Raw genomic sequence first — 54,531 nt, 5'->3', positions numbered from 1 at the left:
GCCATGGTGACCGTAACGCGCCGATCTTCCGTGGTGGTGGCATCTACAAAGGCCCCGTCGTGCGTTCGCACGGCCACGACCTGCCTAAGAAGTTCCGCAAGCTTGGCCTGCGCCACGCTCTGTCGGCAAAAGCCAAGGCAGGTGAGCTGGTTGTGATCGAGAGTGCCGAAGCCGAAGGCAAGACCGCCGCTCTGGCCAAACAGGTTGCAAACCTGGGCTGGAAACGTGCTCTGGTCATCGACGGCGCGACCGTGAACGAAGGGTTCCTGAAAGCGTCCAAGAACATCGAAGGTCTGGATATCCTGCCGTCGATGGGCGCAAACGTCTATGACATCCTCAAGCGTGACACTCTGGTGCTCACCAAAGCGGCTGTCGAAGCACTGGAGGCTCGTCTGAAATGAGCGCGAAGGCAGAACACTACGACGTGATCCGCAAGCCGGTCATCACCGAAAAGTCGACCATGGCGTCCGAAAACGGCGCGGTTGTCTTTGAAGTGGCGATCGATAGCAACAAGCCGCAAATCAAAGAGGCCGTTGAGGCTCTGTTTGGTGTGAAGGTCAAAGCGGTGAACACCACCGTGACCAAAGGCAAGGTCAAGCGGTTCCGCGGCCAGCTGGGCCGTCGCAAAGACGTCAAAAAAGCATATGTGACCCTGGAAGAGGGGAACACCATCGACGTGAGCACCGGTCTTTGATCCGACGCTTACTGCGACTATTCACGGCCCCGGCGGTTCAACCCGCCGGGGCCGATTTCGTTTCAGACCTTGAAACTGCGCGTCAGCAGGTGTTGGAGAAGATGCGGGCTTTCAGCGCCGAGCCCTATTTTCAGATCGCCGATGAAAAGCTGGGGCTTTTGTCGGTTTTCGACGATCTGAAATACGACCGCGCGGATGTGGACATGATCTCTCCGGCGATGCGCAATCATGTGGTCGGTAAGCTTGGTCCGCTGGGGTTTCGCCAGACCTCGGGTACGGTGTTGGAACACGTCGAGGCCGAGATGCGTGTGCACATCCCCAAGTTCCACGCCCTCGGTGCGTCGCCCTTCGACATCACGCGCTATACTGAGAAACGCCCGCAGGATTACTGTCTCCTTACGCCCACACAGGTGGCCTGCCAGTACGTGGATCACTACGTGCTGGACGAAGCGGTGCAGCGGATCGAGACGTTAATTACGAAGCACCCGATCAACCTGCTCAAACTGGCGGATTATCTGGAAGGCAAACCCAAGCACCGCGCATTTCGCGAGGTTTTGGGTCATATCAAACTCAAGCAACGTATCGCGGTAGAGTCTGAGCCGCTCTGCAGAAGGCGGTCGTTGGGGTAAGAGTTGCGTTGACTCATCAGAAACGCTTCAGAAGCACGTGCAACCCTGGAAGAGAGACCACACATCGATATATCCGGCGGTCCGTGATTGGACGCGTCTTTGGGGAGAGGTAAGTGGCGTGCTCATGGGGGTTGTTCTTACGCGGCGACACAAAAATTTGAGCGCTAAACTCTCATAATTTGCACAATTCGCTTGCTATGTCGCGCGGGTAGTCTATCCGGCTTCCAACAAACAAAAGACATGGCAGGCGCATGACCGAAACCTCTCTCTCGACCCGGGAAAACCCGGATAGAACTGCCGCGCGGGATTGGGTTTCGACGCTTGCCAAATACCGCGAACCTAATCAATGGCGCAGTTCCTTTGAGCTGGGTGTCAGCATTATCCCATTCTTTGTGCTTTGGGCGCTGTCCTGGATGGCATTATCCATCAGCTACTGGCTGGCATTTGCCATTGCGGTCTTGAATGCGGCCTTCCTGCTGCGCCTGTTTGCGATCCAACACGATTGCGGGCACGGGGCGTTCTTCAAGAACCGGACAGTCAGCGACTGGGTTGGACGGGTGATCGGGGTGCTGACCCTTACACCTTATGATGTCTGGCGCCGCACTCATTCTTACCATCACAACAGTTCGGGTAACTTGGACAAGCGGGGAATGGGGGATATCCACACGCTGACAGTGGCTGAGTACCAATCCAAGTCTCCCATGAACCGGTTCTGGTATCGCGTTTACCGCAATCCGGTCACACTGTTCGTACTTGGTCCCGGCTATTTGTTCCTGCTCCAAAACCGTCTGCCCTTGGGTTTAACTGGTAGCGCTCGGTTCTGGGTCAGCGCGATGGGCACCAATATAGCTATTCTGACCGCACTTTTTGCTGTCTACTACTATGGCGGCTTGATGCCGGTCCTACTGATTTTTCTGCCCTCAACCCTGATTGCGGCAACTGCAGGAGTATGGCTGTTTTATGTTCAGCACCAATTCGAAGAAACGCATTGGGAATCGGACAAGGATTGGCAGTTGCACGAGGCGGCCCTGCACGGAAGCTCGCATTATGTTCTGCCGCCGGTGCTACAGTGGTTCAGTGCCAATATCGGCATCCACCACGTGCACCATCTGTACAGCCGCATTCCGTTCTACCGCCTGACCGAAGTGCTGCGCGATCACGACGAGTTGGCAAACAGCAACAGGATGACCATTCGTGAGAGCATTGCCAACGCGCGGTTGCACCTGTGGGACGAAAAACACCGCCGCCTGTTGTCCTTCGCCGAGGTTCGCGCATTGTATCAGTGAGTGGCAAGTTACCCGAGTTCTTCCGGCCGAATAAGTAATACCCACTGATCGCGCGACTTGCGAAATTGAAACCTGGGGCAAATGTTGCGGTGACTTTTTCTTTGGTTTCCATAAGAATCTTGGGCCGCACCCTATAGACACCCATCCCCAACACTGCTACACGCTCCCAATCTTGCGGCCTCGGATTCGTTCCGGGGCCTCTGATATTTGTAACCGGGGACCTTCGGGGCCCTATACCCTTGGCACCTACGGGGGCCTATCACATAGCGGGGAAATCCCTGCACTTGCTAAACGGAAGACAGAAAGCATGGCACTCAAGTCGTACAAGCCGACGACGCCGGGCCAGCGCGGGCTGGTGCTGATCGACCGTTCGGAGCTTTGGAAAGGACGTCCGGTCAAGTCTCTCACTGAGGGTTTGACCAAATCGGGCGGCCGGAACAACACCGGACGGATCACTTCACGCCGCCGCGGCGGTGGCGCAAAGCGTCTCTACCGGATCGTTGACTTCAAACGGAACAAATTTGATGTCGCGGCAACCGTCGAGCGGATCGAATATGACCCGAACCGGACCGCATTCATCGCACTGGTAAAATACGAAGACGGCGAGCAGGCATATATCCTGGCTCCGCAGCGTCTGGCTGTTGGTGACAAAGTCGTGGCATCCGCCAAGGCCGACATCAAGCCGGGCAACGCAATGCCGTTCTCGGGCATGCCCATTGGTACCATCGTCCACAACATCGAGATGAAGCCTGGCAAAGGCGGTCAGATCGCACGTGCGGCCGGTACTTATGCTCAGTTCGTTGGTCGCGATGGCGGCTACGCTCAGATCCGTCTGAGCTCGGGCGAGCTGCGCATGGTCCGTCAGGAATGCATGGCCACCGTTGGTGCCGTGTCCAACCCCGACAACAGCAACCAAAACCTCGGTAAAGCCGGTCGTATGCGCCACAAGGGCGTTCGTCCGTCGGTTCGTGGTGTTGCAATGAACCCGATCGACCACCCGCACGGTGGTGGTGAAGGTCGTACCTCGGGTGGCCGTACGCCGGTTACTCCGTGGGGTAAGGACACCAAGGGTAAGCGTACCCGCAACAAGAACAAAGCGTCCCAGAAGCTGATCATCCGCTCACGGCACGCCAAGAAGAAGGGACGTTAATCTATGTCTCGCTCTGTTTGGAAGGGTCCTTTCGTCGATGCTTACGTGCTGAAAAAAGCCGAAGCAGCGCGCGAGTCGGGCCGCAACGAAGTCATCAAGATTTGGTCGCGTCGTTCCACCATTCTGCCCCAGTTCGTGGGTCTGACCTTTGGTGTGTACAACGGCCATAAGCATATCCCCGTCAACGTCTCGGAAGACATGATCGGTCAGAAGTTCGGTGAATACTCGCCGACTCGTACCTATTACGGTCACGCCGCTGACAAAAAAGCGAAGCGGAAGTAAGTCATGGGCAAGGAAAAGAACCCCCGCCGCGTGGCTGAAAACGAAGCAATGGCGAAAACGCGCATGCTCCGTACTAGCCCGCAGAAACTGAACCTGGTTGCGCAGATGATCCGCGGCAAGAAAGTTGAGAAGGCTCTGACTGACCTGACTTTCTCGAACAAGCGTGTCGCGCAGGACGTCAAGAAGTGCCTGCAGTCTGCAATCGCCAACGCCGAGAACAACCACAACCTGGATGTCGACGAACTGATCGTCGCCGAAGCCTGGGTTGGCAAGAACCTGGTCATGAAGCGCGGTCGTCCGCGTGCCCGTGGCCGTTTCGGCAAGATCATGAAGCCGTTCTCGGAGATCACCATCAAGGTGCGTCAAGTTGAGGAGCAAGCCTAATGGGACATAAAGTCAATCCGATCGGCATGCGCCTTCAGGTCAACCGCACCTGGGACAGCCGCTGGTACGCCGACACCAAGGACTACGGTGATCTTCTGCTGGAAGACCTCAAAATCCGTGAGTTCATCAACAAAGAGTGCAAGCAGGCCGGTGTTGCCCGTGTGATCATCGAACGTCCGCACAAGAAGTGCCGCGTTACGATCCACACTGCACGTCCCGGTGTCATCATCGGCAAGAAAGGTGCAGACATTGAAGTTCTGCGCAAAAAGCTTGCTCGCATGACCGACAGCGAACTGCACCTGAACATCGTCGAAGTTCGCAAGCCCGAGCTTGACGCGCAGCTGGTTGCCGAGTCCATCGCTCAGCAGCTGGAGCGCCGCGTCTCGTTCCGTCGCGCGATGAAGCGGTCGGTTCAGAACGCCATGCGCATGGGCGCCCTGGGTATCCGGGTGAACGTCGCTGGTCGTCTGGGCGGCGCCGAAATCGCACGGACCGAGTGGTACCGCGAAGGCCGCGTGCCTCTGCACACCCTGCGTGCCGACATCGATTACGCACATGCCGAAGCGATGACTCCTTACGGGATCATCGGGATCAAGGTCTGGATCTTCAAAGGTGAGATCATGGAGCACGATCCGCAGGCACGTGACCGTAAAGCACAGGAACTCCAGGACGGCCCTGCACCTCGTGGTGCTGGTGGCGGTCGTCGCTAAGGAGGGAAAGATATGCTTCAACCAAAGCGTACTAAATTCCGCAAGATGCACAAAGGCCGGATCAAGGGGCTCGCCAAAGGCGGTTCCGATCTGAACTTTGGCACCTATGGTCTGAAAGCACTGCAGCCCGAGCGCGTCACCGCGCGTCAGATCGAAGCTGCACGTCGTGCCATGACCCGTCACATGAAACGTCAAGGCCGCGTCTGGATCCGGATCTTCCCGGATACCCCCGTGACCTCGAAGCCAACCGAAGTCCGTATGGGTAAAGGTAAAGGCTCCGTTGACTTCTGGGCAGCGAAAGTAAAGCCCGGTCGTGTGATGTTCGAGATCGATGGCGTCAATGACGACATCGCCCGCGAGGCCCTGCGCCTGGCCGCGATGAAGCTGCCGATCAAGACCCGCGTTGTGGTCCGCGAAGACTGGTAAGCGATTGGGGCTATGGCCTCGCTAGTCACAAGATTTACCCTCGTCGGGAAACCGGCGGGGGTTTTCTTTTGGCTCGGCAGCCCGTGATTTCGTGGGTCCTGAAAAACGTCGACCTCCAGCCACCCCGCCTCTAGGCTAACTTGCAGGAATGGGAGGGCCCTATGGTTCAGCTGCGCAAAAAGATGCTCATTAAGGAAGTCATAACCACCGACCAGTTGGGCCAGCCTTGTGATCCGATCAGTCGGGTTGCAGCGCTGGCGGTGATGCAGAACCCTCTGGCCGGGCACTTCTCGGACGATCTTTCAGAGTTGTTCGAGATCGGCGCCATTCTGGGTTCGGAACTCGCCGCTGAGGCAGTTTCTCAGCTTGATGGGCCGCCGGTTTCGTACGGCAAAGCCGCGATTGTCGGCATGAACGGCGATCTTGAGCAGGGCGGGGCGGTGATCCACCCCAAACTCGGTGCGCCCATGCGCGCTGCGGTGGGCGGAGGTGAGGCGGTGATACCGTCCAACGCCAAGCTGGGCGCGCCGGGTTGCGCGATTGATCTTCCGCTGGGGCACAAGGACAATCCGTGGTCGTTCGATCATTTCGACACGATGACGCTGAACATCCCAGATGCGCCGAAACCGGATGAGATCGTGCTGTGCCTCGCCTATGCCGACGGAGGTCGCCCGATACCACGCTGTGGCAAAGGGCCCATCAAGACCTAAGCGGCTGGTCTTGCCGAGAGGGCTGGGGTATGCCCAGCCCATGGCACAGATTGAATCACTCTTCGTCACCCGTCTCTATCGCGCAAACTTGTCCGAATTCGATCCCAGGATCGACGTGGAGGAATTGGAGAGTTCATGCCTTGTTATTGCTGAAGATGATGAGGCCGGGCAGGACTGGTGTGAAGCGAACGCGTATCCCGGCTACACCAGTTATGCTTCGCTGACCGATTTGCCTTGGCGATTTCCGATATTTGCCGATCTTGTCAAAGTGCTGGATCAGCACGTCGCGGCTTTCGCCAAGGATTTGGAGTTTGATCTGGACGACCGCGCGTTGAAGCTTGAGGATCTGTGGATCAATATCCTGCCCGAGGGCGGAATGCATGCCAGTCACCTGCACCCTCACAGTGTCATTTCGGGCACGACCTATGTGTCCATGCCGGAAGGGGCCAGTGCACTGAAACTGGAAGACCCACGTTCGGGCCGTATGATGGCCGCCCCGACGAGGCTGAAAGGCGGGCGTCGGGAATTACAGCCTTTCATCTACATGAAGCCACAGGTGGGCGACGTCCTGCTGTGGGAAAGCTGGCTGCGCCACGAGGTGCCGATGAATATGGCCGAGGACGAGCGGATTTCTGTTAGCTTCAACTATAAATGGGAGTGAAGCGTCTTAAAGCGTCAAGGTGAAAGCGCTCCAGCTACTTCGTCGGAGGATACTATGACCAAAACAGCTCTCGTCACAGGCGCATCAGCCGGAATTGGTCGGGAATTGGCACGTTATCATGCGTCGCGAGGCGGCAATCTGATCATCAGTGCGCGACGCGGAGATGCGTTAGATGCCCTCAGATCAGAGCTTGAGGCAGCCCACGATGTTACTGTCACTGCCATTCCGCTTGATCTGGGTGCTGTTGGAGGCGCGGAAAAACTTTATGAGGCCGTCAAGTGCAAAGACCTGACGGTCGACTACCTGATCAACAATGCTGGATTCGGAGGGCATGGGGCTTTTTTGGATCGCCGCCTTTCGGACGATCTGGATATGATCCGGCTTAACGTCGAAGCCCTTGTCTCTCTGTGTCATCTGTTCGGCAGGGATATGATCAGTGGCGGTGGCGGAAAGATACTGAATGTCAGTTCGACTGCGGCGCATATGCCGGGTCCATTGCAGGCGACCTATTTTGCCACCAAGGCCTATGTTTCGAGTTTCAGTCAGGCGCTCGCGGAGGAGCTGAAAGGTAAGGGCGTCACTGTGACGGCGCTGGAGCCGGGCTATGTCGTGACCGAATTTGCTGCTGCGGCAAATCTTGAGGGCACGAAGCTTGTTGCCCAAAAAGGGGCGACCGCTGAGGCCGTGGCCAAAGTCGGCTATGACGCCATGATCGATGGGAAGCTCACGGTGATCAACGATAAGTCGCTCGCGTTTGTGCTGGGTTGGGTCATGCCGTTGCTGCCGCGACGCGCGCGCCTGAAAATGGTTCGGAAAATGCAGGAGAAGGGTGCCTGAGCACTTGGCCGCGTTTGTCGGGATCCAGAAAGGTCGCGGTAGTGATCTGCTGCCCGGTTTCAGAGGGCGGCGGTAATTTGGAAACAAGTAGTTTCATCTGCTCGAAAACGGTTTGAAACTTTCCCTTGCCACCCACCCTCTAAACCCTTATACGGCGGCATCCTGCGATCTCCCGGCGTTGCCGGGCGATTCGTATGTCTATCATTCATCCACCAGGTCAAAGGTGACCCTGTAAGGGGGCCTTCTGGTGTTTTGAGCAAAGGAAAAAGGCGATGAACGCCCAAGAACTGCGTGACAAGACCCCGGACCAGCTCCGCGAGGAACTGGCCAACCTGAAGAAAGAAAGCTTTAACCTGCGCTTTCAACAGGCAACCGGTCAGCTGGAAAACACAGCCGGCATCAAAGCGGCCCGCCGCAATGCTGCCCGTGTCAAAACCATTCTGAACGAAAAGGCCGCTGCTGCGGCATCCGAGGAGTAATCAGATGCCCAAGCGTATCCTGCAAGGCACCGTGACCAGCGACGCCAACGAACAGACCGTAACCGTATCCGTCGAGCGCCGCTTTACGCATCCGGTTCTGAAGAAAACCATCCGTAAGTCCAAGAAATACCGGGCTCACGATGAAAAGAACGCCTTCAAGGTCGGTGACACCGTACGCATCATCGAATGCGCGCCGAAATCGAAGACGAAACGTTGGGAGGTTCTGGAGGCGTAAGCCCCCAGGACTTTTCATTTGTCGAAACCCTGGGGGATTTAACGAGACCAGCCCCCACAGGTCGGGAGAAACCGCATGATCCAGATGCAGACCAATCTGGATGTCGCTGACAACTCCGGCGCACGCCGAGTTCAGTGCATCAAGGTCCTGGGTGGTTCCAAGCGTAAATACGCCTCCGTAGGCGACATCATTGTCGTCTCGGTGAAGGAAGCCATCCCGCGCGGCCGCGTAAAGAAAGGTGACGTCCGGAAGGCCGTCGTCGTACGCACCGCCAAGGAAGTCCGTCGCGAAGACGGCACCGCGATCCGTTTCGATCGCAACGCCGCCGTCATCCTGAACAACAACAACGAGCCCGTAGGTACCCGTATCTTTGGCCCCGTTGTTCGTGAACTGCGCGGCAAGAACTTCATGAAAATCATCTCGCTGGCTCCGGAGGTGCTGTAATCATGGCTGCTAAACTCCGCAAAGGCGACAAGGTCGTCGTGCTGGCCGGCAAGGACAAGGGCAAAGAGGGAACTATCACCTCGGTTGACCCGAAAGCCGGTAAAGCTGTTGTCGATGGCATCAACATCGCCATCCGCCACACCCGTCAGTCGCAAACCTCGCAAGGTGGTCGCCTGCCTCAGGCAAACCCGATCGAGCTGTCGAACCTGGCACTGCTGGACAAAAACGGCAAAGCAACCCGCGTTGGCTTCCGCATGGAAGGCGACAAGAAGGTGCGCTTCGCCAAGACCACAGGGGACGTGATCGATGCTTGATAACGCAACCTACACCCCGCGTCTGAAAGCTCAGTACGCCGAAACCATCCGTGCCGCTCTGAAAGAAGAGTTCGGCTACAAGAACGACATGCAGCTGCCCAAGCTGGAAAAAATCGTTCTGAACATCGGTTGTGGTGCTGAGGCCGTCAAAGACTCGAAGAAAGCGAAAGCTGCTGTCGAAGATCTGACTGCGATTGCTGGCCAGAAGGCCGTTGCAACCAAGGCGAAGAAGTCGATCGCGGGTTTCCGCGTCCGTGAAGACATGCCGCTGGGTGCGAAAGTGACCCTGCGCGGTGACCGGATGTACGAATTCCTGGATCGTCTGATCACCATCGCGATGCCTCGCGTTCGTGACTTCCGCGGTGTGAAGCCGTCTTTCGATGGTCGTGGCAACTTCGCCATGGGCATGAAAGAGCACATCGTGTTCCCGGAAATCGACTTCGACAAGGTCGACGAGGTCTGGGGCCTGGATATCGTAATTGCCACCACAGCGAAAACCGACGCTGAAGCAAAGGCATTGTTGAAAGCATTCAACATGCCGTTCAACGCGTAAGCGCCGGGAGGATTGAGACATGGCTAAAAAAGCAATGATCGAACGCGAGAAGAAGCGCGAACGCCTGGTGGCCAAATATGCCGCAAAGCGTGCCGAGCTGAAGGAAATCGCGAATGACGAGAGCAAGCCGATGGAAGAGCGTTTCAAAGCGCGTCTGAAACTGGCGAAACTGCCGCGCAACAGCTCGGCTACCCGTCTGCACAACCGATGTCAGCTGACCGGTCGTCCCCACGCTTACTACCGTAAGCTGAAGGTCAGCCGTATCGCGCTGCGCGAGCTGGGTTCTGCTGGTCAGATCCCCGGCATGGTGAAATCGAGCTGGTAAGGGAGACATAGATATGAACGATCCTATCGGCGATATGCTCACCCGTATCCGCAACGCGCAAATGCGCGGCAAGTCCACCGTTTCCACCCCGGCTTCCAAGCTGCGCGGTTGGGTTCTGGACGTGCTGGCGGACGAAGGTTACATCCGTGGCTACGAAGCGACGACCGGTGAAAACGGTCATCCGGCCATCGAAATCAGCCTGAAATACTACGAAGGCACCCCTGTTATTCGCGAATTGAAGCGGGTCTCGAAGCCCGGTCGTCGCGTATACATGGGCGTCAATGACATCCCGCAGGTCCGTCAGGGTCTGGGCGTGTCGATTGTCAGCACTCCGAAAGGTGTGATGTCGGACGCAAACGCTCGCTCCAACAATGTTGGCGGCGAAGTGCTCTGCACCGTCTTCTAAGGAGGTCTGCAATGTCTCGTATTGGTAAAAAACCGGTCGAGCTGCCCAGCGGCGTTTCCGCCTCTGTGTCCGGCCAGACCATCGAAGTGAAGGGTCCGAAAGGCACCCGCAGCTTCACCGCCACCGACGACGTTACGCTGTCGGTTGAAGACAACGTGGTCAAGATCGACCCTCGTGGCATGTCCAAGCGTGCCCGCCAGCAGTGGGGCATGAGCCGCACCATGGTTGCCAATCTGGTAACCGGTGTGACCGAAGGCTTCAAAAAAGAGCTGGAGATCCAGGGTGTTGGTTACCGGGCTCAGATGCAGGGCAATACCCTGAAGCTGAACCTGGGTTACAGCCACGATGTTGATTTCACTGCTCCGGAAGGTGTCACCATCACCGCGCCGAAGCAGACCGAGATCGTTGTGGAAGGTATCGACCAGCAGCAGGTGGGCGAAGTCGCGGCGAAAATCCGCGAATGGCGCCGTCCCGAGCCGTACAAAGGCAAGGGCATCCGCTACAAGGGCGAGTTCATCTTCCGCAAGGAAGGCAAGAAGAAGTAAGGACGCAGACAATGGCAAACAGCAAAAGAACCCTGTTTCTGAAGCGCCGCCTGCGCGTTCGGAACAAACTTCGCAAGGTCAACGCGGGTCGTCCGCGTCTGTCCGTACACCGTTCGAACAAGAACATCTCTGTTCAGCTGATCGACGACGTGCGTGGCGTGACCCTGGCCGCAGCCTCGACCCTGGAAAAGGATCTGGGCGTTGTAGGCAAGAACAACGTCGAAGCGGCCACCAAAGTGGGCGCGGCCATCGCCGAGCGTGCCAAGAAGGCAGGCGTCGAAGAGGCTTATTTCGATCGTGGCGGCTTCCTGTTCCACGGCAAGGTGAAGGCCCTGGCCGACGCCGCGCGTGAAGGTGGTCTGAAGATCTAAGACTTGCGGGCAGCTTTGCGGCTGCCCCGATGATCCGGGGGCCTCGGCGACAGTCGGGGCTCACTTGGATTGAACTAAACGGCGCCGCATGCGCCACATGAGAAAAGGGATGCCAAATGGCAGAACGTGAAAACCGTCGGGGCCGTGGCCGCGATCGTGAAGAAGCGCCGGAATTTGCAGATCGTCTGGTCGCAATCAACCGCGTGTCGAAAACCGTAAAAGGTGGTAAGCGCTTTGGCTTCGCCGCTCTGGTGGTTGTCGGCGATCAGAAAGGCCGCGTCGGCTTTGGCAAGGGTAAAGCAAAAGAAGTACCTGAGGCCATTCGTAAGGCAACCGAACAAGCCAAGCGTCAGATGATCCGCGTGCAACTGCGCGAAGGTCGTACGCTGCACCACGACATCGAGGGCCGTCACGGTGCCGGTAAAGTGGTTATGCGTACCGCGCCTGAAGGGACTGGTATCATCGCCGGTGGTCCGATGCGTGCTGTCTTCGAAATGCTGGGCGTTAAGGACGTTGTTTCCAAGTCGCTGGGCTCGCAGAACCCGTACAACATGATCCGTGCCACCATCAACGGCCTGCAAAAAGAGCAGAGCCCGCGTTCGGTTGCCGCACGTCGCGGTAAAAAGGTCGCCGACATCCTGCCCAAGCGGGACGAAGCACCGGCTGCTGCCGAAGCAGAAGCGTAAGGAGAGCGAACAATGGCAAAAACCATCGTCGTCAAGCAGATCGGTTCCCCGATCCGCCGCCCCGCCGAACAGCGCGCAACCCTGATCGGCCTGGGCCTGAACAAGATGAACCGCACCCGCGAGCTGGAGGACACTCCTTCGGTCCGCGGCATGGTCAACAAGATCCCGCATCTGGTTGAGATCATCGAAGAGCGCGGCTAAGCGCAGTCTCTTTCGCGAATTGAAAGGCCCCCGAAGATTCGGGGGCTTTTTTCGTGTTTGCGATTGTGTTTGTCCGCTTTGAGCCCATAGCGTACCAACCTCCGCATTAGTAATAGGGGTAAACTTATTCGGGATGATATCGCTATGAATTTTCGAACCCTATTGGTGGCTCTAGGAACAACGTGCTCCACCATGCCCGCGTTTGCGGAATGCTTTGATACGCCAACATGGCATGACGAACCTCTTACACAGTCATTTTTGGACGGTTTGGGCGATGGCACGGAGCAAGACGTTAGGCGGGCCAGCTTGAATATGTTGCTTATGTCTAAAGAACCCGCCCACGAACAGCGGGATGAGTTACAGCGTCTTTTGATGCGTACGGCTTTATTGCAGTTCGATGGCGATAAAGGGGCACTAAGAAAGAAACTACAAGACGGGTCGCTTTACGATGTCATTCAACTCATTGATTTTTCCCGCTCAAACCCCAGAGACCAAAGCAGGATCATCGCAGCTTACTGGCTGAACGGGTGCGTCGAGAAAGCGCTGGAATTACTTGCCGCAACACCTAACTCACTAATAAGCCAATACTATATGCCGATTGCAGTCGGAGATTCCGAACTACTTCGCACCTTCGCACAACGTCTTGAGCCGGACGGATACCAACAAAGAAGACTGCTTACTTTTGCAAAGCTGCTTGAGAGCCCAGAATCCAAAGAGGAAACACTTCAAGAGTTTTTGGAATATCTGATTTCGGAAACGAAAGATGGTGATATCAACGATACGATTGATGGCGTTGGGTTACAGCTTGCTCTGGACGTCGCCCAAGGCCAACCGCCGAACTTGGAATTGTTTCCGATTGAAACGAGCTATGAACCTGACGAGATACAACTCAATGGAATGCGGTTCGCTGCCTTTGTTGCATGGATGAATGCATCCGGGTTTTGCGATGCGACTTGGAAGACGGCTTTTGTCCTCTTAGGCACATCTGCCGAAAGTATGCCGTTGAATCGCGAACTACTTGAAGCCTCAGTGATTAGGTGCCTAAAAAATCAAGACGTGTGAAATCCGACGGAGTCAAGGTCGGTTTTGTCCGCAAAGTGGACACACGTTGCATTCAGAGTAGCCTGCGTACTCCCGCTTGCCATTCCCCCACCGCATATCGGCTAGACCAAAACGCGCGTTGTTAGCGATATCGAACACTCCTATCTGAGCCTTGTCCACAAAGGAACAAATGGAAACGCCCGGGGAATACGCCTCGGAACAGAAAGGAAATTAGATATGGCACATACAGCAACACTGACACATGGCGGATTCAACCTGAGCGATCGTATTGCGAGCTTTGTTGAGCGCGTAAAAGAAAACCGCGCTCGGGCTGCAGAATACAGCCGCACCTATCGCGAACTGCAAAGCCTGAGCAATCGCGAGCTGGACGATATCGGCGTTCGCCGTTGTGATATCGCAGATATTGCACGCGACCACGCATATTGCGCGTAACACCTGAACCACTCACCGTTGAAGAGGCGCCAATCTGGCGCCTCTTTTGGTTTTGGCAATTGTGATGGATCAAACCTTGCAACGCAGGGCACAACGCTGTAGAGCGCTCCGGTGGATTTCCGTCCACAAGAATCAAAATCAAGAAATGCCGTGTTTGGCCCATCACGCTTCGGGGGTCACATCCGGCTTAGGAGAAGCGAAATGAAACTGAACGAATTGCGCGACAATCCTGGCGCCGCACCTAAACGCACCCGCGTTGGCCGTGGTCCCGGTTCTGGCAAAGGTAAAATGGGTGGCCGTGGTATCAAAGGCCAGAAATCCCGTTCGGGTGTGGCCATCAATGGCTACGAAGGCGGCCAGATGCCGCTGTACCAGCGCCTGCCCAAGCGTGGCTTCAACAAGCCGAACCGCAAGGCATTCGCCGTTATCAATCTGGGTCTGATCCAGAAATTTGTCGACGCCGGCAAGCTGGATGCCAAAGCTGCGATCACCGAGGACGCGCTGGTTGCGTCCGGTCTGGTCCGTCGCAAGCTGGACGGTGTCCGCGTTCTGGCTAAAGGTGAAATCACCGCCAAAGTGAACCTGGAAGTCACCGGTGCTTCGAAATCTGCTGTTGAAGCGGTTGAGAAAGCGGGCGGCTCACTGACGGTCACAAAAGCTGCTGCGGCAGAGTAAGCGCTTGTGAGCGGGCGCAGACCCGCTTACATAGACCTCAGAGTTTTCCAAGACGCCGCCCGAGCCGGAAAACGGTTCCGGGCGGTGTTTTCATAAGAGAGACCGATTTATGGTATCAGCAGCAGAACAAATGGCAGCCAACACAAGCTGGGCTGCTTTGGGCAAAGCCACCGATCTGCGCAACCGCATCCTGTTCACGCTGGGTTTGTTGATCGTCTATCGTCTGGGCACCTTCATTCCGGTCCCAGGTATCGACGGGCAAGCCCTGCGTGAGTTCATGGAGCAAGCGGGGCAGGGCATCGGCGGCATGGTTTCGATGTTCACCGGCGGGGCGCTGGGGCGGATGGGTATCTTTGCCCTCGGCATCATGCCCTATATCTCGGCCTCGATCATCGTGCAGCTGCTGACATCGATGGTTCCCGCGCTCGAACAGCTTAAGAAAGAGGGCGAGCAAGGGCGCAAGAAGATCAACCAATACACCCGTTTCGGTACCGTGGCTCTGGCTACCGTTCAGGCTTATGGTCTGGCGGTTTCGTTGGAATCGGGCGATCTTGCGACCGATCCGGGCATGTTCTTCCGTATGTCGACCATGATCACTTTGGTCGGCGGCACCATGTTCTTGATGTGGCTGGGCGAGCAGATCACCGCACGCGGCATCGGCAACGGTATCTCTCTGATCATCTTCGTCGGCATCATCGCCGAGGTTCCCGCAGCTCTGGCGCAGTTCTTCGCTTCGGGCCGCAGCGGTGCGATCAGCCCCGCCGTGATCGTGGGTGTGATCATCATGGTCATCGCCGTGATCACCTTTGTGGTGTTCATGGAGCGGGCCCTGCGCAAGATCCATATCCAATACCCGCGCCGTCAGGCTGGTATGAAAGTCTACGAAGGCGGCTCCAGCCACCTGCCGGTCAAAGTGAACCCGGCGGGTGTGATCCCTGCGATCTTTGCAAGCTCGCTGCTGTTGCTGCCGGTAACGATCTCGACCTTCTCGTCGGGCGCCACAAATGGCCCGGTGATGTCGTGGCTGCTGGCCAACTTCGGCCCCGGACAGCCGCTTTATCTGCTGTTCTTCGCTTCGATGATCGTGTTCTTCGCCTATTTTTACACGTTCAACGTTTCGTTCAAGCCGGACGATGTGGCGGACAACCTGAAAAAGCAGAACGGTTTTGTGCCGGGTATCCGTCCCGGCAAGAAGACCGCCGAGTATCTGGAATACGTCGTCAACCGCGTGCTGGTTCTGGGTTCGGCCTATCTGGCGGCCGTTTGTCTGCTGCCTGAAATCCTGCGGGGCCAGTTTGCTATCCCGTTCTATTTCGGCGGCACCTCGGTTCTGATTATCGTCTCTGTGACCATGGACACGATCCAACAAGTCCAGAGCCACCTGCTGGCGCATCAATACGAAGGGCTGATTGAAAAGTCCCAGCTGCGCGGCAAAGGCAAGAAACGCGGCAGAAAGGGAGCTGCTCGTCGATGAACATCATTCTTCTCGGCCCCCCGGGGGCAGGCAAAGGAACGCAGGCGCGTCACCTGGTTGAAACCCGCGGTATGGTGCAACTCAGCACCGGAGACATGCTGCGCGAGGCCAAAACCTCGGGCACGGAGATGGGCCAGAAGGTTGCTGCGATAATGGACGCGGGTAAGCTGGTCACCGATGAGATCGTGATCGGCCTGATTGAAGAGAAACTGACCACCGAAAAAGGCGCCGGTTTCATCTTTGACGGCTTCCCCCGGACGTTGGCACAGGCCGACGCGCTGTCGGCTCTGCTGACCAAGCTGGGCCAGTCGCTGCATACGGTGATCGAGATGCGTGTGGATGATGACGCGCTGGTGGACCGGATTACGGCGCGGTCAACCTGCGGCGGATGTGGGGAGGTCTATAACGACAACACCAAACCGATTCCTGCGGATCGCAAATGCACCAATTGCGGTAAGGAAAATGACTTCGTCCGTCGTGCCGACGACAACGAAGACAGCCTGCGTACGCGCTTGATGGAATACTACAAGAAGACCTCTCCGCTGATTGGTTACTACTACGCCAAAGGCGATCTGCGTCCGGTGAACGGGCTGGCGGATATCAAGGAAGTCACCGCGTCGATTGAGGCGGTTCTTGGCTGATATCAATATGGGCTTGACGGCACCGCCAAAAGCCCATATCGACCCCCATCCCTAAAGGGAATCAAAACCGCATGCGGGATTCGTCCCAATTGCCCCGACCACCTCGAATAATACTGGACCCTCTGGCGTCACTGCCACGGTCAAGTGTTGTGAAAAAAGGTTCCGGAGTTACGGAACCGCAACAAAAAGGAAAGTGACACGTGGCACGTATTGCCGGCGTAAACATCCCGACTGCAAAGCGGGTACCAATCGCCCTCACATATATCACCGGTATCGGAAACACCTCGGCCAAAGCGATCTGCGAAGCCGTAGGCATTGAAGCGCACCGTCGCGTCAATGAACTGTCCGACGCCGAAGTTCTGGCCATCCGCGAGCACATCGATGCAAACTTCACCGTCGAAGGTGACCTGCGTCGTGAAGTTCAGATGAACGTCAAGCGCCTGATGGACCTGGGCTGCTATCGCGGTCTGCGTCACCGCCGCAACCTGCCGGTTCGCGGTCAGCGTACCCACACCAATGCTCGTACCCGCAAAGGCCCCGCAAAGGCCATTGCCGGTAAGAAGAAATAAGGGAGGGTCTGACCGATGGCACGTGATAAGACTCGCGTTAAGCGCAAAGAGCGTAAGAACATCGCATCGGGCGTTGCCCATGTGAACTCGACCTTCAACAACACCAAGATCCTGATCTCGGACGTACAGGGCAACGCCATTTCGTGGTCGTCTGCCGGTACCATGGGCTTCAAAGGATCGCGGAAATCGACACCCTACGCCGCACAGATGGCTGCAGAAGATGCAGGCAAGAAGGCGCAGGAACATGGCGTCAAGACGCTGGAAGTCGAAGTTCAGGGCCCCGGTTCGGGTCGTGAATCGGCTCTGCGTGCGCTGGCTGCAGTGGGCTTCAACATCACGTCGATCCGCGACGTGACCCCGATTGCTCACAACGGCTGCCGTCCGCCGAAGCGTCGTCGCGTCTAAGCGATTTTGAATTAGGCTGGGGCTGTGTTTTTGCACGGCCCCAGCACGTCATTTTGAACCTCGGGCGTCTGCACCTTGTTGGTCATGGGGCGCGGACAGGAATGGAGGGATTACATGATCCATAAGAATTGGGCAGAATTGATCAAGCCGACCCAGCTTGACGGCAAGCCGGGCAACGATCCCGCACGTCAGGCAACCCTGGTTGCAGAACCGCTGGAACGTGGCTTTGGTCTGACCCTGGGCAACGCGCTGCGCCGCGTTCTGATGAGCTCGCTGCAAGGCGCGGCCATCACCAGCGTTCAGATCGATAACGTCCTGCACGAGTTCTCCTCGGTCGCGGGCGTACGTGAAGACGTCACCGACATCATCCTGAACCTCAAAGGCGTTTCACTGCGCATGGAAGTCGAAGGGCCCAAGCGCCTGTCGATCAATGCCAAAGGCCCCGCAGTTGTCACCGCTGGCGACATCAGCGAAAGCGCTGGCATCGAGGTTCTGAACCGCGATCACGTCATCTGCCACCTGGATGATGGCGCTGACCTGTTCATGGAACTGACCGTCAACACCGGCAAAGGTTACGTTTCGGCTGAGAAGAACAAGCCCGAAGACGCACCCATCGGCCTGATCCCGATCGACGCGATCTATTCGCCGGTCAAAAAGGTTGCCTATGACGTTCAGCCGACCCGTGAAGGTCAGGTTCTGGACTATGACAAGCTGACCCTGAAGATCGACACCGACGGTTCGATCACGCCGGAAGACGCGCTGGCATTTGCCGCACGCATCCTGCAGGATCAGCTGTCAATCTTCGTCAATTTCGACGAGCCGGAATCGGCTGGCCGCCAGGACGAGGACGATGGTCTGGAGTTCAACCCGCTGCTGCTGAAGAAAGTGGACGAGCTAGAACTGTCGGTCCGTTCGGCAAACTGCCTGAAGAACGACAACATCGTTTACATCGGCGATCTGATCCAGAAGACCGAAGCCGAGATGCTGCGCACTCCGAACTTCGGCCGCAAGTCGCTGAACGAGATCAAGGAAGTGCTATCCGGCATGGGTCTGCACCTCGGCATGGATGTCGAGGACTGGCCGCCTGACAACATCGAAGATCTGGCCAAGAAATTCGAAGATGCGTTCTAAGCGCGTCTTCACAAATGCCCGGGCTGCCGGGGACCATATGGGCACTTCCGCCCCAAGGAGAGCCGGTGACACGCATCGCCGGCCAGACAAAGCAAAACGCGAAAGAAGGAACTAGAAAATGCGTCACGCACGTGGTTATCGCCGCCTGAACCGTACTCATGAGCACCGCAAAGCTCTGTTTGCAAACATGGCTGGCTCGCTCATCGAGCATGAGCAAATCAAAACAACTCTGCCCAAGGCAAAAGAACTGCGCCCGATCGTTGAAAAACTGATCACTCTGGGCAAGCGCGGCGACCTGCACGCCCGCCGTCAGGCCGCAGCACAGCTGAAAGAAGACAAAGACGTCGCCAAGCTGTTCGAAGTTCTGGGCCCTCGTTACGCCGAGCGTCAGGGCGGTTATGTCCGTATCCTAAAAGCTGGCTTCCGCTATGGTGACATGGCACCGATGGCGATCATCGAATTCGTTGACCGCGACATCGACGCCAAAGGCGCGGCCGACAAAGCTCGTGTTGCCGCCGAAGAGGCCGCAGACGAAGAATAAGCCTTGGCTATATCTGAGTTTCAGCCCCCGCGTCGCAGACGCGGGGGTTTTCTTTTGCTCTGTGTGAAAATTCAAGTCGGCCAAAATTTAATTGCTTTCGGCTTTCAGAATACCATCCGCTGACGCTCCCGCGGACAAATTGGCGTCAGAGAAATCCTCTGTCTCTGGCAGTTCCAGATGAAGAGACGAGGTGTGATCGATTTCGATCTTTCCCCGGGTCAATGTATAATCAAGTACGTGCCCACCGGTGGTCCGGTCGTCAGAGATGAAATGCAAGTGGTAACCCGGCACGCCAATCCCGACTGCGTAGTCAGGGCAGCGGAACCCGAGAATAGTTCCCTCCACGTTTTCCAATTCAAACTCGGCCTGCGTTTTGACCACTTCCAGCAAAGGTTTGTATGGCCGTTCCTGTTTCAACACGTTTCGATACCTAATGTGTTTGATCAATCCGGTGAAACGAACCGCGTAAAACAGGTTCTTTGCATCGGCGATGTCATCCAAACCCTCCTCGAAATCGGATTTGTTAACCGGAGAATCCAACGCAAGCGAAATCGTCGGTTCAAAGTCAATGACGGCTGCGTATGGTGTCAGCGCGCCGTTATCCGCAATTGTCGCTTTGCCTTCCCCATCCAGGCGATAAGCGACACCATCCAGCACCACCATTTCTCCGTCCAGGGCGTTGAAAGTACCGAGACCGAAATCTCCGTGTTCCAGCAGCTGACTTATGGAAACAGTCCCGTCATAGACGCCCTGCATGACGGCGCTCAGTAGTGAGGCCTGGTAATACTCGTGGGCGTGCTCTTCCCGCACAAAGCTCTTATTTTGATGATGAGAGGCAAGGGCCGTTGCAAAGGTCAATTCCCGGTCTTTGTGCATGGTCGTTCCCTCTGATTGGATTCAGCGCCAAGTCCAACACATAGCACAATTCCCTGTGAAACTTTTTGCAACGCTTTGCGAAGCCATAATGTTGAAGCTGGGTATTCGTGCGAATAGCTCAAAAGAAAGCGGTAGGTCCTCGGCATTGTCGAAGGCAGCGGGTTATGTCGCTTGCAATCTTTGCATCGGCCCCGCATATCCGGTTGGCGATATTGCCGGAGGGCCGATGATGCTAAGACTATTGTGTTCCCTGGTATTGCTGATGGGCGCAATACCGGCAGCCGCAGAGACGCAGGTACCAAAAAACCAGACCGAAATCAGCCTCGGGTTCGCCCCTGTCGTAAAGCAGGCTGCCCCGGCGGTTGTGAACATCTACGCCAAGATTGTGCGCGAAGGGCGGGCAAATCCGCTGTTTTCTGACCCGTTCTTTCAGGACTTCTTTGGCCGTGGATTCGGGACGCCACGCCCCCGTGTGCAGAATTCGCTCGGCTCTGGCGTGATCCTCACTGGTGATGGGTATGTGGTGTCAAACTACCACGTTGTGGGGATGGCATCGGAAATTCAGGTCGTGACTACCGACCGTCGTGAATTCACTGCCGAAGTCGTTCTGGGTGACAAAGAAAGCGACATTGCAATCTTGCGGCTGAATGAGGCAAGCGATCTGCCGTTCCTGCAGATGCGCGATTCCGATCAGGTCGAGGTCGGAGAATTGACGCTGGCGATCGGCAATCCGTTCGGCGTCGGCCAAACTGTTTCGTCAGGTATTATTTCAGGTCTGGCGCGCACCGGAACTGCAACCGGAAACGCAAGAGGGTACTTCATTCAAACCGATGCGGCGATCAACCCGGGCAATTCCGGTGGCGCACTGATCGACGTGAATGGTGATCTGATTGGTATCAATACTTCAATCCTGACCCGCTCGGGCGGGTCGAACGGTATCGGCTTTGCCATTCCGGCCAATTTGGTGGCCGAATTCCTGCGGCAGGCGCAGTCTGGCAACGAAAGCTTCGTAAGTCCTTGGGCAGGAATGGCCGGTCAACACATGAGCGCGGATATAGCCGAGTCTCTGGGTATGGCCATCCCTCTCGGGGTGGTGATTTCTGACTTACATGAACTGAGTCCGCTGGCAGAAGCGGGTCTGCGGGTCGGGGACGTTGTCACTCATGTCGACGGGGACGAGGTGAATTCTCCGGCCGAGATGAAATTTCGCATGGCTGTTGCCGGGGTGGGTGGAAAGTCGGTCCTGACTCGGCTGCGGGGCGAAGACCGCTCGGATATTGAAGTGGCGCTGATCAAACCGCCTGAAACGCCTGCGGCGGATGAGACTACGCTGGACGAGGATACGGTCATGCCAGGTCTGATCGTTTCGGGTGTAAATCCGGCGGTGATCGTAAAGCTTGGCTTGTCGCTGTCTCAGACCGGCGTCGTAGTGGTTGATCCGAACCGCTATGGCGGCCGCGCAGGATTGCGTGTGGGCGATGTCGTAAAAGGTATCAACGGAACCAGAACCGAGACACCGGAGGATATCGTTCAGGCCCTGACCGATCCAGGTCGCCGGGTACAGATGGAGATTGAGCGGGGAAGCCGGTTAATCTCATTGCGGTTTCGGTTGTGATCCGTGAGTGACTTGTTCGATACCGGTTCTGCGGAACCAACCGCTTCGCCGCACAGGCCGCTTGCGGATCGCTTGCGCCCACAATCCCTGTCTGAGGTGATCGGGCAAGAGCAGGTTTTGGGACCAGATGCGCCATTGGGGGTGATGCTCGCGTCAGGTAGCCTGTCCAGCCTGATCTTCTGGGGCCCGCCGGGTGTAGGAAAGACAACCATCGCCCGGTTGCTGGCGCAGGAGACCGATCTGCATTTCGTACAGATCAGCGCGATTTTTACCGGTGTGCCGGATCTGAAGAAGGTATTTGAGGCTGCTAAAATCCGTCGTCAGAACGGGCAGGGCACCTTATTATTTGTTGACGAAATCCATCGTTTCAATAAAGCGCAACAGGACGGGTTTCTGCCGCATATGGAGGACGGCACGATCCTCCTGGTTGGCGCGACGACCGAAAACCCTTCCTTCGAGTTGAACGCGGCGGTACTCAGCCGGTCTCAGGTGCTGGTTCTGGAACGCCTTAGCCTTGCTGATCTTGAGCGTTTGACACAACGCGCCGAGAAAGAGCTTGACCGCGCCTTGCCGCTAACGTCTGCCGCCCGCGAGGCGCTGCAGGAGATGGCGGATGGCGACGGTCGCGCACTACTGAACCTGATTGAACAGGTTGCTGCTTGGAAAGTGGACGCCGATCTGGACCCGGATGCATTGTCGACGCGCCTGATGCGGCGGGCCGCAAAATACGACAAATCGGGGGATGAGCATTATAATCTGATCTCAGCCCTGCACAAATCGGTGCGTGGATCGGACCCTGACGCGGCGCTGTATTGGTTTGCGCGGATGCTGACCGGCGGCGAAGACCCGCGCTATCTGGCGCGGAGGATCACGCGGATGGCGGTTGAAGATATCGGTTTGGCCGATCCTCAGGCGCAATCGATCTGCCTGCACAGTTGGGAAACCTATGAACGGCTGGGCTCGCCCGAGGGCGAGTTGGCACTGGCGCAGGCGTTGGTGTATCTGGCGCTCGCTCCGAAATCGAACGGGGCCTATGTGGGGTATAAGGCGGCGATGCGGCTGGCCAAGCAATCGGGCAGTGAACCGCCACCCAAACATATCCTGAACGCTCCGACATCGCTGATGAAGGATCAGGGATATGGTGCAGGGTATGCCTATGACCACGATGCCGAAGATGGGTTCTCGGGTCAGAACTATTTCCCGGATGATATGAAGCGCCCGGTTCTCTATCAGCCGGTAGAGCGTGGTTTTGAGCGCGAGCTGAAAAAACGGCTGGAATACTTCGCCAAGCTGAGAACGCAACGCAATCAGGGCTAGACTTGACTCTGCACCCGATGCGCGCGACAGACGCGCATGATTTCTAAGGCACTGAAACAAGCACAATCCGGGCGGATCAGCCGTGCGGAACAAGGGGCAATGGCATGAGCGGCGTACAGGTGATCACCGTAGCAGAGGGCGATGGCGACCAGAGGCTGGATCGTTGGCTGCGCCGCCTGTTTCCTCATGTCAGCCAGGGCCGGATCGAGAAGATGTGCCGCAAGGGTGAACTGCGCGTAGATGGCAGTCGGGTCAAAGCTTCGACGCGGCTAGAGGCCGGGCAGTCTGTGCGCGTGCCGCCGCTGCCAGACGCCGACCATAAGCCCGCTGTCGTAAAGCATAGTGTTTCGGACGCTGACGCAAAGATGATCCAGTCTTGCGTGATTTATAAAGACGATCACGTGCTGGCGCTGAACAAGCCGCATGGCTTGCCAGTTCAGGGTGGCAGCGGTCAAACCCGCCATGTGGACAGCCTGTCCGAAGCGTTGCGTTTTGGGTATGACGAGAACCCGCGCCTTGTGCATCGTTTGGATAAGGACACCTCGGGCGTACTGCTGTTGGCCCGCACGCGCGAGGCTGCCAAGGGGCTGACCGCTGCGTTCCGGCATCGCAGCACCCAGAAAATCTATTGGGCGCTGGTAGCTGGTGTTCCAACTCCGTACCTGGGCGAAATCAAGACCGGGCTGGTCAAGGCACCGGGGCATGGTAAGCATGGCGAAGGCGAGAAGATGATCGCTGTTCATCCGAGCGAAGTGAACGATACGCCCGGCGCAAAACGCGCGCATACGCTCTATGCAACGCTGTATCGCGTTGCAGGGCGGGCAGCCTGGGTCGCGATGGAGCCGGTGACGGGGCGGACCCATCAGCTGCGCGCACATATGGCGGCGATCGGCCACCCGATCATTGGCGATGGGAAATATGGCGGCTCGGGGCAGGAAAACCTCGGCGATGGCTGGGGCGCGCAGTTGGGAGGTATCATCAGCAAAAAGCTGCACCTCCACGCCCGCAGCCTGTCCTTTGAACACCCGATGACCCGCAAACCTATCTCGCTTAAGGCGCCTTTACCGGATCATATGAAACACAGCTGGGATACGCTGGGCTGGACCGAAGACCTCGCTGCAGATGATCCGTTTGAGGAGTTGCGATGAACGCTCCATTGCGGCTGGTCCTGTTTGATGTGGATGGCACTCTGGTCGATAGTCAGGGTGCCATTGTTTCGGCAATGACCGCCTGTTTTCAGGCGCAGTCACTGCCGGTCCCGGATCGTGACGCCATCCTGTCCATCGTCGGTTTATCTCTGCCCCATGCAATGGCGCGTCTGGCAGCAGATCAGTCCGAACGGATACAAAGCGCATTGGTTGACGGATATAAGCAGGCCTATCACGCGCAAAGGTTGGAGCAGGGCGCCGCAAGCTCGCCGCTTTATCCCGGTGCGCGCCAAGTGATTGAGGCACTTCACGCTCAGCCCGAGGTACTTTTGGGAGTGGCCACAGGCAAGTCTCAGCGCGGGCTTGATGCGCTGCTTGAAGGGCATGGGTTGCAGCAGCATTTTATTACTTGTCAGGTAGCAGATCACCATCCGTCCAAGCCGCACCCGTCGATGATAGAAACAGCTTTGGCTGAAACGGGCGTGCCGGCTGCGCAAGCCGTCATGGTGGGCGACACCAGCTTTGACATGGATATGGCCGCAGCCGCGCAAGTTGCCGGGATCGGTGTCAGCTGGGGTTATCACGATCGCCGGGCACTTACGGCCGCGACACATGTGATCGAAACATTCGAAGAATTGCCAGGCGCACTGGCCAAGATCTGGGGCTAAAGAGATGAGCGACTGGAAACCCAAACGCTTCTGGACGACAAGCACGGTCGTTGAGACCGACGTGGGCTATACGGTTGAACTGGATGGTCGACGGGTCAAAACGCCCGCCAAGGCTGCGCTGGACCTGCCCACGCGTGCCATGGCCGAGGCCGTTGCACGGGAATGGGATGCACAGGAAAAGGAAATCGATCCGACCACGATGCCATTCACCCGTTCGGCCAATGCGGCGATCGACAAGGTGCGGCACCAGCATGGTGAGGTTGCCGATATGCTGGCCGATTACGGCGACTCGGATCTGCTGTGTTATCGGGCGACCCATCCCGAAACGTTGCAGCAGCGGCAGTCCGAGGCCTGGGATCCTGCATTGGATTGGGCTGCGGACGCGCTGGGCGCGCGGTTGATCCCGCGTGGAGGGGTGGTGCATCAACCGCAAGCTGCCGAGGTGCTGCAAGGCCTGCGTGACCGGGTGCATGGACTGAATGCGTTCCAGCTGGCGGCGTTTCATGACCTCGTCAGCCTGTCGGGGTCATTGATTCTTGGTTTTGCCGCTGCGCAGAATTGGCGCAAACCGGACGAGATATGGCGCATTTCTCGGCTGGACGAGCTTTGGCAGATCGAACAATGGGGCCACGACGATGAGGCACATGCTGCCGCCGAAGTGAAACGGGCCGCCTTTCTGCACGCAAAGCAGTTCTTTGACCTCTCGTTCTGAGACGGATTCTCGTCAAATCGTGAATTTGTGTCCGATTCTGGCAGAAAAGACCTATCGTTTTCCCTGATCCAGCCCTTGACGTTTGTTGATGAATACGCCCAAACTCGGGCCACTAAAGGGGAGACACCTTTTGGGTAACCTTTCTGGCGCCTATGCGCCGGATCGAACCGTTCCATTCAGGGATGGAAAATCAGGAAGAGGTAAAAATGAAAAAATCCGTAATTTTGGGCGTGGCAACCATTGCCGGCCTGGCTGCTGGCGCAGCTGCAGCGGGTACCGTTGACGACGTAAAAGCCCGCGGCAAGCTGAACTGCGGCGTCGCAACCGGCGTACCCGGCTTTGCCAGCCCCGATGCCAATGGTGAGTGGCAGGGTTTTGACGTGGCCGTATGCCGCGCGGTAGCCGCCGCCGTTCTGGACGACCCAAGCGCCGTTGAGTTCATCCCGACCACCGGTAAAACACGTTTCACCGCGCTGGCTTCGGGCGAGATTGACATGCTGGCCCGTAACACCACGTGGACCTTCAGCCGCGACGTCGACCTGAAGTTCGAATTCGTCGGCATCAACTACTACGATGGTCAGGGCTTCATGGTTCCCAAGGCACTGGGCGTCAGCTCGGCCAAGGAACTGGACGGTGCAACCGTTTGCATCCAGACCGGCACCACAACTGAGCTTAACCTGGCGGATTTCTTCCGCATCAACAACATGAGCTACGAGCCGGTTCCGATCGAAACCAACGCCGAAGCGCAGCAGCAGTATCTGGCTGGTGCCTGTGACGTTTACACCACCGACGCATCGGGTCTGGCTGCTACGCGCGCCACCTTTGAAAACGCAGGCGACCACGTGATCCTGCCCGAAATCATCTCGAAAGAGCCGCTGGGCCCGCTTGTCCGTCATGGCGATCACGAGTGGGGCGATGTGGTCCGCTGGACCCTGAACGCACTGATCGCAGCGGAAGAGCTGGGTGTAACCTCGGCGAACATCGACGAGATGTCCAGCGGTGCCACCGACAACCCAGAGGTAAACCGCCTGTTGGGTACCGAAGGTACGCTGGGTGAGATGCTGGGTCTGGACGCGAACTGGGCACAGCGCGCGATCAAAGTCGGCGGTAACTACGGCGAAGTGTTTGCCAAGAACATCGGCGAGGAAACCCCGATCGGTCTGGCACGCGGCCTGAACGCACAGTGGACCGATGGTGGCCTGCTGTACGCACCGCCTTTCCGCTAAGATCCACGGAAAAGGGCGCGGGGGAACCCGCGCCCTTTTTCCTTCCATAAGAAACACGCCCGGAACGATCTGAGCAGAGGCAAACTCTGCCAACATCCGGGATGCACGGGGATATACATAGGTCATGACGACACTCACTGACCCGCCGAAGGAGCACTTCCGGCTGTCCATGCTCCTTTATGATACGCGGTACCGATCTGCGACCATTCAGGTTATAGCGATGATCGGTTTCATGCTTCTGGCAGCCTGGATTATCAACAACACCATTCAGAACCTTGAAACGCTGGGCAGAACAGTCGGGTTCGACTTTTTTGCCGAACCGGCCAGCTATGACATCAACCAACGCCTGCTGGAATACGACTCGCGCGATACACATCTGCGCGCGGCGTTTATAGGCCTGCTAAACACTCTGGTTGTTGCAGTTCTGGGCTGTATCACAGCAACGATCATCGGTGTCATGGTCGGTGTTTTGCGCCTGTCGAATAACTGGCTGATCGCGCGGATCATGACAGTCTATGTCGAGATGTTCCGTAACGTTCCAGTGCTGCTTTGGATCGTGTTCGCCATGGCGATCCTGATTGAAAGCCTGCCAGCACCGCGCGCCTTCCGAGGTGAAAACCCAGAAGCCACGATGGATCTTTTTGGCACGGTCGCGGTCACAAATCGCGGGGTCTATATCCCCGAGTTTCTGTTCTCGCGCGGATTGGGCGATATCCACCTTTTCGGTACCTCAAGCCTGCGCTTTGATGTTTCGCTTGACCTGATCGCCTTCCTGATCGTGTTTGGCGGCAGCATCTTTGCGATGCGCAAGGTTTCGGCCTGGGCCAATTCAACGCAAGAAAAGACCGGCGATCGCCCGACCATCTGGCACATCCAACTGGGCCTTTTGTTCGTGCCGTCAGCTATCCTGCTGGGCGTTCTGGGTTTTCACCTGGGCTACCCTGAGCTGAAAGGCTTCAACTTCAGCGGCGGTACCCACCTTCGTAACTCGCTGATTGCCTTGTGGCTGGCCCTGTCGCTGTACACTGCGGCATTCATCGCCGAGATCGTGCGCGCTGGTATTCTGGCTATTTCCAAGGGTCAGACCGAGGCTGCATCCGCACTGGGCCTGCGCCCGGGCCGGACCATGCGTCTGGTGATCTTGCCGCAGGCGTTGCGGGTGATCATCCCGCCAATGATCTCGAACTATCTGAACCTGACCAAGAACTCGTCGCTGGCGATCGCGGTCGGATATATGGACATCACGGGTACGCTGGGTGGCATCACAATGAACCAGACCGGTCGCGAGCTGGAATGCGTTCTGCTGCTGATGCTGGTCTACCTGTCCATCTCGCTGAGCATTTCGGCGGTGATGAACTGGTACAACAACCGTGTCAAACTGGTGGAGCGGTAATATGAGTGATGTTTCATTTGTCCGCACGGAAATGTTGCCGGAACAGGCACCACCCGCCTCCGAGGTCGGTGTACTGGGCTGGATCAAGCATAACCTGTTTTCAAGCTGGCTGAACGCCATCCTGACAATCGTCTCGCTGGTCTTCATCTACTATGTGCTCTCCAACATCCTGTCCTGGACGTTCGAATCCGTTTGGAACGCCAATTCCCTGTCGGAATGTCGTGAGATCATGATGGCTACGTGGGGCGATACGCATGGTCATGCCTGCTGGGGTGTGATCAAGGATCGTTGGCTACAGCTGCTATATGGGTTCTATCCGCCGTATCCGGCGCATCCGGATGCCACATGGTCGAATCCGCCTGAAACAGGGGCATGGCCGGCCTATTTCCGTCCGAACCTGACCTTCATCCTGTTGTTGGTTGCTATTGCGCCGGTGTTGTTCACCAAGGTGCCGCGTAAGCTGTTGATTGTAACGGCGGCTTATCCGTTCCTGCTGCCTTGGCTGATGTGGGGTGGCTCGATCTGGGGGCCGCTCATGGTCGCCGCCGGATTTGCCATCGGGTATTTCGCGTACAAGTTTGCGCTTCCGGTTGCCGGGTCTCTTGCCGCGATTATCCTTGCGATTGCGCTGCCCATACTATGGTGGCTGTTTGCTGCCGGTTCCGTGGCTGACGCAATCAATGCAATCATTCCGATCGGTATCGCGCCGGTGGAAAGCCGCGACTTTGGTGGCTTTATGCTAGCGATCCTGTTGGGTGTCGTGGCCATTGGTGTTTCGCTGCCTATCGGTATCGTGCTGGCGCTGGGTCGTCAGTCCGATCTGATGATCGTCAAATACCTGTGCGTGGGCTTTATCGAGTTCATTCGGGGCGTGCCGCTGATTACCCTGCTGTTTGTGGCATCGCTGTTGCTGAACCTGTTCCTGCCGCCGGGCACTAATTTTGACATCATCCTGCGGGTGATGATCATGATGACCCTGTTCTCGGCCGCCTATATGGCCGAGGTGATCCGGGGTGGTCTGGCCGCCCTGCCGCGTGGTCAGTACGAAGGCGCAGACAGTCTGGGCCTGAACTACTGGCAGGCGCAGCGGCTGATCATCATGCCACAGGCGCTGAAAATCTCGATCCCGGGCATCGTGAGCACGTTCATCGGTATCTTCAAGGATACGACTTTGGTCTCGATCATCGGTCTGTTCGACGTGATTGGCCTGACCAACGGCATCCGCGCCGATACCGCCTGGAACGGCGTCTACTGGGAACTGTTTGCCTTTATCGGCGTTCTGTTCTTCGTGGTTTGCTTCTCCATGTCCCGTTATTCCATGTACCTGGAGCGCAAGCTTCAGACTGGCCACCGTTAAGGAGTTCAACACATGTCTGAACTTGCAATTGAACGCGAAATCGACCGCTCCAAAATGCAGGTGAGCGACGAAATCGCCATCGAAATCACCAACATGAACAAGTGGTACGGGGCCTTCCACGTGCTGCGCGATATCAATCTGACCGTCAATCAGGGCGAGCGGATCGTGATCGCGGGGCCGTCGGGGTCGGGCAAGTCTACCCTGATCCGCTGCCTGAACGCGCTGGAGGAACACCAGCAGGGCACGATCATTGTGGATGGGACCGAGTTGTCGAATGACCTGAAAAACATCGACAAAATCCGGTCCGAGGTTGGCATGGTGTTCCAGCACTTCAACCTGTTCCCGCACCTGACCATTCTGGAAAACTGCACGCTGGCCCCGATCTGGGTGCGCAAGACGCCCAAGAAAGAGGCCGAAGAGCGCGCGATGCATTTCCTGGAAAAGGTGAAGATCCCTGAGCAGGCCGACAAGTATCCCGGTCAGCTATCGGGTGGTCAGCAGCAGCGTGTGGCGATTGCCCGCTCGCTGTGCATGATGCCGCGGATCATGTTGTTCGATGAACCTACATCGGCGCTGGACCCTGAGATGATCAAAGAGGTGCTCGACACCATGATCGAACTGGCCGAGGAAGGCATGACCATGCTGTGTGTGACCCACGAGATGGGCTTTGCCCGCCAGGTCGCCAACCGCGTGATCTTTATGGATGCCGGTCAGATTGTGGAGCAGAACGAACCGGAAGAGTTCTTCAACAACCCGCAGAGCGAACGGACCAAGTTGTTCCTCAGCCAGATTCTGGGACACTAAATTCGGATCAGAAAACTAAGAAGGCGGGGTGTCGACCTCGCCTTTTTCTATTCCAGCAGCTCGCGTGGGATCGTGAAGCCCAGAACCTCACCCTGATGCCATTCGAGCGCATTCCAGTCGGGGATATCGAACCGGATTACAGTCGTTGCACAAGTCGGATAGTCGTAGAATCTCGAATGATCGGGCTGGTTGCGTACCAGCCGATTTGCAAATGCAGCGATGTCGGGATTATGCCCCAGCATTAGTACGGTATCGCCGGTGGCTGTGGCCAATTCGGCGAACATCTCATCGGGGCCTGTCAGATACAAGGCGGGGGTAAAGCGGATTTTCGGGGTGCTCAGCCCCAATCTGTCCCACGTTTCCCGCGTGCGCTTGGCGCTTGAGCAGATAACGTCATCCGGTAGCCAGCCATTGCTTTGCAGCCACGCCCCAATCGCGGGGGCCGATTTGCGTCCTCGATTGTTCAACGGGCGGTCGTGATCTTCGGCAAAGGGATCGCCCCAACTGGACTTGGCATGGCGCATTAGGATCAGTGTGCGGGTCATGATCGGTGAAATGCTTTCATGTGATGCGCAGATTGCTCTGGCTGGCGCTCTGCGCCGGCGCTGAGAGGGCAGGCGAGCCGGGCGAGGCAGCCTTTGTTCATGCAGCTGTGTCCCGCCTTGGTATCGAGATGATCATGACAGGCTGCCACGTCATAGAAGCTGTGGGTGTTCAATGCCCCAACCGGACAGGTTGTTGCACAAGGCGCGGGGCATTCTGTGCAGGGTGACGATTGAGACACGGATGGAATTGAGAACTCATCCGCAAAATGCAACGCACCACGGAATGATATCATCATCCCTACCGTATCGTGCACCAGGGCCCCGACTGGACTGCTGAAGGTGCGACCGGACTTAAGTGCCCAGTCAATGAAGGGTGCGTATGGTGGGCCGCCGAACGGATAGTAGGCGGTGCCCCTCATGTCCTGCGCAAGCTGGCCGATCACCCGTCTGGACCAGCGATCAACCGGGTCGGGTTGGCCATCCTGCCACTCAGCCGAGGCCTTCAGAGCAGGCCAGAATGCCCCCGCAGCCCCCAGAAGGATCAGGGTTCCGTCATTAAGTTGCTTTGCTTCACTGGGCCTTGGATGAAGTGCACCCATAACTATCAGCCCAACCTGAGTGGCTGCTCGTTCGACATTGGCGTAGGTCATCAACGGCGGAAGGGCAGAGCCAGGCTCCAGCCCAGTTTTGTTGGTCGATCGTCCTGCCATTCCAATCCCACGCTCATTTGTTCGTGCCCGTCCCGAGGTTGTGCAATGTAAGTCCCCAGCATTCGGTCCCAGATAGACAGTGCAAAGCCATAATTGCTGTCATGCTCTGTTCGGAATACCGAATGATGTACGCGATGCATATCGGGTGTCACAAGAATCCTACGTACCACAGCGTCAACGGCAAGGGGGAGCTTCAAGTTTGAATGATTGAACAACGCTGTGCCATTAAGAAGGATCTCGAACAGGATCACAGCCAGGGCGCTGGCGCCGAGCAGATAGATTAGCCCGATTTTCAGGATCATGGACAACGCGATTTCAACAGGGTGAAAGCGGACTGCAGTAGTGACGTCCATGTCTCGGTCGGCGTGATGCACACGATGTAGCCGCCAAAGGATTGGCACCTTGTGGGTAATCAGATGCTGTAGCCAGATTGCAAAGTCCAGAATCAGCACACATAGAATAAGCTCAACCCACCCTGGCCAGGCGAGCCAATTAAAAACGCCCAATCCATTTTTCCCGGCATCAATGGCAGCGCCAACTGCAAATAAGGGCAACCCAATCGCCATAGTCCTGAGCATCAGTGTGTTCAAAACAGTGATTGATAGATTGGTTAGCCACCGATTTTTTCGCGGACAGGTTCGTAAGCGTTTTGGCGCAATTGTCTCTGCCGCCGCAAACACAACAAACAGGATCAAAAACACGCTTAGGCGAAATAGGGGCTCGTTCTCCATACATTCACAATCGAGCATGTTAATGCCCGGTGCAAGATGTTGAAGATCACTATGGCGTTAATCAGGACGGATCAAGGATCCGGCACCGTGTTCCGTAAACAGTTCGAGCAACACCGCATTTGGCGCGCGCCCGTCCAGAATAACGACCGCCCGAACGCCATTATGCAGCGCGTCCAGCGCAGTTTCGGTTTTTGGAATCATCCCACCCGCAATAGTGCCTTCACGCGTCATCTCACGAATCTGGCCGGCTTTGAGCTCGGTCACGACATCGCCCGCTGCGTTCTTGACGCCCGCTACATCGGTCAGCAGCAGCAGGCGGTCTGCCTTAAGAGCTGAGGCGATCGCCCCGGCTGCAGTGTCGCCATTCACATTGAAGGTTTCGCCATTCCGACCTGCGCCCAGCGGCGCGATCACAGGGATAACATCATGCGCAAACAGGTCATGCAGGATTTTGGGGTTCATCTCGGACGGTGTGCCGACAAACCCGAGCGAGGCGTCGGTCTGTTCGCACATCATCAAATGGGCATCCTTGCCCGACAGACCCACAGCCATGCCACCCTGCGCATTGATCGCCTGCACGATCCGCTTGTTCACAAGGCCCGACAGGACCATTTCGACCACTTCGACTGTGGCTTTGTCCGTCACGCGTTTACCACCCACAAACTCGGACTGGATATCCAGTTTGTCGAGCATCGCATTGATCATTGGGCCACCGCCGTGCACGACGACCGGGTTTACGCCAACCTGACGCATAAGCACCACATCGCGCGCAAAGCTTTCCATGGCTTCGTCGCTGCCCATGGCGTGGCCACCTAGCTTGATGACGACAATCGCACCGTCGTATCGCTGCAGATAGGGCAGGGCGCTGTTCAATGTGGCGGCGGTGGCGATCCAATCCCGGTTCATATCTCGTGTCTTCATGGCTGAGTGTCCCTCTGGGACCCTGTGTTAGGGCGTTTGGAGGATGGTGCCAAGACCGGATCGCGGAAACAGCCAATCTGAACGGGCCGTACCCGATGGGCGCAGCCCGGCTTCCTTAGCTCATGACTTGGATATTGCTGAACAGCGTCACTCCAGATGCGCAATGATCGAACGCAGGGTCGGAATGCCGTCGCCCTTCTCGGATGAGGTCAACACGATCTCGGGGAAGGCCGCAGGATGTTTCGAAAGCGCGGCGCGTACCTGGTCCAGCACCTTTTCCCGGTCTTTTGCTTTGACCTTGTCGGCCTTTGTCAGAACGCATTGAAAGGTCACTGCGCTGGCATCCAGCAGCTTCATGATCTCGGCGTCCACAGGTTTCACCCCGTGGCGCGAGTCGATCAGGACGAAGGCACGGCGCAGGGTCTGACGTCCACTCAGATACTGTTTCAGCAGACGTTGCCATTTTTCCACGACCTTCACCGGCGCGTTCGCATAGCCGTACCCTGGCAGGTCGACCAAATAGAGTTCAGGCCCTTGCGTGAAAAAGTTGATCTCTTGTGTACGCCCCGGCGTGTTCGAGGCACGTGCTAACCCCTTGGTGCCCGTTAGCGCGTTGATCAAGCTGGATTTACCGACATTCGAACGCCCGGCGAAACATACCTCCAGCCGATCGGGGGCAGGCAGGCCATCCATGGCAACGACGCCTTTGACGAATTCGGATGGCCCGGCAAACAGCTTTCGACCGGTTTCCGTTGCGAATTCATCTGGAGTTTCAGCTAGTGGAAAGGGAAGTGTAGTCATAGAACCTGTACCTCGTCACCGGTGTGAATGGTGGCCCCTTCCAGAACTTCGGCATAAACGCCAAAATCCTGATGATCCCAGCTGCTCAGCGCACCCAGTGTGTCGGCATCCCGCTCACCCGTTTCAGGGTTGGCGGTTGTCGCCAAACACCGCGTGATGCGTTCGCGCACATGAAAAACGGCCTCGCCGATCCGGATGTCGCGGCCAATCCAGTCGAACTCATTCCACAGCGGCAGGCCATCGAACCAGATATTTCCGCGCCAGCGAGCGATAGAAAGATCCCTGCCTAGCTTCTGTTCGACCGCCCGATGCGACGACATGTTGCACAAACTGATCGAAGGAAAATCGCTGTCCGTCATGCCGCGATTAGCGGCGCGGACAATGCGGGCAGACGCAGCGCGATCTGCAGGCATCAGCGGTTTGACCCAGCCCAGAAAGGTATCCTGATGCGTGTCGGGCTCAAAGCTTAGATCGGGGCGATTGGGATGGCTCAGCGTGACCGAGTCGCCTTGCAGCTGCGCCGAGATTGCCATCAACTGAGGGGCCTTCGCGCCTCGGCTGAAATTGGCGCAGGGTGCCCATTCCGATCCATCCGCTTTCGACGCCTCATGTGCAACCGCCCAAACACGATCCCCGGGCATGGTATGCCCGGGGATCATGGTAACGTGATCAAGGCGTTCACGCCCGTGACTTTTGATCGGGTGCCGCCAAATGCTGGTGACCGAACCGCTCATTTGTCGTCCGTCTTTGGCGTGCGTTTGAAGCCTGATTTGATGTTGCCGAATACATCGGGCGTATAGCCCTGGCTCCGCATGATCAGGTATTGCTGGGTAAATGTGATCGTGTTGTTCGCGATCCAGTAGACCACCAAACCGCTGGCAAATCCGCCCAGCATGAACATGAACACCCATGGCATCCAGGCAAAGATCATCGCCTGTGTTGCATCGGTCGGTGCCGGGTTCAGTTTCTGCTGCAGCCACATCGAGATACCCAGCAGCAGTGGCAGGATACCGATAAAGATCAGCGCCATGAAGCTTTCAGGCTGCGGTGCCGCCCAAGGCAGCCAACCAAAGAAGTTGAAGATTGAGGTAGGATCCGGAGCGCTGAGGTCCTGGAACGGGCCAAACCATGGGGCTTGACGCAGTTCGATGGTGACAAAAATCACCTTGTACAGCGAGAAGAAGATGGGGATCTGCATCAGGATCGGCAAACAGCCTGCGGCCGGGTTAACCTTTTCCTTCTTGTACAGCTCCATCATGCCTTGCTGCATCTTCTGGCGGTCATCCCCTGCGGCCTCTTTCAAGGCTTCCATCTGGGGCTGCAGTTCCTTCATCTTGGCCATCGAGACGTAGGATTTGAAAGCCAGCGGGAACAGAATCGCCTTGATGATCAGGGTCAGGCCGATGATCGACCAGCCCATATTGCCGATCAGCAGATTGATGTTGTGCAGCAGCCAGAAGATCGGCTTGGTCAGGAAGAAGAACCAGCCCCAGTCGATGCTGTCGATGAATTTCTGGACGCCTTCCGCCTGGTATTCCCGAATGGCTTCCCATTCCTTGGCACCAGCGAACAGGCGTGTGGTCACTTCGGCAGTCTCACCCGGCGCTACGGTCAGCGTCGGCAGTACCGTTTCGGTTTGATAGATTTTGCGGCGCGAGTCATATTTTGCGGCTGCTTTGAAGGTCGAGCCCGGCTCTGGGATCAGCGTGGTCATCCAGTAGTGATCCGTGAAGCCGATCCAGCCATCTTCCTTGACCTGATAGACCTCGGCCTGCGCCCGTTCGTTCGGGTCGATGTCAAAATCGCGGACATCACCATAGTCAACTTCGGACAGCGTGCCGTCCGCCATGCCGATCACACCCTCATGCAGGATGAAGAAGTTTTTCAGGCCCGGAAGGTCGCCATCTTCACCAATACCGTGGCGCGCAAGAATGCCATAGGGGGCCATGCCCACCTCGGTTTGGGTTGCGTTTTCAACCGATTGGGTAACTGTGAACATGTAGTCCTGATCGACCGCGATGGTGCGGCGGAAAGTCAGGCCATTGCCATTGTCCCAGGCCAGCGTGATGGGGCTGTCTACGCCAAGCGTCTCACCCTCTTCCAATGTCCAGAGCGTGTTGGGGCCCGGGACATCCGCACCTGCAACTCCTGTACCCGGTGCCCAGCCGTAAAGGGCATAATAAGCCGATTCCGAACCAACCGGAGACAGCAGCTCAACAATAGGCGCGCCTTCTTCGATCGAGACTTTATAATCTTTCAGAAACAGCTCATCGATCCGCCCGCCGGACAGGGACAGGCTGCCTTTCAGACGGGGGGTGTCAATGTTGACGCGAGGGGCTTGTTCCTCTGGCAGTGTTTCCTCGGCGGTCGCTGTGGCTTCACCCACGGTGCTGGTCGCGCTGGGTGTTTGCACCTCGTCGCCTTCCAGAGCTGCAATTTCTGCAGCGTCCTGCGTCGTGGTTGATTCCGGCGGTGGGAACAGCACGAACCAGACAAGGATCACCAGAAAGCTGAGCGCGGTTGCAAGGATGAGATTTTTGTTCTGATCGTCCATCGGGGACAGCCACCTTGAGCAGTGAAACACACCCGGTGGGTTCAACAGAGTGCAGCCCCAAAGGTCAAGCGGAATCGCCCGTTGAATCGCCCAGACGCTGGATTTGGCGCACCGTAATTGCAGATTTCATCCCATTTTGCGACCGATCTTGGATGCACCCCTGATCTTGGCACGATGCGCCGCGATCCAATCCAGGGTCTGCTCAAATGGCATTGGCTTTGCAATTCCGAACCCCTGAACGTGGTTACTGCCCAATTGCGCCATCAACGCGTGCTCACCGGGCGTTTCCACGCCTTCGGCGAGCGTCTCGAGGTTCAGGCGTTCAGCCATGGTCAGAATGGCGCTGACCAGTTGCTGCTGGCTGGGATCCTGATCGGATTTGGTGACAAACGTCCGATCAATTTTAATCCGCGAGACGTCAAACCGCTTGATAGAGGCGATTGAAGCATGTCCGGTGCCAAAGTCATCCAGGTCGATACAACATCCAAGCGCAGCCATGCCGGTTACATTCCGGGTGATCACGTCATCCGGCCTGCGAGAGAACACGGTTTCCAGAATCTCAACCGCCAGCCGATCCGGTGTCAAATCAAACTGATCCAACTCCCATTTCAGGCGGTCGATCAAGCCGGGATTGCGCAACTCATCGGATGAGAAATTGATACCGATCCGGGGCACAACGCATGCTGCACGATCCCAAGCTTGCATCGCTTTAAAAGCATGGTGACGCATGATTTGGCCTAGCCGCTCCATCAGTTCGGCTTGCTCGGCGAAGGGCAGGAATACCTGCGGGCTGAGAACACCTTTTATTGGATGCTCCCACCTTGCCAAAGCCTCGAACCCTGTGATGTTCCCATTATCCGTTGAAACCTGAGGCTGAAACCAGGGCCGAATCTCTCCATTGTCCAATGCCGCCTCGAACTCTTTTCTCAAATTGGCTCGGACCAGGGATCGCCGACGGGTCGCGGTTGAATAGGCGCGTATGGTCGAGGGACCGCTTCTTTGCGCCTCGGACAGTGCAGCGGTGGCGGCGCCAATCCACTCATCAGCCTCGGCCTGTCGCAGGTCTGAATGCAGGCAAAACCCGATCGAGCAGGATTGGTAAACTCCTGTGCCATTCAACAAAAGCGGCTCTTCGACTGCGCTTTGGATGCGGCCGGACATTTGAATGCAAGCTTCCAGATCAAGATGTGGGGAGGGATGCAGGCCAATGAGAAACCGGTTCTGATCGATCTGCGAAAAGATGTCCTGATTTCGGATGATCGACAGGATGCGATCACTGAATTGCTGCTTTATATGAGTGGCGGCAGCCTGACCGTGCAGATCCTGAAGCTCGGCATAGCCGTCCAAAGCAATTGCGATACAGGCGGCATTCTCACCTGATTTGCTGACCGATTCACTCAACGCCTCCAACTCTGATTGGAATACGCCATATGGAACCAGGCCGCTGGGGCGCATACCTGAACTGCGGGCTGTATAAGAACGGCTTCCCCAATTTCCGATGACGGCAAAAGCAAGGGGCAAACCCAACGCCGTGGTAACAAGCGCACGTTCACCGCCCAACCAGAAGGCGGCTAAACACGCCGCGGGAATAAATGCCAGAACCTGCGGTCCGGTGAGAAATATCTGCAGCGTTTCGGAACAACGGTCGACAAAGAGGAATTTCCGCATAGGTTTTACGGCCTTCAGCTTGGGCTAGGATCGCGCAAGCCAACCGTAGGAAATCAATCTGAGTCAGGCGTTAACGTAACTGGGGAATATCGTCTGAATTTTCGTCTTTTTGAATCGGATCGATCGAAAGATTTGCGAAATCAAACAGTTTTGGGTCCAGAAGATGCGAAGGCCGCGCATTGGTCAATGCCCGAAACATCACTTGCCGCCGACCGGGGCTGTTCTTTTCCCACTGATCGAGGATCTGCTTGACCTGCTGACGCTGCAGCCCGTCCTGACTGCCACACAGATCGCAGGGTATGATGGGATAGTTCATCGCCTTGGCGAATTTCTCGCAATCCGCCTCGGCCACATGGGCCAGCGGGCGATAGACGAACAGATCACCTTCTTCATTCACCAGTTTTGGTGGCATGGTTGCAAGACGACCGCCATGGAACAGGTTCATGAAAAAGGTTTCAAGGATGTCATCGCGGTGATGGCCAAGCACAACTGCGGAACAGCCTTCCTCGCGCGCGATACGATAGAGGTTGCCACGACGCAGGCGTGAACACAGCGCACAATAGGTGCGGCCCTGCGGAACTTTGTTCATCACAACGGAATAGGTGTCCTGATACTCAATCCGATGTGGCACCCCCATACGGTCTAGGAATTCTGGCAGGACTGTTGCCGGGAACCCCGGTTGCCCCTGATCCAGATTGCAGGCCAGAAGATCCACGGGCAGCAGACCGCGCCATTTCAGTTCGTAGAGCACCGCCAGAAGGGTATAGCTGTCCTTGCCGCCCGATAGGCAGACCAACCAGCGGGGTGTTTTACCTTCGGCGGTGCGGTCCACCATGCCGTACTGCTCAATGGCCTCGCGCGTCTGGCGCACGATGCGCTTGCGCAGCTTCTTGAACTCGGTGGTTGAAGGCGCACCGGCAAAAAGCGGATGGATATCGTCGGCTTCATCAAACATGGGCGGGGCCTATCGCAGTTGGGCGAACCGGGCAAGGGTCAGGGTCGTTCGTCTTCTGGCACAGGGTCATAGCCGTCACCACCCCATGGATGGCAGCGCCCAATTCGGTGCGCGGCCAGCCATGCGCCCTTGATGGCGCCGTGTTTTTCAAGCGCCTCCAGTGCATAGGCGGAACAAGTCGGCTGATAGCGGCAGTTGAATCCAACCCAGGGGCTGAAGATCAACCGGTAGGCCCGGACGGGTAAGGCGAGGAGATGGGCAAAGAGGGTCATTTGCCACCTCCGTGTATTTTGCGCAGCGCATAGCGCAGATCGTCTTTCAGTGCATCAAAGGGCCGTGCAGCGGTTACCTCGGCGCGGCCGATCAACACGTAGTCCCAGCCCGCATGCCCATGAATAGGTAATACGGCCCGCGCGGCTTCGCGCAAGCGGCGTTTGGCGCGGTTGCGGGCGACGGCATTGCCGACCTTCTTTGAGCAGGTGAACCCGATGCGAATGCCCGCAGCCTCATCAGCGCCACGTTTACGCGCCTGCACCATCATCGATGCAGTGCCTTGCCGTTTGGCCCGCGCGGCTTTCAGAAAGTCCGAGCGATTCTGCAGTACGGTCAATGATTCAGATGCGCAAACGGACGCCGCCGGGGGCGTCACCCTCGGCTGGTTGTTACCATCCTCAGGGGCCTCCGGCGGCGTCATGTTCATAACCTGAAAGGTCGAGCGGTTTATGCGCTCAGCGACTTACGGCCGCGTGCGCGACGTGCGTTCAGGATTTTGCGGCCGGCTTTGGTGGCCATGCGCGCGCGGAAACCGTGGCGGCGTTTGCGAACCAGGTTCGAAGGCTGATAGGTGCGTTTCATCGCTCCGTCTCCAATCTATAGCGGTGGGTGCGGCGCGGATTCGCCTGGCCCTAGTGTTCGAAGCCCGTCCTCTACTGGGTAGCGGGGGGTAAGTCAAACCCCTAGGTGGGGGTTTTGGTGCGTTTTGCAACAAATCTGTAATCTGCCCGGGCAAAAGATTTCAAAAACCGGGTTCAGAGCGCGTATCCCTCACATTAAGTGCCATAAACATCAAGGCCCCGTGAGGCCTCTGTTGCAGCGCGCGCGGACGGCGCATGTTGTGGGTAAGATGAATGAACAAGAACCTGCTACCCAGATGAACGAAACCACCAAGATCCCGCGCAACGGGCTGGCACGTCATATCCCTTTGGCGGTGATTCTCGCCGTTGCCGCCGTGGGGTTCTTTGCGCTGGGCGACTATCTGACCTTTGAAACCCTGCGCGACAATCGCGAGGCTTTGCTGGCCTGGCGCGATTCAAACTACTGGGCGATGGCTGCGGCTTTCGTGGGGATTTACATCATTATTGTTGCCTTCTCGTTACCCGGTGCTGCGGTTGCTTCGATGACCGGTGGGTTCCTGTTCGGGTTGCTTGCAGGAACGGTTTTTAATGTTTTTGCCGCAACCATAGGCGCTTCGACGATCTTTCTGGCCGCACGCTGGGGTTTGGGTGAATCTCTGACCGCCAAGCTTGAAGCCTCGGAAGGGACGGTCAAGAAACTGAAGGACGGGCTGCGTGAGAATGAAATCTCGGTTTTGTTCCTGCTGCGTCTTGTACCTGTGGTGCCCTTCTTCGTTGCCAATCTGGTGCCCGCATTGGTTGGGGTAAAGTTCCGAAACTTCCTGATCACGACGGCGCTGGGCATCATCCCTGGTGGGATTGTCTATACCTGGATCGGTGTTGGGCTGGGTGGTGTCTTTGATCGCGGCGAGACCCCTGATGTCTCGCTGTTATGGGAACCCTTCGTGATCGGGCCAATTATTGGCTTGTGCGCGCTGGCAGCGCTGCCGATTGTCATCAAATCCCTCCGTGGTCGAAAGGGCTCCTGATCCATGCAAGAGTTGAAAACCGATATCCTGGTGATCGGGGCCGGGTCAGGCGGGTTGTCTGTAGCCGCCGGGGCCAGCCAGATGGGTGCGGATGTCATCCTGCTGGAAGGCCACAAGATGGGTGGGGATTGCCTAAACTTCGGCTGTGTCCCATCCAAGGCTCTGATCGCCAGCGGCAAGGCTGCATATGCTCAGGCCCACGCGTCGGCTTTTGGTGTCGCGGATGTGACGCCACGGGTGGATTACGCAGCTGCCAAAGAACACGTGCAAAACGTCATCGCCCAGATCGAACCCATGGACAGTCAGGAGCGTTTTGAAGGCTTTGGCGTCAAGGTAATCCGGGAGTACGGCCGATTCATCTCACCCACGCAGGTACAGGCCGGAGATCACCTGATCACCGCCCGTCGCGTCGTGGTGGCCACAGGTTCATCGCCCTTGGTGCCGCCGCTGCCCGGGCTGGATCAAGTGCCGTATTACACCAACGAGACCATATTCGACCTGCGCGATAAGCCCGAGCACCTGCTGATCATCGGCGGAGGTCCCATCGGCATGGAAATGGCGCAGGCGCATATCCGGCTGGGCTGCAAAGTGACTGTGATCGAAGGTCTGAAAGCGCTAGGCAAAGATGACCCCGAAGCTGCAGCCGTCGTGCTGGATAGTCTTCGGACGGAAGGTGTCGAAATCCATGAAAACGCCATGGTGTCCCAGATCCGAGAAAATGCAGGCACCATTGAGGTGGTCACTGAGAATGATGAGGTCTACGCGGGCTCTCATCTGTTGCTGGCCGTCGGGCGCAAGACCAATATCGACCGTCTGAACCTCGACGCTGCCGGGATCGACAGCACGCGGGCAGGCATCAAAGTGGACGACTCTTTGCGCACGAGCAATCGCAAGGTCTATGCCATTGGTGATGTTGCAGGTGGGCTGCAATTTACCCATGTCGCCGGATATCATGCGGGGATCATCATCCGCTCTGCCTTATTTGGGCTTCCGTCGAAAGCGAAGACAGCTCATATCCCATGGGCCACCTATACAGATCCCGAACTGGCACAGGTCGGCCTGACCGAGGCACAAGCCCGTGAACAGCATGGCGACGCGGTGGAGGTTGCCCGGTTCGACTATCACCACAATGACCGTGCAGTTTCCGAGCGCAAGACCAAGGGGTTCATCAAGGTGATGGTCGTAAAGGGCCGACCTGTGGGCGCGACAATCGTCGGATATCAGGCCGGAGAATTGATCAACTTGTGGTCGCTGGCGCTGGCCAATAATCTCAAGATGGGTCAGATCGCAGCGATGGTTTCGCCTTACCCAACGGTCGGAGAGCTTAACAAACGTGTGGCAGGAGCCTATTTCTCTCCAAGGCTGTTTGAGAATCAAATGGTTAAACGAGTGGTCAGGTTCGTCCAGCGCTGGATTCCCTGACCCAAGGAGGAGCGCAAAGTGAACTCGCTGTCGGGCCGATTTCTGATCCTGACGACGGTCTTCGTCATGTTGGCCGAAGTGCTGATCTTTGTGCCCTCGATCGCGCGTTTCCGTGAAGATTTTCTGCTGAACCGGCTGGAACGCGCCCAGATCGCCTCGCTTGCTTTGTTGGCCGACGATATGCTGGCTGATGAGCTTGAAGCGGAATTGCTGTCAAATGCGGGGGTCTATAACGTCGTATTGCGCCGCGACGAGGTGCGTCAGCTAATGCTGTCTTCACCGATCCCGACCCAGATCACCAAGACCTTTGATTTGCGTAATGCCAGCGCTTGGGTGCTGATCCGTGATGCTGTCTCGAGGCTGTTTACCCCCGAAAACGAGGTCATTCGTGTGATCGGCGCGCCGGTCAAAGACGCAGGGCTGTTGATCGAGGTGACAATGGACAGTGAGCCCTTGCGTATGGCCATGACGGATTATGGTCTCCGCATCCTTGGGCTGTCCTTTGTGATCTCAATCATAACGGCCTCGTTCTTGTTTCTGGCTGTGCGCGTGGTACTGGTGCGTCCGATCAAAAGCGTTGTTGGCTACATGCAGCGCTATGCCAGCGCACCTGAGGATGCGCGCGGCATCATCTCCCCCAATTCAAAGGTGACCGAACTGCGCGAGGCCGAAGAGGCCCTGCAGATGCTTCAAACCGATCTGACCCAGGCCCTGAAACAACGTGAACGTCTGGCCCAGTTGGGCGGGGCGGTGGCCAAGGTCAGCCACGATCTGCGCAACATTCTGACGTCTGCTCAGCTGTTTACCGATCGAATTGAGGCAAGCAATGACCCCCTGGTGGCGCGAATGGCACCGAAACTTGTCAATTCGATCACGCGGGCGGTTTCCTTGTGCGAAAGCACCTTGGCGTTCGGACGCGCCGAAGAACCAGCCCCAACCCTGACCATGGTGCGCTTGCGGGACGTTACCGCAGATGTTGTCGCCAGCGAGCAACTCGCCATTGCCGATGCCTGCGTTGAGATTGTGAACGACGTACCCGAAGATCTTGTTATCCGTGCCGACCCGGAACAGATTTTCAGGGTTATCATGAACCTCGTGCGCAATGCCCGGCAGGCGCTTCTGACGTCGGGCAAGGCGGGTCGTGTAACCGTGTCGGCATCCGAATTTGATACCGACTGGTGCATCGAAATCAGCGACACAGGTCCAGGCCTGCCCCCAAAGGCACGAGAGAATCTGTTTACTCCATTTCAAGGCGGTGTTCGCAAAGGGGGCTCGGGACTTGGGTTGGCGATTTCGCAAGAACTGGTGCGGGGCCACGGCGGAGATCTGTTTCTGAAAGACACAGGGCCAGATGGAACCACCTTTGAAATAAGGCTTCCACGCGGTGATATGACTTTTTGAAGTTTTTTTGAAGAATCGACTTGCGCGCCCTCGACCTCAGGTCTAAATACCGCTTCACCAACGCGGACCGATAGCTCAGCTGGATAGAGTACTTGACTACGAATCAAGGGGTCGGGGGTTCGAATCCTCCTCGGTCCGCCACTGGTTTCCTGTTGAACGTCACACGAACCTGATCCAACCGTCATAGTTGGACCAAAAAAGCGGTGAACGTTCGACACTGGAAGGCGCCCCAAAAGTTTCTTCTATTAGAAACGAAATTAGATCCTGAGCTGCAGATCAGTTGCTAGAGCTAGAACTTAGTTCCAACTTTGTGGGCGTCGGTTTGCTGTTTCTCGCGGCCCTTTGCAGACGTTGGATAAACTATCGGTTCGCTGTGCCTTCAACACGGATGGCCGCCATTCACTGCAAGTAAGTAGCTCTCCCGCGAAAACATGTTGAATGTTTACTTTCGTAATGGGCATCGCGTTCCTATCTCTGTGTCATGGCGTACTTCTACCTCGACGACAGCAAGCACCATGGACACAGTTTCTCGCTCGCAACCTTTGTCATTTGCCAGAACGATCCGGCCAAAGAGGTTTCTCAGATCTACCTGAGATATGGATACGACCCAGGTGCTTTTGAGTTCAAAGCATCGATGAAGATGAACGGTAACCAAGCGCTCCAAGATCTCCGCGCAGAGCTCAAACATTTTATCCAACGCAACTGCAAAACCGCTGTTTGTGTTGTTGAAGACGATAAACGGCTCGGCCCGGCATCCCTTAAACTCTTGAGCGCGGCCCTTGATCATCCCACGCTGAAGGACCAAAATCACGATGTTGCATTCGATGAAGGTTTGTTTTCCTCAGCGGGTGCAGGGCAGAGGTTAGCATCAAAAATGCCCTCTCTAAGTAGATGCAACTTCGCTTTTGAGCAGGACTCTAAGCTTGTAGTGGGAGTCCAATTGGCTGATCTGGTCGCACATACCTGCGCGACTATGCTGCGCGAGTCGTTGCTTCCTCAACCAAAGACAATCGTTTGGGATGACCCTGCAGACATGACATACCACGGGCTAGAAGTTCCGCTGGAATTTGAGCTGTGGGCATACATACGCTATTCATTTCTATCGATGAATAAACCGGAACAGGACGCGAATTATGATCCTGCCCTGGTGGATGTATTTCCTTGGGGATTGTATATCGACGACGAAGTAGATGACAAGCTCGCGGAAGCTGCCTTTAAACGCTTCGGAGAAAACTACGTGGGGTGCTGCCACTAGCGGCCCATAGCTGTCTTTTGACCGCAATTGACGCGCGGTCCGCTTCCTATCCAATTACTGTCCTGCAACAGTCAAAGTACCTTGTTGAAAATCTGAATTTTGCCTATTTTCAACGCTGTACGTTATTTCATTTTCTTGAGGGGACTCATATATTTTGGCGACGCCTGATCACATTCCATGGCTCGAAACTACCGATGAGGTCATCGAAACGGCAGACGGCCGCGAGGCGAAAATATGGGTACTACAGCACACCGATGATCCTGCGATCCTCTCGGCTTGGGCAACCCATTACCGACAGCACTACTGTCGTGATGAAGACCTGCCAGATCTGGTTGCTGACACGGGGCTGTCGAACGCCGATTTTCTGACGAACATCAAATTCCCAGATGCGGTAGCTGCCCCTGGTCCTAGTACGCGCGCAGGCGACTTTGGTGAGATCTTGGTGGCGGATTTCATCGAATATGTATTTGGGTACTGGTGCCCACGGCTAGGCCGATTTGAGGATCGTGAGAACCGCAATGTACCCTCGAACGGTACCGACGTTATCGGGTTCAGCTTTGCAGATGACGAACCAAATCCTCATGACGAATTGCTCGTCCTCGAATCGAAAGCTGGATTTCGGCCAACGACAACAAATCGCCTGCAACAGGCGATCAATGATTCTGGAAAGGACTTGGTCCGCGAAGCGATGTCTTTGAGCGCCATCAAACAGCGACTTCTCAAGGTTAACCGAGACGATGCACTGAAGGTTGGGCGTTTTCAGAATCAGAACGATAAACCGTTCAAGCGCACCAATGCCGCAGTCGCTGTGCTGGATAATGAAGTATTCAACGACATGGCGCTTGAGGAGTCAGACGCATCGGAGCATCCGAACGGCGACAATCTCAGGCTGATCATCATTCGAGGAACATCGATGATGGACCTCGTTCACGCACTCTACGCGAGGGCTGCGAATGAGGCCTGAACGGGAGTCCCGACTGATCCTTGCAGCAGTTCAAGCGCGCGCAAAGATGCACGAGTTTCGTGCAGCCCAAGAAGACCATGTCCCGTTCAGGCGTTCGCCTGAGACGCTCTTCCCGTTGGCGGTGGGTATTCTCCACGACGCAGCCAGCTCCATCGCCGAGCGTTTCATCGAACAGGCGGAAGGTCCCGTCGCTCCCTCTGCCTGGGAAGACGACGATGGTTCGATAGGACAGATGGTGCGGTTCTCGGCAACGTTTTTCGACGCCTTCTTAGAGTCACATCTCAATGCCGAACTCACGACGGAATTCTCTTTGCTCTGTGCGGCGTCCTACTACCTGGCAGATAGCGTGGGCAGTGCCGTGGTCGTTGCCGGAAGGTCCGATGAACCGCCGCTAGAACTAGGACATGGTCTCTCGCGTGTGGCCTGGCACATCCTCCGGAGTGATGCCGGCCCCATCGACGGCACATCTAAGCATACAGATTTCGGCAATCGGCTGCTGGATGCTCTGATGAGGCATTTTAGCCTTGAGGCGGATGCGGAAGAAGAGCTTCGTGCTATGTGCGCTGAATTGCGAGCTGGCGTCTACGAAAACGGATCGGCCCGTGAGGTTGTTTACGCGGATATCGTATCCGCGCTCTGTGCTCGCAAACTGGAAAATGCAGCACGCACCATCCTACCGCCGTCATCGGGTCTGCCGCTTGCCTCATGGGCCGAAGCTTTGCGCAAACCGCGCTTCCCGATGGAGTTATGGCCTGCACAGCGCAGGATTGCCGAGGCGGGCCTTTTCAGGGGTAGCTCCGGCGTTGTGCAGATGCCCACCAGTGCAGGCAAGACCCGCGCAACCGAGCTGATCATCAGGTCAGTGTTTTTGTCGGGGCGCTCCAACCTAGCTGTGATCGTTGCTCCGTTCCGCTCGCTTTGTCATGACATCCGTTCCGATCTAGTGAGCGCGTTTGCGGGTGAGGATGTTGCGCTGGACGAAGCCTCCGACTCGTTCCTGCTCGATGTCGATATCGAAGGTATGTTAGCGCAACGATCGGTTCTGATCGTTACGCCAGAGAAGATGCTTTATATGTTAAGGCGGGCGCCCGAGCTTGCGGCGCGGATCGGACTCGTCATCTACGATGAAGGGCATCAGTTCGAAGGGTTCGCACGCGGCCCAACATACGAACTGCTACTTTCATCGTTGCGGATGACCTTGGCACAGGAAGCACAAGTGGTCCTGATCTCTGCGGTCATCGGGAATGCGCCAGTGATCGCGGAATGGCTTGTCGGAGACGCAACTGCTGTGATCAGCGGAGAAGGCATGCTTCCGACCACCAAGAGCATCGCGTTTGCAAGTTGGGAATATGAGCGCGGACAACTACAGTACGTCAGTCCGGATGATCCTGAGGAACAGGAGTTTTTTGTTCCCCGTATTGTCACGCAATCCAATCTCTCCTTGAAGCCTCGTGAGCGTGCAGAGCGCATCTTCCCGGAACGCGGTGGCACCAATGAGAGCGCGGAAGTCGGGCTATATCTTGGGCTTCACATGGTCGAGCGAGGAAGCGTCGCGCTGTTCCGCGGAACCCCGGGAAATGTAACTACACTCTGTCGACGAGTTGCAGATATCTTCGATCGCATGGTTGCACTGCCGCGACCGATCGATTTCTCGAACGCGGCTGAGATCTCACGACTCACGAATTTGGCAAAATTGAACCTTGGTTCTGATCAGGACGAAACCAAAGCCTCAGCACTCGGGATTCTTGCTCATCACGGCAATACGCCTCAGGGGCTACGCCTTTCCGTCGAACATGCCATGAAGGAAGGGCATGCAAAGTTCGTGATCTGCACATCGACCTTGGCGCAAGGTGTCAATTTCCCAATTCGGTACCTTATCGTTACGACAACCCAGCAGGGTAAGGAGAAGATTAAGGTACGCGACTTCCACAACCTGATGGGCAGAGCGGGACGCGCCGGCATGCACACAGAAGGCAGTGTAATCTTTTCGGCGCCATCGATCTTCGATCAGCGACGCAGTCAAGACGGACGCTGGCGTTGGAATGCCACCAAGAACCTACTTGATCCCGCACAAGCCGAGCCATCTCGCAGCAGCATCTTGGATTTGTTTGATGAGTACGAACAGACCCGTAGGCGCAAGCTCACGTTTCCGGCTGGTTGGCTCAACCTAGCTTTTGCAACCCACGCGGAAGTCGACACTGCAGTGGACACGATCAAGGAGCGTTTTGACTGGGTCGACGTCGATATGTTGAAGGCTTTTGTGGCCGATCGTGCACGCGCTATTCAGCGGATTGCTGCTTATCTCGCGGCCTACGTGGATTTCAATGGTGACTTGGCAGCGGAGAGGGTCGACGAACTAGCCCGCAACACTTTGGCTTGGCACCTGGCTGACGACGCTATGCGTGACAAACTCCTCGAAGTGTTCCGAATGACTGCGAAGGCTATCGAGGAGGCAGGCGACGATGAACTACGTGCTTTGATCAGAAAATCACCTCTGCCACCTGCGGACGTTTTTGCCCTCAAAGATTGGACAAACGCACAAACTCAAACGCTTGTAGATGCCGCCGAGCGAGGGGAGCTTGTCGAGGCAATTTATGTGGAGGCCCGCCAATATGTGACCTCGAAAGCGTTATCCAAGCTCACCGACCAGAACCAAATCCTCCCAACTTTGAAGGCATGGATAGAAGGACAATCATTCGACGCCATTGGACAGGTGCTTCGTGCGGCCAATGTTCGGAGCAGCAATCGTCACATTAGCGCAAACCACGTGGTTGCCATCTGCGAGGGTGCTTTCGCGTTTGAACTCGCTATGGTCGTGGCATCAATGGCTGATCTCGTACAACCCATGGATGAAAATCTCTACAACGAGTTGGCTCTACTCCAACGGCATATAAAGAATGGTCTCAGTAGCGCTGCCGCGCTCGCCTTTAGCGAAGCTGGTTTCAAGGACCGCGTAGTCGCCCAGGCTCTCGCAGCGGCCTTTGGTGGCGTGAACGATCGCGCGGGAGTCAGGCGCGTCTGCCGCACGCAGCGCGACGAGTTGAATGCGGTTCTTGATGCCTTTCCAGCGTACTTTCAAAGCGTATCCGAAGAACTGCGGAACTGAGTGCCCATTCGCAATGCTCAACCGCAGCCACGGCTAGAGATATGTCTAAAGATGATGACGACGACGATTTCTATCGTCCCCCCGCACCCACCACGGCGGGGCTGATGTTTCCTGCACGCTCAAAATTCACCGTGCGCGGGTTTACCTTGGCCATGACACCTGCCGAAATGTACTGGCGGCAGTTTATTTCAGCCAGTCAACTTGAACGGGTAACCTGCCTACTCGCTCTCGCGGATCCAAATCTTTGGAACCTGCACGATCAGCCGCGTCCTGTCAGCTATATTGATGCCTCGGGGCGTCAACGAATGCATCGCTTTGATTGGCTGGCGGAGTACCGGGATGGATCACGTGTGGCGATGGCCGTCAAACCTAGCGAACGCGTCGAAAAGCTGAGTTTCAGAAGCACGCTCGCCGCGATCCGACGTGATCTGCCAAAGGGGTTTGCTGACAAAGTTTGCCTTATCACAGAGCACAATCACCATCCAAAAGAAGTGAAAAACGCGGAGCTTTTGAACTTCTTTCGACGTTGTCCGGATGAAGAAGCCGATCTTCTCGTTACTGAGACTATCGCGGGTCTCACAGACGAGCTTTCCATCGGTGATCTCATCATACCTCTGGGATTGGGTGCGCGCGGCTTCCGCGCCGCCTTCAGAGCTATTTACGCGGGGCTTCTGCAAGCCAACACGCGTGAACTCATTTCCACCAATACAATCGTCGCCCCGGGAAAGGACAGGCCATGAAAGATATCCAATATCAGCTCAACATCAGCCTCGAAGATGCGGTCGTCGGAAAAGGTGAACTACACTTTGTTCAAAAGGTTACGGAAGACACGGTTGCACTGCTCGCAAATCAGGCGGGCGCTGTTCCACTAACGTTTACCCATGAGGAACTCGCCAGGCTGCTCGAAGATGGGCATTTCTCGATCGAGTATGGTTATTTCTCCGATCGCCAGGCCGCGCGTCGCGCGCGGGCTGGTCGGGCATTGCTCTCGCGCTTGTCTCTCAAAACCCAGCTCTTGGCGTTCCAAGGTGAGGCCTGGTGTGACGCGATGCGCGAAGGGGAAGAGGAAGGGTGGTTCAACCGATCTTCAAAACGGTGGTTTGAGTTTCTGCCGAAGCTGCATGAGCGCGTGAAGCAGAAGCTTCAGGATGAGGTCCCCCCTTAACCCTATTCTCCCCCTTATCAAGGGGGAGACACCCTCAGGTTACGTAAGTCGAGTGGCGCGGCTCTATCGGACCACACCGCGCGATCTCTGTTCGGATCTTGGAATGCGATGGCCATTTCTCTGCTCCGGGCATGAGGATCAATTGGAGCGTCTCGCATGGTTAACTGGGCAGGATTGTTCGGTGCTGAAAATGTGGTCAGCGACAAAGCTCGCAGCTGGCCGATACCGCGTTGGGCGCACGCATTCCTCAACTGGCGTGTTTCGCAGGACGGCTTCTCGGTTTTGTCCTCTCTGCGTGTCTGAAGCGCGGACACAGTCAGGCGAACACGGCATTTATGAGTTGCTGGAATGGAAGGTTCTCAGCTTGCATCGCTGCGAAAAGCATAGACGGTCCCACGCTGCGTGGCTACAGTCAATTGCACTGACTAGGCTCCTTGACTACTAGAATGCATGCATGATCGAAGCTAGCGAAGTAACTTACGACGACATATCCGAATACCGTGCGCCTTCTGAAACGCTAGTCGGCAAAGACATCCTATTAGAAGAAGTTTATGAACGCATTGAGCGAGCGGAGACTGCAGAACTGAAGTCGGAAATTTTGGGCGCTTTAGACTTGAGGAATTGTCTAATTTTGGGTTTGAACCTTGATGGAGTTGTGTTTTCCCATGGAACCCTTGATCAACCAACCGACCTGAGCGGAGCGTTTTTTGCAGATTGCTCCCTTGTGGATTCGAACTTTTGTGGATGTCGGTTATCGTCCGCTCGCTTTGCAAAGTGCGACCTTTCGAATTCGTGGTTCATTCTGGCAGAGCTAAACGGGGCAACAATAGACGAAAGCGAGTTAGACAACGCAAACTTTAGCGAGGCGAATTTCGCGGGTATCAGGCTCCATAGGAATAGATATCAAGCAGGAGTTCACAAACAGCTTAACGACGGTACAGACACAGTTCGTAAGAGCACAGTAGATCGATTCTTCGATTGGTCACTGATCCGCTTTATTAGCGCTATTCCACTGTTTGGAGTGTCGTGGATTGGATTTTTGAGTTCGTTGTCGCTCATAAATGCCATTGGTTTCGCAAACATATACTATAACGAGTTGAGCTTTTTGGTCGAGCCGATAGAAGTGCCGTACGGTCTGATTAATGTGTTGATCACGACAGTGTTTTTGACCATCGCATCTTCCCTTTATCGATTGACTTGTCCAGGCAGAGTTCAAGAATTCTCTGAGACACAATGGGTAGAGCAGAACAATTTTCCGAGGCTCCAGTATTTCGAAAAGAGTTTGGAGACTCGCATCCGCTTTAGAGCATTTCAGATGCTCATCTATCTCACCTTGGTTATAGGGCTTGTCCTGACGCTCTTGCTTGTTTTTGAGCGCACCCAATTGGCATTCTGCTACTGGAAACAACCGGACAATGCAGTCGCGTGCCACTAAGTGATGGACTGACCATACGCACCGACCAAATCTATTGATGGGAAGATACAATTCCGATCCATCAGCTGACGAGTTGAAGAGCGTCTCGTTCGGGCATTCATCACGCAGCTTGCCGTTTAAGCTTTCGATCAACGCATTCTGTTGGGGCTTGCTTCCGCGAAGCCCTTATTGATTAGGGAAAATGTTTTATGTCCCCGGCTGAAAATCACGTGACAATCCTGTACGGTGACTTCAAATTAACACCAACACTAGGGCTGCGGACTATGAATCTGTAGGGTATCAATCGATGCCGGAAAGGGCTGCATCCCAAGGGAAGTTTTCGCCCGGATCCATTTTTACTTTGTACGTATTGCCACCGCAGTCGAAGGTTCGATCATCTACGGCGCTGTGTGCCATAAACTGATTTCGCTTCAGATCATGGCGCACTGCAAGCTCGGTCAACAGACTGTTCAACGCGCTCATCATCGCATCCGGAAACTCGTCTTTCCCATTACCGCGGTGCACCAACTCGATTCCGATCGAGGATTGATTGTGCCCGATCGCATGGTTAGCAACCTCATCAGTCGATATCGATTCTACCTGAGTTCCGCTCTGGTCGATTATGAAATGGATGCCGACTACAGGCTGTTTTTCAAACCATTCCTTCCAGAACGCAGCATCGTTTCCGGCTCCAGAGAATTCTAATACTCCATTGGGGCAATCGGCTATTGGTCCACCGATTGTATGAATGATCACCTTGTCTATGACATCACGTTTATCCCCGGAATCCTTTGCCGCAACTTGAACACCGAACAAGGAAATCACGAAGGTTGTCAAAAGTGCTTTAGCAATCGGCATAATATTCTCCATGGTTACTGTATCGTGGGATGGCGTCGGTTGTCTTCAAGCATTGGGACTGGCAATTTGGCCATATACCTACGGCTGTTAGCCGAGGCGATCCTTGGTTCGGGATTCTCGGTGTCATAGGTCGTCGGCGGACGATATGCGCGTTCTTCGATCAAAATGCTAAAATCCAGACCGGCATCATCAACCACACTTTTTCGCAACCGAAACTCAGTCGACCACTTTGCCAGCCCGTTATGCGATTGTTTGGGCAAGGCAGATGTTTCCGCCGAGATCTTTGTTATTCCCGATTCTCGATCTCGCCCAATGAGTTGGAAGTGCATTTGTGTAAACACCTTTTCATCCAGGCGTTCGCCGGCCTCAAATGACAGGTCGAAAGTTGCCGGACCAGTGACTTTGACTGGGATCGGTACCCATTCGGTAGTGCCCGTCTGGTCTGGCATCGGAGGAAGACGCTCAGCACGCGCTTCGCGGTTGGTAAGAAGTTGGAAATGATAGGGTTCAGCGGGTTCCGAAACTTGCAGATCGCGCGGCGCGTGTTCCTGGTAGCGGACAACGCCCAGACGAATGAAGGGGGCAATCATCGGCCCGGGATCAAGGGTCACATCGACATACCACTGCTCTCGGTCTATATCAAAGCGCGGTTCGTAGGTAAGCAAATCTACATTGAGATAGCGCTGACGACGTGGTTCTGGCGCGTCGTATTTGCCTTGCTCTTCTTTCTCGTCGTCAGTTTCCTTCTGCGCTTCGTCATCAGCTTCTTTCGTTTCAGGAATTGGCATTGCGACGTTGGGAACAAAAGTAGCATCCGGTCGACGCGCGACAGTATCTTCTATTGTACTGGGAAACAGAAAATCCGCGAAGACCGATTTTGGAATGATCCAATTCCGCCAACCTCGGCTCGGGAACTCTTCCGCCGGGTCAGAGCCCCAGCGGGAAACAAATTGACCGGCGCCGGTCATATGCCGCTCTTCGAATGCGTCAAGGGCCATCCAGTCGATTTCCCGACGTGGCTCCGGACTATCAGCGACCGAGGGTCGCACGAATAATTCCCGCCCGGTTTTTTTCAACCCCAAGGCCACGGTTTCGGCTTTTCTATCCATCGGTGGCCAAATGACGATTCCAAGTTTTTCGCCTTCACCGGAGCTAAACCATGGTCTCTTGAGCCACAAGCGGACACGCGAGACCCGCTTGCTGGTCATATGCGGAAACGGTTTGGCCTCTTTAGAAAGAACTTCGGCGATTTTTGGATGCGCTTCTGCCGCCGGAACAGGTTTGGCCGGTCTCTCAGATGCAGGAAGCCAAACCGAAACGGTCTTAATTCCATCTAGGGGAAGGACATCTTCCAGCGGTTCACCGGGCACAAACGTACTGCCGGCAATCGTTGGGCGCGACGTAAAATCTGCCTCAAACCGACTGATCGCGCGGAATTGCAGCTTGACGTGACGCGCGCGTGTATCTGCAAACAGAGGAGTTATTCGCGCATCGATATCGCCGGGTGCGTTGCCCTCAACCTCACGACCAAAAAGCGAATGCAGGGAAACCAACTCACGTCCCCCAACCTTGTCATCTGGCATGGGAACTGATTTGGGCAGGTTGGTGAATTGCGCCCAGGATGCGACATCAGACCGGAAACTGGGCCGGCCTTTCCGGTCTATCTTAAAGCCATAAATTTCGCCAGTTTTCTGGAACTGCGTAGACTCTGCCTTTTCGGACTTAGGATACTCACCGCGCTGGATGCTGGCAATACCACGAGTTCGGCCAGTATCATCGAAAGCACCACCTTTGATGGCTATCGC

Annotated in this window: 66 protein-coding genes, 1 tRNA gene and 1 pseudogene (2 of these 68 running past the window's edge); 52 read left to right on the top strand and 16 right to left on the bottom strand. The window is 56.2% G+C overall.

All coding sequences use genetic code 11. The annotated features are described in order from the left end of the window. From rplD to rplQ, 32 genes are all read left to right on the top strand, one after another. Positions 1–401, top strand: the 3' portion of a protein-coding gene (gene rplD / locus ACR0NE_RS17675; protein WP_170508772.1) for a 50S ribosomal protein L4. Its footprint begins 217 nt before the window's first position; the window shows 401 of its 618 coding nt (coding positions 218–618); its start codon lies off the left edge, out of view; the stop codon is at positions 399–401. Further along, the gene (locus ACR0NE_RS17670) at positions 398–694 is read left to right on the top strand and encodes a 50S ribosomal protein L23 (protein ID WP_010437040.1); all 297 of its coding nucleotides are present in this window, start codon (positions 398–400) and stop codon (positions 692–694) included. The genes rplD and ACR0NE_RS17670 overlap by 4 nt, the downstream gene beginning before the upstream one ends. Further along, a complete protein-coding gene (locus ACR0NE_RS17665; protein WP_170597786.1) occupies positions 691–1,323 on the top strand; it encodes a hypothetical protein in 633 nt (210 codons plus the stop codon). The genes ACR0NE_RS17670 and ACR0NE_RS17665 overlap by 4 nt, the downstream gene beginning before the upstream one ends. A 251-nt stretch (positions 1,324–1,574) precedes the next feature. After that, complete coding sequence (locus ACR0NE_RS17660) at positions 1,575–2,609, top strand: fatty acid desaturase (protein ID WP_170567438.1); 1,035 nt, start codon at positions 1,575–1,577, stop codon at positions 2,607–2,609. Positions 2,610–2,916: 307 nt separating this feature from the next. Continuing rightward, entirely contained in the window at positions 2,917–3,759 is an 843-nt protein-coding gene (rplB, locus tag ACR0NE_RS17655; protein ID WP_008757664.1) for a 50S ribosomal protein L2, read from the top strand. A 3-nt stretch (positions 3,760–3,762) separates the two neighbouring features. Next, positions 3,763–4,041, top strand: coding sequence for a 30S ribosomal protein S19 (rpsS, locus tag ACR0NE_RS17650; protein ID WP_010437056.1), 279 nt, complete (start codon positions 3,763–3,765; stop codon positions 4,039–4,041). A gap of 3 nt (positions 4,042–4,044) precedes the next feature. Then, a complete protein-coding gene (gene rplV, locus ACR0NE_RS17645; protein ID WP_039538267.1) occupies positions 4,045–4,425 on the top strand; it encodes a 50S ribosomal protein L22 in 381 nt (126 codons plus the stop codon). Continuing rightward, positions 4,425–5,135 carry a 30S ribosomal protein S3 gene (gene rpsC / locus ACR0NE_RS17640; RefSeq protein WP_008758042.1) on the top strand — a complete coding sequence of 237 codons (711 nt, stop codon included), beginning with the start codon at positions 4,425–4,427 and terminating at the stop codon, positions 5,133–5,135. The genes rplV and rpsC overlap by 1 nt, the downstream gene beginning before the upstream one ends. A gap of 12 nt (positions 5,136–5,147) precedes the next feature. Beyond that, entirely contained in the window at positions 5,148–5,561 is a 414-nt protein-coding gene (rplP, locus tag ACR0NE_RS17635) for a 50S ribosomal protein L16 (protein ID WP_039538270.1), read from the top strand. Between the two features lie 161 nt (positions 5,562–5,722). Further along, entirely contained in the window at positions 5,723–6,271 is a 549-nt protein-coding gene (locus ACR0NE_RS17630) for an amino acid synthesis family protein (RefSeq protein WP_170424539.1), read from the top strand. Between the two features lie 40 nt (positions 6,272–6,311). Then, positions 6,312–6,932 (top strand): 2OG-Fe(II) oxygenase family protein, encoded by a 621-nt coding sequence (locus ACR0NE_RS17625; protein WP_170567436.1) that lies wholly within the window; start codon positions 6,312–6,314, stop codon positions 6,930–6,932. A 54-nt stretch (positions 6,933–6,986) separates the two neighbouring features. Then, positions 6,987–7,769, top strand: coding sequence for an SDR family NAD(P)-dependent oxidoreductase (locus tag ACR0NE_RS17620; RefSeq protein WP_170597784.1), 783 nt, complete (start codon positions 6,987–6,989; stop codon positions 7,767–7,769). A 272-nt stretch (positions 7,770–8,041) separates the two neighbouring features. Beyond that, positions 8,042–8,248 (top strand): 50S ribosomal protein L29, encoded by a 207-nt coding sequence (gene rpmC, locus ACR0NE_RS17615; RefSeq protein WP_010437082.1) that lies wholly within the window; start codon positions 8,042–8,044, stop codon positions 8,246–8,248. 4 nt (positions 8,249–8,252) lie between these two features. Beyond that, entirely contained in the window at positions 8,253–8,483 is a 231-nt protein-coding gene (gene rpsQ, locus ACR0NE_RS17610; protein WP_068340771.1) for a 30S ribosomal protein S17, read from the top strand. 75 nt (positions 8,484–8,558) lie between these two features. Then, positions 8,559–8,927, top strand: a complete 369-nt coding sequence (gene rplN, locus ACR0NE_RS17605; RefSeq protein WP_008757934.1) for a 50S ribosomal protein L14 — start codon at positions 8,559–8,561, stop codon at positions 8,925–8,927. 2 nt (positions 8,928–8,929) lie between these two features. Next, positions 8,930–9,241, top strand: a complete 312-nt coding sequence (gene rplX / locus ACR0NE_RS17600) for a 50S ribosomal protein L24 (protein WP_010437096.1) — start codon at positions 8,930–8,932, stop codon at positions 9,239–9,241. Further along, positions 9,234–9,794: a 50S ribosomal protein L5 gene (gene rplE, locus ACR0NE_RS17595; protein WP_170392897.1), complete on the top strand. Its 561-nt coding sequence runs from the start codon at positions 9,234–9,236 to the stop codon at positions 9,792–9,794. Before rplX ends, rplE begins: the two co-directional genes overlap by 8 nt. A 19-nt stretch (positions 9,795–9,813) precedes the next feature. Continuing rightward, the gene (gene rpsN / locus ACR0NE_RS17590; protein WP_010437098.1) at positions 9,814–10,119 is read left to right on the top strand and encodes a 30S ribosomal protein S14; all 306 of its coding nucleotides are present in this window, start codon (positions 9,814–9,816) and stop codon (positions 10,117–10,119) included. Positions 10,120–10,132: 13 nt separating this feature from the next. Further along, positions 10,133–10,525, top strand: coding sequence for a 30S ribosomal protein S8 (gene rpsH, locus ACR0NE_RS17585; protein WP_010437099.1), 393 nt, complete (start codon positions 10,133–10,135; stop codon positions 10,523–10,525). Between the two features lie 11 nt (positions 10,526–10,536). Next, complete coding sequence (gene rplF, locus ACR0NE_RS17580) at positions 10,537–11,070, top strand: 50S ribosomal protein L6 (RefSeq protein WP_008757873.1); 534 nt, start codon at positions 10,537–10,539, stop codon at positions 11,068–11,070. An 11-nt stretch (positions 11,071–11,081) separates the two neighbouring features. Next, entirely contained in the window at positions 11,082–11,441 is a 360-nt protein-coding gene (gene rplR, locus ACR0NE_RS17575; protein WP_170392895.1) for a 50S ribosomal protein L18, read from the top strand. Between the two features lie 116 nt (positions 11,442–11,557). Next, positions 11,558–12,127, top strand: coding sequence for a 30S ribosomal protein S5 (rpsE, locus tag ACR0NE_RS17570; RefSeq protein WP_155148691.1), 570 nt, complete (start codon positions 11,558–11,560; stop codon positions 12,125–12,127). 12 nt (positions 12,128–12,139) lie between these two features. Beyond that, positions 12,140–12,328 carry a 50S ribosomal protein L30 gene (gene rpmD, locus ACR0NE_RS17565; protein WP_039538297.1) on the top strand — a complete coding sequence of 63 codons (189 nt, stop codon included), beginning with the start codon at positions 12,140–12,142 and terminating at the stop codon, positions 12,326–12,328. A gap of 144 nt (positions 12,329–12,472) precedes the next feature. After that, positions 12,473–13,390 carry a hypothetical protein gene (locus ACR0NE_RS17560; RefSeq protein WP_170597783.1) on the top strand — a complete coding sequence of 306 codons (918 nt, stop codon included), beginning with the start codon at positions 12,473–12,475 and terminating at the stop codon, positions 13,388–13,390. Between the two features lie 216 nt (positions 13,391–13,606). Next, positions 13,607–13,822 carry a DUF1127 domain-containing protein gene (locus ACR0NE_RS17555; protein ID WP_170597781.1) on the top strand — a complete coding sequence of 72 codons (216 nt, stop codon included), beginning with the start codon at positions 13,607–13,609 and terminating at the stop codon, positions 13,820–13,822. A 201-nt stretch (positions 13,823–14,023) separates the two neighbouring features. After that, a complete protein-coding gene (rplO, locus tag ACR0NE_RS17550) occupies positions 14,024–14,497 on the top strand; it encodes a 50S ribosomal protein L15 (protein ID WP_170567425.1) in 474 nt (157 codons plus the stop codon). Between the two features lie 109 nt (positions 14,498–14,606). Then, positions 14,607–15,971, top strand: coding sequence for a preprotein translocase subunit SecY (gene secY, locus ACR0NE_RS17545; RefSeq protein ID WP_170392890.1), 1,365 nt, complete (start codon positions 14,607–14,609; stop codon positions 15,969–15,971). Further along, on the top strand, positions 15,968–16,612 hold the full coding sequence (locus ACR0NE_RS17540) for an adenylate kinase (RefSeq protein ID WP_170392889.1): 645 nt from the start codon (positions 15,968–15,970) through the stop codon (positions 16,610–16,612). The genes secY and ACR0NE_RS17540 overlap by 4 nt, the downstream gene beginning before the upstream one ends. Positions 16,613–16,812: 200 nt before the next feature. Then, positions 16,813–17,181 carry a 30S ribosomal protein S13 gene (rpsM, locus tag ACR0NE_RS17535; RefSeq protein WP_008757392.1) on the top strand — a complete coding sequence of 123 codons (369 nt, stop codon included), beginning with the start codon at positions 16,813–16,815 and terminating at the stop codon, positions 17,179–17,181. A 15-nt stretch (positions 17,182–17,196) separates the two neighbouring features. Next, the gene (rpsK, locus tag ACR0NE_RS17530) at positions 17,197–17,586 is read left to right on the top strand and encodes a 30S ribosomal protein S11 (protein WP_008757289.1); all 390 of its coding nucleotides are present in this window, start codon (positions 17,197–17,199) and stop codon (positions 17,584–17,586) included. Between the two features lie 114 nt (positions 17,587–17,700). After that, positions 17,701–18,717, top strand: a complete 1,017-nt coding sequence (locus ACR0NE_RS17525) for a DNA-directed RNA polymerase subunit alpha (protein WP_010437127.1) — start codon at positions 17,701–17,703, stop codon at positions 18,715–18,717. A gap of 118 nt (positions 18,718–18,835) precedes the next feature. Continuing rightward, positions 18,836–19,258 carry a 50S ribosomal protein L17 gene (rplQ, locus tag ACR0NE_RS17520; RefSeq protein WP_170392888.1) on the top strand — a complete coding sequence of 141 codons (423 nt, stop codon included), beginning with the start codon at positions 18,836–18,838 and terminating at the stop codon, positions 19,256–19,258. Positions 19,259–19,345: 87 nt separating this feature from the next. Here the strand turns inward: rplQ and budA are convergent, their stop codons facing one another. Next, complete coding sequence (gene budA, locus ACR0NE_RS17515; protein WP_170597780.1) at positions 19,346–20,134, bottom strand: acetolactate decarboxylase; 789 nt, start codon at positions 20,132–20,134, stop codon at positions 19,346–19,348. Between the two features lie 229 nt (positions 20,135–20,363). Between budA and ACR0NE_RS17510 the strand changes: the two genes are divergently transcribed. The 9 genes from ACR0NE_RS17510 to ACR0NE_RS17470 all read left to right on the top strand — a co-directional run bounded on the left by ACR0NE_RS17510 (position 20,364) and on the right by ACR0NE_RS17470 (position 30,374). Beyond that, positions 20,364–21,749, top strand: coding sequence for a trypsin-like peptidase domain-containing protein (locus ACR0NE_RS17510; protein ID WP_170597818.1), 1,386 nt, complete (start codon positions 20,364–20,366; stop codon positions 21,747–21,749). A gap of 3 nt (positions 21,750–21,752) precedes the next feature. After that, positions 21,753–23,066: a replication-associated recombination protein A gene (locus ACR0NE_RS17505; protein WP_170392886.1), complete on the top strand. Its 1,314-nt coding sequence runs from the start codon at positions 21,753–21,755 to the stop codon at positions 23,064–23,066. A 104-nt stretch (positions 23,067–23,170) separates the two neighbouring features. Next, positions 23,171–24,214, top strand: a complete 1,044-nt coding sequence (locus ACR0NE_RS17500; protein ID WP_170597778.1) for an RluA family pseudouridine synthase — start codon at positions 23,171–23,173, stop codon at positions 24,212–24,214. Continuing rightward, the gene (locus ACR0NE_RS17495; RefSeq protein ID WP_170597777.1) at positions 24,211–24,882 is read left to right on the top strand and encodes an HAD-IA family hydrolase; all 672 of its coding nucleotides are present in this window, start codon (positions 24,211–24,213) and stop codon (positions 24,880–24,882) included. The genes ACR0NE_RS17500 and ACR0NE_RS17495 overlap by 4 nt, the downstream gene beginning before the upstream one ends. Before the next feature lie 4 nt (positions 24,883–24,886). Next, positions 24,887–25,594, top strand: coding sequence for an ATP12 family protein (locus ACR0NE_RS17490; protein WP_170597775.1), 708 nt, complete (start codon positions 24,887–24,889; stop codon positions 25,592–25,594). A gap of 206 nt (positions 25,595–25,800) precedes the next feature. After that, on the top strand, positions 25,801–26,820 hold the full coding sequence (locus ACR0NE_RS17485) for an amino acid ABC transporter substrate-binding protein (RefSeq protein ID WP_170392882.1): 1,020 nt from the start codon (positions 25,801–25,803) through the stop codon (positions 26,818–26,820). Between the two features lie 124 nt (positions 26,821–26,944). Continuing rightward, positions 26,945–28,213: an ABC transporter permease subunit gene (locus ACR0NE_RS17480; RefSeq protein ID WP_170392881.1), complete on the top strand. Its 1,269-nt coding sequence runs from the start codon at positions 26,945–26,947 to the stop codon at positions 28,211–28,213. 1 nt (position 28,214) lies between these two features. After that, the gene (locus tag ACR0NE_RS17475) at positions 28,215–29,570 is read left to right on the top strand and encodes an amino acid ABC transporter permease (RefSeq protein WP_170392880.1); all 1,356 of its coding nucleotides are present in this window, start codon (positions 28,215–28,217) and stop codon (positions 29,568–29,570) included. A 12-nt stretch (positions 29,571–29,582) separates the two neighbouring features. Then, positions 29,583–30,374 carry an amino acid ABC transporter ATP-binding protein gene (locus ACR0NE_RS17470; RefSeq protein WP_304621965.1) on the top strand — a complete coding sequence of 264 codons (792 nt, stop codon included), beginning with the start codon at positions 29,583–29,585 and terminating at the stop codon, positions 30,372–30,374. 47 nt (positions 30,375–30,421) lie between these two features. Here ACR0NE_RS17470 and ACR0NE_RS17465 read toward each other — a convergent pair whose 3' ends face one another. From ACR0NE_RS17465 to rpmH, 12 genes are all read right to left on the bottom strand, one after another. Further along, complete coding sequence (locus tag ACR0NE_RS17465) at positions 30,422–30,919, bottom strand: histidine phosphatase family protein (RefSeq protein WP_170597774.1); 498 nt, start codon at positions 30,917–30,919, stop codon at positions 30,422–30,424. Then, a complete protein-coding gene (locus ACR0NE_RS17460) occupies positions 30,916–31,569 on the bottom strand; it encodes a ferredoxin (protein WP_170597772.1) in 654 nt (217 codons plus the stop codon). The genes ACR0NE_RS17465 and ACR0NE_RS17460 overlap by 4 nt, the downstream gene beginning before the upstream one ends. After that, positions 31,569–32,360 (bottom strand): sterol desaturase family protein, encoded by a 792-nt coding sequence (locus ACR0NE_RS17455; RefSeq protein ID WP_170597771.1) that lies wholly within the window; start codon positions 32,358–32,360, stop codon positions 31,569–31,571. Before ACR0NE_RS17455 ends, ACR0NE_RS17460 begins: the two co-directional genes overlap by 1 nt. A gap of 57 nt (positions 32,361–32,417) precedes the next feature. Beyond that, positions 32,418–33,281 (bottom strand): acetylglutamate kinase, encoded by an 864-nt coding sequence (gene argB, locus ACR0NE_RS17450; RefSeq protein WP_170392876.1) that lies wholly within the window; start codon positions 33,279–33,281, stop codon positions 32,418–32,420. A gap of 147 nt (positions 33,282–33,428) precedes the next feature. Then, complete coding sequence (gene yihA, locus ACR0NE_RS17445) at positions 33,429–34,082, bottom strand: ribosome biogenesis GTP-binding protein YihA/YsxC (RefSeq protein ID WP_170508735.1); 654 nt, start codon at positions 34,080–34,082, stop codon at positions 33,429–33,431. Further along, complete coding sequence (locus ACR0NE_RS17440) at positions 34,079–34,816, bottom strand: MOSC domain-containing protein (protein ID WP_170597769.1); 738 nt, start codon at positions 34,814–34,816, stop codon at positions 34,079–34,081. The genes yihA and ACR0NE_RS17440 overlap by 4 nt, the downstream gene beginning before the upstream one ends. Further along, entirely contained in the window at positions 34,813–36,636 is a 1,824-nt protein-coding gene (gene yidC, locus ACR0NE_RS17435) for a membrane protein insertase YidC (RefSeq protein ID WP_170424574.1), read from the bottom strand. The genes ACR0NE_RS17440 and yidC overlap by 4 nt, the downstream gene beginning before the upstream one ends. Before the next feature lie 126 nt (positions 36,637–36,762). After that, entirely contained in the window at positions 36,763–38,304 is a 1,542-nt protein-coding gene (locus ACR0NE_RS17430) for a GGDEF domain-containing phosphodiesterase (protein WP_170597768.1), read from the bottom strand. Positions 38,305–38,374: 70 nt separating this feature from the next. Beyond that, positions 38,375–39,259, bottom strand: a complete 885-nt coding sequence (gene ttcA / locus ACR0NE_RS17425) for a tRNA 2-thiocytidine(32) synthetase TtcA (protein WP_170597766.1) — start codon at positions 39,257–39,259, stop codon at positions 38,375–38,377. A gap of 38 nt (positions 39,260–39,297) precedes the next feature. Further along, a complete protein-coding gene (gene yidD, locus ACR0NE_RS17420; protein WP_170597765.1) occupies positions 39,298–39,531 on the bottom strand; it encodes a membrane protein insertion efficiency factor YidD in 234 nt (77 codons plus the stop codon). Then, positions 39,528–39,953, bottom strand: a complete 426-nt coding sequence (gene rnpA, locus ACR0NE_RS17415) for a ribonuclease P protein component (protein WP_170597763.1) — start codon at positions 39,951–39,953, stop codon at positions 39,528–39,530. The genes yidD and rnpA overlap by 4 nt, the downstream gene beginning before the upstream one ends. A gap of 26 nt (positions 39,954–39,979) precedes the next feature. Further along, entirely contained in the window at positions 39,980–40,114 is a 135-nt protein-coding gene (rpmH, locus tag ACR0NE_RS17410) for a 50S ribosomal protein L34 (RefSeq protein ID WP_005980833.1), read from the bottom strand. 268 nt (positions 40,115–40,382) lie between these two features. On the opposite strand from rpmH, the gene ACR0NE_RS17405 reads away from it, so the two are divergent. From ACR0NE_RS17405 to ACR0NE_RS17355, 11 genes are all read left to right on the top strand, one after another. Beyond that, positions 40,383–41,141, top strand: a complete 759-nt coding sequence (locus ACR0NE_RS17405; RefSeq protein ID WP_480459796.1) for a TVP38/TMEM64 family protein — start codon at positions 40,383–40,385, stop codon at positions 41,139–41,141. 3 nt (positions 41,142–41,144) lie between these two features. Further along, complete coding sequence (locus ACR0NE_RS17400; protein WP_170597762.1) at positions 41,145–42,563, top strand: FAD-dependent oxidoreductase; 1,419 nt, start codon at positions 41,145–41,147, stop codon at positions 42,561–42,563. Positions 42,564–42,581: 18 nt separating this feature from the next. Continuing rightward, positions 42,582–43,964 carry a sensor histidine kinase gene (locus tag ACR0NE_RS17395; RefSeq protein ID WP_480459794.1) on the top strand — a complete coding sequence of 461 codons (1,383 nt, stop codon included), beginning with the start codon at positions 42,582–42,584 and terminating at the stop codon, positions 43,962–43,964. Positions 43,965–44,028: 64 nt separating this feature from the next. Then, positions 44,029–44,105: transfer RNA gene (locus tag ACR0NE_RS17390), tRNA-Arg, on the top strand. Positions 44,106–44,445: 340 nt separating this feature from the next. Beyond that, positions 44,446–45,219 (top strand): DUF3800 domain-containing protein, encoded by a 774-nt coding sequence (locus ACR0NE_RS17385; RefSeq protein WP_170597761.1) that lies wholly within the window; start codon positions 44,446–44,448, stop codon positions 45,217–45,219. Between the two features lie 154 nt (positions 45,220–45,373). Continuing rightward, positions 45,374–46,183, top strand: a complete 810-nt coding sequence (locus ACR0NE_RS17380; RefSeq protein WP_480459792.1) for a Hachiman antiphage defense system protein HamA — start codon at positions 45,374–45,376, stop codon at positions 46,181–46,183. 46 nt (positions 46,184–46,229) lie between these two features. Next, the gene (locus ACR0NE_RS17375) at positions 46,230–49,289 is read left to right on the top strand and encodes a DEAD/DEAH box helicase (RefSeq protein ID WP_170597760.1); all 3,060 of its coding nucleotides are present in this window, start codon (positions 46,230–46,232) and stop codon (positions 49,287–49,289) included. Positions 49,290–49,330: 41 nt separating this feature from the next. Beyond that, the gene (locus ACR0NE_RS17370; RefSeq protein ID WP_170597756.1) at positions 49,331–50,029 is read left to right on the top strand and encodes a hypothetical protein; all 699 of its coding nucleotides are present in this window, start codon (positions 49,331–49,333) and stop codon (positions 50,027–50,029) included. Further along, complete coding sequence (locus ACR0NE_RS17365) at positions 50,026–50,454, top strand: hypothetical protein (RefSeq protein WP_170597754.1); 429 nt, start codon at positions 50,026–50,028, stop codon at positions 50,452–50,454. The genes ACR0NE_RS17370 and ACR0NE_RS17365 overlap by 4 nt, the downstream gene beginning before the upstream one ends. Further along, the gene (locus ACR0NE_RS17360) at positions 50,438–50,899 is read left to right on the top strand and encodes a TniQ family protein (RefSeq protein ID WP_170597752.1); all 462 of its coding nucleotides are present in this window, start codon (positions 50,438–50,440) and stop codon (positions 50,897–50,899) included. Before ACR0NE_RS17365 ends, ACR0NE_RS17360 begins: the two co-directional genes overlap by 17 nt. A gap of 9 nt (positions 50,900–50,908) precedes the next feature. Beyond that, the gene (locus tag ACR0NE_RS17355; RefSeq protein WP_170597750.1) at positions 50,909–51,889 is read left to right on the top strand and encodes a pentapeptide repeat-containing protein; all 981 of its coding nucleotides are present in this window, start codon (positions 50,909–50,911) and stop codon (positions 51,887–51,889) included. Positions 51,890–51,958: 69 nt separating this feature from the next. Here the strand turns inward: ACR0NE_RS17355 and ACR0NE_RS17350 are convergent. The 3 genes and pseudogenes from ACR0NE_RS17350 to ACR0NE_RS17340 all read right to left on the bottom strand — a co-directional run. Continuing rightward, positions 51,959–52,039 (bottom strand): annotated as a pseudogene (locus tag ACR0NE_RS17350) (integrase core domain-containing protein); the annotation flags it as partial. A 129-nt stretch (positions 52,040–52,168) separates the two neighbouring features. After that, entirely contained in the window at positions 52,169–52,738 is a 570-nt protein-coding gene (locus tag ACR0NE_RS17345) for a peptidoglycan recognition protein family protein (protein WP_170597749.1), read from the bottom strand. 2 nt (positions 52,739–52,740) lie between these two features. Further along, positions 52,741–54,531 carry the end of a hypothetical protein gene (locus ACR0NE_RS17340; RefSeq protein ID WP_170597748.1) on the bottom strand. 3,774 nt of this gene lie beyond the right edge of the window, so the window shows 1,791 of its 5,565 coding nt (coding positions 3,775–5,565); its start codon lies beyond the right edge, outside the window; the stop codon is at positions 52,741–52,743.

The organism is Ruegeria sp. C9 (genome assembly GCF_056537585.1).
Note: the sequence above shows the minus strand (reverse complement) of the source record. Positions and strands in the feature narration are given on the sequence as shown.

Bases quoted from the DNA above. Each gene is read 5' to 3' on its own strand.
- rplQ (WP_170392888.1), top strand. From the start codon at position 18,836: ATGCGTCACGCACGTGGTTATCGCCGCCTGAACCGTACTCATGAGCAC.
- ACR0NE_RS17430 (WP_170597768.1), bottom strand. From the start codon at position 38,304: ATGCGGAAATTCCTCTTTGTCGACCGTTGTTCCGAAACGCTGCAGATA.
- ACR0NE_RS17670 (WP_010437040.1), top strand. From the start codon at position 398: ATGAGCGCGAAGGCAGAACACTACGACGTGATCCGCAAGCCGGTCATC.
- rpsE (WP_155148691.1), top strand. From the start codon at position 11,558: ATGGCAGAACGTGAAAACCGTCGGGGCCGTGGCCGCGATCGTGAAGAA.
- rpmD (WP_039538297.1), top strand. From the start codon at position 12,140: ATGGCAAAAACCATCGTCGTCAAGCAGATCGGTTCCCCGATCCGCCGC.
- argB (WP_170392876.1), bottom strand. From the start codon at position 33,281: ATGAAGACACGAGATATGAACCGGGATTGGATCGCCACCGCCGCCACA.
- ACR0NE_RS17375 (WP_170597760.1), top strand. From the start codon at position 46,230: ATGCACGAGTTTCGTGCAGCCCAAGAAGACCATGTCCCGTTCAGGCGT.
- ACR0NE_RS17370 (WP_170597756.1), top strand. From the start codon at position 49,331: ATGTCTAAAGATGATGACGACGACGATTTCTATCGTCCCCCCGCACCC.
- rplB (WP_008757664.1), top strand. From the start codon at position 2,917: ATGGCACTCAAGTCGTACAAGCCGACGACGCCGGGCCAGCGCGGGCTG.
- ACR0NE_RS17660 (WP_170567438.1), top strand. From the start codon at position 1,575: ATGACCGAAACCTCTCTCTCGACCCGGGAAAACCCGGATAGAACTGCC.
- rplR (WP_170392895.1), top strand. From the start codon at position 11,082: ATGGCAAACAGCAAAAGAACCCTGTTTCTGAAGCGCCGCCTGCGCGTT.
- ACR0NE_RS17470 (WP_304621965.1), top strand. From the start codon at position 29,583: ATGTCTGAACTTGCAATTGAACGCGAAATCGACCGCTCCAAAATGCAG.
- ACR0NE_RS17630 (WP_170424539.1), top strand. From the start codon at position 5,723: ATGGTTCAGCTGCGCAAAAAGATGCTCATTAAGGAAGTCATAACCACC.
- ACR0NE_RS17345 (WP_170597749.1), bottom strand. From the start codon at position 52,738: ATGGAGAATATTATGCCGATTGCTAAAGCACTTTTGACAACCTTCGTG.
- rplO (WP_170567425.1), top strand. From the start codon at position 14,024: ATGAAACTGAACGAATTGCGCGACAATCCTGGCGCCGCACCTAAACGC.
- budA (WP_170597780.1), bottom strand. From the start codon at position 20,134: ATGCACAAAGACCGGGAATTGACCTTTGCAACGGCCCTTGCCTCTCAT.
- secY (WP_170392890.1), top strand. From the start codon at position 14,607: ATGGTATCAGCAGCAGAACAAATGGCAGCCAACACAAGCTGGGCTGCT.
- rpsC (WP_008758042.1), top strand. From the start codon at position 4,425: ATGGGACATAAAGTCAATCCGATCGGCATGCGCCTTCAGGTCAACCGC.
- ACR0NE_RS17540 (WP_170392889.1), top strand. From the start codon at position 15,968: ATGAACATCATTCTTCTCGGCCCCCCGGGGGCAGGCAAAGGAACGCAG.
- ACR0NE_RS17355 (WP_170597750.1), top strand. From the start codon at position 50,909: ATGATCGAAGCTAGCGAAGTAACTTACGACGACATATCCGAATACCGT.
- ACR0NE_RS17485 (WP_170392882.1), top strand. From the start codon at position 25,801: ATGAAAAAATCCGTAATTTTGGGCGTGGCAACCATTGCCGGCCTGGCT.
- ACR0NE_RS17625 (WP_170567436.1), top strand. From the start codon at position 6,312: ATGGCACAGATTGAATCACTCTTCGTCACCCGTCTCTATCGCGCAAAC.
- ACR0NE_RS17480 (WP_170392881.1), top strand. From the start codon at position 26,945: ATGACGACACTCACTGACCCGCCGAAGGAGCACTTCCGGCTGTCCATG.
- ACR0NE_RS17560 (WP_170597783.1), top strand. From the start codon at position 12,473: ATGAATTTTCGAACCCTATTGGTGGCTCTAGGAACAACGTGCTCCACC.
- ACR0NE_RS17620 (WP_170597784.1), top strand. From the start codon at position 6,987: ATGACCAAAACAGCTCTCGTCACAGGCGCATCAGCCGGAATTGGTCGG.
- rpmC (WP_010437082.1), top strand. From the start codon at position 8,042: ATGAACGCCCAAGAACTGCGTGACAAGACCCCGGACCAGCTCCGCGAG.
- ACR0NE_RS17465 (WP_170597774.1), bottom strand. From the start codon at position 30,919: ATGACCCGCACACTGATCCTAATGCGCCATGCCAAGTCCAGTTGGGGC.
- rplN (WP_008757934.1), top strand. From the start codon at position 8,559: ATGATCCAGATGCAGACCAATCTGGATGTCGCTGACAACTCCGGCGCA.
- ACR0NE_RS17400 (WP_170597762.1), top strand. From the start codon at position 41,145: ATGCAAGAGTTGAAAACCGATATCCTGGTGATCGGGGCCGGGTCAGGC.
- ACR0NE_RS17475 (WP_170392880.1), top strand. From the start codon at position 28,215: ATGAGTGATGTTTCATTTGTCCGCACGGAAATGTTGCCGGAACAGGCA.
- ACR0NE_RS17455 (WP_170597771.1), bottom strand. From the start codon at position 32,360: ATGGAGAACGAGCCCCTATTTCGCCTAAGCGTGTTTTTGATCCTGTTT.
- ACR0NE_RS17365 (WP_170597754.1), top strand. From the start codon at position 50,026: ATGAAAGATATCCAATATCAGCTCAACATCAGCCTCGAAGATGCGGTC.
- rplE (WP_170392897.1), top strand. From the start codon at position 9,234: ATGCTTGATAACGCAACCTACACCCCGCGTCTGAAAGCTCAGTACGCC.
- yihA (WP_170508735.1), bottom strand. From the start codon at position 34,082: ATGACTACACTTCCCTTTCCACTAGCTGAAACTCCAGATGAATTCGCA.
- ttcA (WP_170597766.1), bottom strand. From the start codon at position 39,259: ATGTTTGATGAAGCCGACGATATCCATCCGCTTTTTGCCGGTGCGCCT.
- rplV (WP_039538267.1), top strand. From the start codon at position 4,045: ATGGGCAAGGAAAAGAACCCCCGCCGCGTGGCTGAAAACGAAGCAATG.
- rplP (WP_039538270.1), top strand. From the start codon at position 5,148: ATGCTTCAACCAAAGCGTACTAAATTCCGCAAGATGCACAAAGGCCGG.
- yidD (WP_170597765.1), bottom strand. From the start codon at position 39,531: ATGACCCTCTTTGCCCATCTCCTCGCCTTACCCGTCCGGGCCTACCGG.
- rpsS (WP_010437056.1), top strand. From the start codon at position 3,763: ATGTCTCGCTCTGTTTGGAAGGGTCCTTTCGTCGATGCTTACGTGCTG.
- rnpA (WP_170597763.1), bottom strand. From the start codon at position 39,953: ATGACGCCGCCGGAGGCCCCTGAGGATGGTAACAACCAGCCGAGGGTG.
- ACR0NE_RS17360 (WP_170597752.1), top strand. From the start codon at position 50,438: ATGAGGTCCCCCCTTAACCCTATTCTCCCCCTTATCAAGGGGGAGACA.
- ACR0NE_RS17510 (WP_170597818.1), top strand. From the start codon at position 20,364: ATGCTAAGACTATTGTGTTCCCTGGTATTGCTGATGGGCGCAATACCG.
- rpsQ (WP_068340771.1), top strand. From the start codon at position 8,253: ATGCCCAAGCGTATCCTGCAAGGCACCGTGACCAGCGACGCCAACGAA.
- rplX (WP_010437096.1), top strand. From the start codon at position 8,930: ATGGCTGCTAAACTCCGCAAAGGCGACAAGGTCGTCGTGCTGGCCGGC.
- rpmH (WP_005980833.1), bottom strand. From the start codon at position 40,114: ATGAAACGCACCTATCAGCCTTCGAACCTGGTTCGCAAACGCCGCCAC.
- rpsN (WP_010437098.1), top strand. From the start codon at position 9,814: ATGGCTAAAAAAGCAATGATCGAACGCGAGAAGAAGCGCGAACGCCTG.
- rpsK (WP_008757289.1), top strand. From the start codon at position 17,197: ATGGCACGTGATAAGACTCGCGTTAAGCGCAAAGAGCGTAAGAACATC.
- ACR0NE_RS17460 (WP_170597772.1), bottom strand. From the start codon at position 31,569: ATGACCTACGCCAATGTCGAACGAGCAGCCACTCAGGTTGGGCTGATA.
- ACR0NE_RS17555 (WP_170597781.1), top strand. From the start codon at position 13,607: ATGGCACATACAGCAACACTGACACATGGCGGATTCAACCTGAGCGAT.
- ACR0NE_RS17490 (WP_170597775.1), top strand. From the start codon at position 24,887: ATGAGCGACTGGAAACCCAAACGCTTCTGGACGACAAGCACGGTCGTT.
- ACR0NE_RS17525 (WP_010437127.1), top strand. From the start codon at position 17,701: ATGATCCATAAGAATTGGGCAGAATTGATCAAGCCGACCCAGCTTGAC.
- ACR0NE_RS17500 (WP_170597778.1), top strand. From the start codon at position 23,171: ATGAGCGGCGTACAGGTGATCACCGTAGCAGAGGGCGATGGCGACCAG.
- ACR0NE_RS17405 (WP_480459796.1), top strand. From the start codon at position 40,383: ATGAATGAACAAGAACCTGCTACCCAGATGAACGAAACCACCAAGATC.
- rplF (WP_008757873.1), top strand. From the start codon at position 10,537: ATGTCTCGTATTGGTAAAAAACCGGTCGAGCTGCCCAGCGGCGTTTCC.
- ACR0NE_RS17385 (WP_170597761.1), top strand. From the start codon at position 44,446: ATGGCGTACTTCTACCTCGACGACAGCAAGCACCATGGACACAGTTTC.
- ACR0NE_RS17440 (WP_170597769.1), bottom strand. From the start codon at position 34,816: ATGAGCGGTTCGGTCACCAGCATTTGGCGGCACCCGATCAAAAGTCAC.
- yidC (WP_170424574.1), bottom strand. From the start codon at position 36,636: ATGGACGATCAGAACAAAAATCTCATCCTTGCAACCGCGCTCAGCTTT.
- ACR0NE_RS17495 (WP_170597777.1), top strand. From the start codon at position 24,211: ATGAACGCTCCATTGCGGCTGGTCCTGTTTGATGTGGATGGCACTCTG.
- rpsH (WP_010437099.1), top strand. From the start codon at position 10,133: ATGAACGATCCTATCGGCGATATGCTCACCCGTATCCGCAACGCGCAA.